The sequence below is a fragment of the Streptomyces sp. NPDC101776 genome (genome assembly GCF_044766845.1).
GTDB lineage: Bacteria > Actinomycetota > Actinomycetes > Streptomycetales > Streptomycetaceae > Streptomyces.
Genome location: NZ_JBIWMV010000002.1, coordinates 168,926 through 225,476, shown reverse-complemented (window position 1 = coordinate 225,476; position 56,551 = coordinate 168,926). Strand labels below are relative to the sequence as shown.

At 71.1% G+C, this 56,551-nt stretch carries 51 protein-coding genes, 1 tRNA gene and 1 pseudogene (1 of these 53 only partly in view); 31 read left to right on the top strand and 22 right to left on the bottom strand.

The window, feature by feature from the left end; translation table 11 throughout:
- Positions 1-205 precede the first annotated feature (205 nt).
- Both ACIRRY_RS06780 and ACIRRY_RS06775 read right to left on the bottom strand, forming a co-directional pair.
- Positions 206-709 (bottom strand): annotated as a pseudogene (locus ACIRRY_RS06780) (GNAT family N-acetyltransferase); the annotation flags it as partial.
- A gap of 145 nt (positions 710-854) precedes the next feature.
- The gene (locus tag ACIRRY_RS06775) at positions 855-1,139 is read right to left on the bottom strand and encodes a hypothetical protein (RefSeq protein ID WP_403968725.1); all 285 of its coding nucleotides are present in this window, start codon (positions 1,137-1,139) and stop codon (positions 855-857) included.
- 52 nt (positions 1,140-1,191) lie between these two features.
- Between ACIRRY_RS06775 and ACIRRY_RS06770 the strand changes: the two genes are divergently transcribed.
- Entirely contained in the window at positions 1,192-1,365 is a 174-nt protein-coding gene (locus ACIRRY_RS06770; RefSeq protein ID WP_403968723.1) for a DUF397 domain-containing protein, read from the top strand.
- Between the two features lie 20 nt (positions 1,366-1,385).
- Here the strand turns inward: ACIRRY_RS06770 and ACIRRY_RS06765 are convergent, their stop codons facing one another.
- Both ACIRRY_RS06765 and ACIRRY_RS06760 read right to left on the bottom strand, forming a co-directional pair.
- Positions 1,386-1,826 carry a cytidine deaminase gene (locus ACIRRY_RS06765; protein ID WP_403968721.1) on the bottom strand — a complete coding sequence of 147 codons (441 nt, stop codon included), beginning with the start codon at positions 1,824-1,826 and terminating at the stop codon, positions 1,386-1,388.
- 164 nt (positions 1,827-1,990) lie between these two features.
- Positions 1,991-2,569, bottom strand: coding sequence for a hypothetical protein (locus ACIRRY_RS06760; RefSeq protein WP_403968720.1), 579 nt, complete (start codon positions 2,567-2,569; stop codon positions 1,991-1,993).
- Between the two features lie 370 nt (positions 2,570-2,939).
- Between ACIRRY_RS06760 and ACIRRY_RS06755 the strand changes: the two genes are divergently transcribed.
- The 14 genes from ACIRRY_RS06755 to ACIRRY_RS06690 all read left to right on the top strand — a co-directional run bounded on the left by ACIRRY_RS06755 (position 2,940) and on the right by ACIRRY_RS06690 (position 22,319).
- Positions 2,940-3,773, top strand: coding sequence for a hypothetical protein (locus ACIRRY_RS06755; protein ID WP_403968718.1), 834 nt, complete (start codon positions 2,940-2,942; stop codon positions 3,771-3,773).
- A 216-nt stretch (positions 3,774-3,989) separates the two neighbouring features.
- Positions 3,990-5,222, top strand: coding sequence for an ROK family protein (locus tag ACIRRY_RS06750; protein WP_403968716.1), 1,233 nt, complete (start codon positions 3,990-3,992; stop codon positions 5,220-5,222).
- A 163-nt stretch (positions 5,223-5,385) separates the two neighbouring features.
- Positions 5,386-6,729 carry an ABC transporter substrate-binding protein gene (locus tag ACIRRY_RS06745; RefSeq protein ID WP_403968714.1) on the top strand — a complete coding sequence of 448 codons (1,344 nt, stop codon included), beginning with the start codon at positions 5,386-5,388 and terminating at the stop codon, positions 6,727-6,729.
- 7 nt (positions 6,730-6,736) lie between these two features.
- Entirely contained in the window at positions 6,737-7,705 is a 969-nt protein-coding gene (locus ACIRRY_RS06740) for a carbohydrate ABC transporter permease (RefSeq protein WP_403968712.1), read from the top strand.
- A 3-nt stretch (positions 7,706-7,708) separates the two neighbouring features.
- A complete protein-coding gene (locus ACIRRY_RS06735) occupies positions 7,709-8,602 on the top strand; it encodes a carbohydrate ABC transporter permease (RefSeq protein WP_403968710.1) in 894 nt (297 codons plus the stop codon).
- A 6-nt stretch (positions 8,603-8,608) separates the two neighbouring features.
- A complete protein-coding gene (locus tag ACIRRY_RS06730; RefSeq protein WP_403968708.1) occupies positions 8,609-9,874 on the top strand; it encodes a 6-phospho-beta-glucosidase in 1,266 nt (421 codons plus the stop codon).
- Positions 9,865-10,836 (top strand): N-acetylglucosamine kinase, encoded by a 972-nt coding sequence (locus ACIRRY_RS06725; protein ID WP_403968706.1) that lies wholly within the window; start codon positions 9,865-9,867, stop codon positions 10,834-10,836. The genes ACIRRY_RS06730 and ACIRRY_RS06725 overlap by 10 nt, the downstream gene beginning before the upstream one ends.
- A 185-nt stretch (positions 10,837-11,021) precedes the next feature.
- Positions 11,022-12,467, top strand: a complete 1,446-nt coding sequence (locus ACIRRY_RS06720; protein WP_403968704.1) for a hypothetical protein — start codon at positions 11,022-11,024, stop codon at positions 12,465-12,467.
- 62 nt (positions 12,468-12,529) lie between these two features.
- Positions 12,530-13,537 (top strand): glutamate ABC transporter substrate-binding protein, encoded by a 1,008-nt coding sequence (locus tag ACIRRY_RS06715; RefSeq protein ID WP_403968702.1) that lies wholly within the window; start codon positions 12,530-12,532, stop codon positions 13,535-13,537.
- 99 nt (positions 13,538-13,636) lie between these two features.
- The gene (locus ACIRRY_RS06710; RefSeq protein WP_403968700.1) at positions 13,637-14,938 is read left to right on the top strand and encodes a hypothetical protein; all 1,302 of its coding nucleotides are present in this window, start codon (positions 13,637-13,639) and stop codon (positions 14,936-14,938) included.
- 26 nt (positions 14,939-14,964) lie between these two features.
- Positions 14,965-17,484 carry a tetratricopeptide repeat protein gene (locus tag ACIRRY_RS06705; RefSeq protein ID WP_403968698.1) on the top strand — a complete coding sequence of 840 codons (2,520 nt, stop codon included), beginning with the start codon at positions 14,965-14,967 and terminating at the stop codon, positions 17,482-17,484.
- Positions 17,485-18,846 (top strand): protein phosphatase 2C domain-containing protein, encoded by a 1,362-nt coding sequence (locus ACIRRY_RS06700; RefSeq protein ID WP_403968696.1) that lies wholly within the window; start codon positions 17,485-17,487, stop codon positions 18,844-18,846. It begins immediately after the preceding gene.
- Positions 18,847-18,944: 98 nt separating this feature from the next.
- On the top strand, positions 18,945-20,291 hold the full coding sequence (locus tag ACIRRY_RS06695; protein WP_403968694.1) for a VWA domain-containing protein: 1,347 nt from the start codon (positions 18,945-18,947) through the stop codon (positions 20,289-20,291).
- A gap of 60 nt (positions 20,292-20,351) precedes the next feature.
- Positions 20,352-22,319, top strand: a complete 1,968-nt coding sequence (locus ACIRRY_RS06690; protein WP_403968692.1) for an FHA domain-containing protein — start codon at positions 20,352-20,354, stop codon at positions 22,317-22,319.
- A 12-nt stretch (positions 22,320-22,331) separates the two neighbouring features.
- Here ACIRRY_RS06690 and ACIRRY_RS06685 read toward each other — a convergent pair whose 3' ends face one another.
- Entirely contained in the window at positions 22,332-23,315 is a 984-nt protein-coding gene (locus ACIRRY_RS06685; RefSeq protein WP_403968690.1) for a methyltransferase domain-containing protein, read from the bottom strand.
- 98 nt (positions 23,316-23,413) lie between these two features.
- Between ACIRRY_RS06685 and ACIRRY_RS06680 the strand changes: the two genes are divergently transcribed.
- Entirely contained in the window at positions 23,414-23,818 is a 405-nt protein-coding gene (locus ACIRRY_RS06680; RefSeq protein WP_403968688.1) for a globin, read from the top strand.
- A gap of 113 nt (positions 23,819-23,931) precedes the next feature.
- Here the strand turns inward: ACIRRY_RS06680 and ACIRRY_RS06675 are convergent, their stop codons facing one another.
- The 8 genes from ACIRRY_RS06675 to ACIRRY_RS06640 form a co-directional block, all read right to left on the bottom strand.
- Positions 23,932-24,600 carry a hypothetical protein gene (locus tag ACIRRY_RS06675; RefSeq protein ID WP_403968686.1) on the bottom strand — a complete coding sequence of 223 codons (669 nt, stop codon included), beginning with the start codon at positions 24,598-24,600 and terminating at the stop codon, positions 23,932-23,934.
- Positions 24,597-25,010: an acyl-CoA thioesterase gene (locus ACIRRY_RS06670; protein ID WP_403968684.1), complete on the bottom strand. Its 414-nt coding sequence runs from the start codon at positions 25,008-25,010 to the stop codon at positions 24,597-24,599. The genes ACIRRY_RS06675 and ACIRRY_RS06670 overlap by 4 nt, the downstream gene beginning before the upstream one ends.
- Before the next feature lie 5 nt (positions 25,011-25,015).
- Positions 25,016-26,680 carry an energy-dependent translational throttle protein EttA gene (gene ettA / locus ACIRRY_RS06665; protein WP_200682299.1) on the bottom strand — a complete coding sequence of 555 codons (1,665 nt, stop codon included), beginning with the start codon at positions 26,678-26,680 and terminating at the stop codon, positions 25,016-25,018.
- 199 nt (positions 26,681-26,879) lie between these two features.
- Positions 26,880-27,500: a hypothetical protein gene (locus ACIRRY_RS06660; protein WP_403968682.1), complete on the bottom strand. Its 621-nt coding sequence runs from the start codon at positions 27,498-27,500 to the stop codon at positions 26,880-26,882.
- A 74-nt stretch (positions 27,501-27,574) separates the two neighbouring features.
- The gene (locus ACIRRY_RS06655) at positions 27,575-28,987 is read right to left on the bottom strand and encodes a Cys-Gln thioester bond-forming surface protein (protein ID WP_403968680.1); all 1,413 of its coding nucleotides are present in this window, start codon (positions 28,985-28,987) and stop codon (positions 27,575-27,577) included.
- 271 nt (positions 28,988-29,258) lie between these two features.
- Complete coding sequence (locus ACIRRY_RS06650) at positions 29,259-29,750, bottom strand: single-stranded DNA-binding protein (protein WP_403968678.1); 492 nt, start codon at positions 29,748-29,750, stop codon at positions 29,259-29,261.
- 176 nt (positions 29,751-29,926) lie between these two features.
- On the bottom strand, positions 29,927-31,954 hold the full coding sequence (locus ACIRRY_RS06645; protein WP_403968676.1) for a GTPase: 2,028 nt from the start codon (positions 31,952-31,954) through the stop codon (positions 29,927-29,929).
- Positions 31,955-31,957: 3 nt separating this feature from the next.
- Positions 31,958-33,565 carry a dynamin family protein gene (locus tag ACIRRY_RS06640; protein WP_403968675.1) on the bottom strand — a complete coding sequence of 536 codons (1,608 nt, stop codon included), beginning with the start codon at positions 33,563-33,565 and terminating at the stop codon, positions 31,958-31,960.
- Between the two features lie 323 nt (positions 33,566-33,888).
- On the opposite strand from ACIRRY_RS06640, the gene ACIRRY_RS06635 reads away from it, so the two are divergent.
- The 3 genes from ACIRRY_RS06635 to ACIRRY_RS06625 all read left to right on the top strand — a co-directional run bounded on the left by ACIRRY_RS06635 (position 33,889) and on the right by ACIRRY_RS06625 (position 36,730).
- Positions 33,889-33,964: transfer RNA gene (locus tag ACIRRY_RS06635), tRNA-Arg, on the top strand.
- A 215-nt stretch (positions 33,965-34,179) separates the two neighbouring features.
- Entirely contained in the window at positions 34,180-35,712 is a 1,533-nt protein-coding gene (locus tag ACIRRY_RS06630) for an APC family permease (protein WP_403968673.1), read from the top strand.
- Positions 35,713-35,770: 58 nt separating this feature from the next.
- Positions 35,771-36,730 (top strand): D-2-hydroxyacid dehydrogenase family protein, encoded by a 960-nt coding sequence (locus tag ACIRRY_RS06625; protein WP_403968671.1) that lies wholly within the window; start codon positions 35,771-35,773, stop codon positions 36,728-36,730.
- Between the two features lie 65 nt (positions 36,731-36,795).
- Here the strand turns inward: ACIRRY_RS06625 and ACIRRY_RS06620 are convergent, their stop codons facing one another.
- Positions 36,796-37,338: a DUF2087 domain-containing protein gene (locus ACIRRY_RS06620; RefSeq protein ID WP_403968669.1), complete on the bottom strand. Its 543-nt coding sequence runs from the start codon at positions 37,336-37,338 to the stop codon at positions 36,796-36,798.
- Between the two features lie 196 nt (positions 37,339-37,534).
- On the opposite strand from ACIRRY_RS06620, the gene ACIRRY_RS06615 reads away from it, so the two are divergent.
- Positions 37,535-37,837 carry a chaplin gene (locus ACIRRY_RS06615; protein WP_403968668.1) on the top strand — a complete coding sequence of 101 codons (303 nt, stop codon included), beginning with the start codon at positions 37,535-37,537 and terminating at the stop codon, positions 37,835-37,837.
- Positions 37,838-37,931: 94 nt separating this feature from the next.
- Here ACIRRY_RS06615 and ACIRRY_RS06610 read toward each other — a convergent pair whose 3' ends face one another.
- The 7 genes from ACIRRY_RS06610 to chpG all read right to left on the bottom strand — a co-directional run bounded on the left by ACIRRY_RS06610 (position 37,932) and on the right by chpG (position 42,552).
- Positions 37,932-38,798 (bottom strand): tyrosinase family protein, encoded by an 867-nt coding sequence (locus ACIRRY_RS06610; RefSeq protein ID WP_403968666.1) that lies wholly within the window; start codon positions 38,796-38,798, stop codon positions 37,932-37,934.
- Positions 38,782-39,225 carry a tyrosinase family oxidase copper chaperone gene (locus ACIRRY_RS06605; RefSeq protein WP_403968664.1) on the bottom strand — a complete coding sequence of 148 codons (444 nt, stop codon included), beginning with the start codon at positions 39,223-39,225 and terminating at the stop codon, positions 38,782-38,784. The genes ACIRRY_RS06610 and ACIRRY_RS06605 overlap by 17 nt, the downstream gene beginning before the upstream one ends.
- A gap of 137 nt (positions 39,226-39,362) precedes the next feature.
- The gene (locus tag ACIRRY_RS06600) at positions 39,363-39,878 is read right to left on the bottom strand and encodes a hypothetical protein (protein WP_403968662.1); all 516 of its coding nucleotides are present in this window, start codon (positions 39,876-39,878) and stop codon (positions 39,363-39,365) included.
- A 216-nt stretch (positions 39,879-40,094) separates the two neighbouring features.
- Positions 40,095-40,592, bottom strand: a complete 498-nt coding sequence (locus ACIRRY_RS06595) for a DUF5949 family protein (protein ID WP_403968660.1) — start codon at positions 40,590-40,592, stop codon at positions 40,095-40,097.
- A gap of 127 nt (positions 40,593-40,719) precedes the next feature.
- Complete coding sequence (locus ACIRRY_RS06590) at positions 40,720-41,010, bottom strand: hypothetical protein (RefSeq protein WP_360078174.1); 291 nt, start codon at positions 41,008-41,010, stop codon at positions 40,720-40,722.
- 279 nt (positions 41,011-41,289) lie between these two features.
- Positions 41,290-42,051 carry a hypothetical protein gene (locus ACIRRY_RS06585; RefSeq protein WP_403968658.1) on the bottom strand — a complete coding sequence of 254 codons (762 nt, stop codon included), beginning with the start codon at positions 42,049-42,051 and terminating at the stop codon, positions 41,290-41,292.
- Positions 42,052-42,312: 261 nt separating this feature from the next.
- Positions 42,313-42,552: a chaplin ChpG gene (gene chpG / locus ACIRRY_RS06580; RefSeq protein ID WP_019065678.1), complete on the bottom strand. Its 240-nt coding sequence runs from the start codon at positions 42,550-42,552 to the stop codon at positions 42,313-42,315.
- Between the two features lie 254 nt (positions 42,553-42,806).
- On the opposite strand from chpG, the gene ACIRRY_RS06575 reads away from it, so the two are divergent.
- From ACIRRY_RS06575 to ACIRRY_RS06535, 9 genes are all read left to right on the top strand, one after another.
- Positions 42,807-43,886, top strand: a complete 1,080-nt coding sequence (locus ACIRRY_RS06575) for a DUF3344 domain-containing protein (RefSeq protein WP_403968656.1) — start codon at positions 42,807-42,809, stop codon at positions 43,884-43,886.
- A gap of 54 nt (positions 43,887-43,940) precedes the next feature.
- The gene (locus ACIRRY_RS06570) at positions 43,941-45,116 is read left to right on the top strand and encodes a glycosyltransferase (protein WP_403968654.1); all 1,176 of its coding nucleotides are present in this window, start codon (positions 43,941-43,943) and stop codon (positions 45,114-45,116) included.
- Positions 45,113-46,534 carry an exopolysaccharide biosynthesis polyprenyl glycosylphosphotransferase gene (locus tag ACIRRY_RS06565; RefSeq protein ID WP_403968652.1) on the top strand — a complete coding sequence of 474 codons (1,422 nt, stop codon included), beginning with the start codon at positions 45,113-45,115 and terminating at the stop codon, positions 46,532-46,534. Before ACIRRY_RS06570 ends, ACIRRY_RS06565 begins: the two co-directional genes overlap by 4 nt.
- Positions 46,535-46,555: 21 nt before the next feature.
- Positions 46,556-47,872, top strand: a complete 1,317-nt coding sequence (locus ACIRRY_RS06560) for an O-antigen ligase family protein (protein WP_403970815.1) — start codon at positions 46,556-46,558, stop codon at positions 47,870-47,872.
- A gap of 125 nt (positions 47,873-47,997) precedes the next feature.
- Positions 47,998-49,638 (top strand): murein biosynthesis integral membrane protein MurJ, encoded by a 1,641-nt coding sequence (gene murJ / locus ACIRRY_RS06555; protein ID WP_403968651.1) that lies wholly within the window; start codon positions 47,998-48,000, stop codon positions 49,636-49,638.
- Positions 49,622-50,380, top strand: a complete 759-nt coding sequence (locus tag ACIRRY_RS06550; protein WP_403968649.1) for a polysaccharide deacetylase family protein — start codon at positions 49,622-49,624, stop codon at positions 50,378-50,380. The genes murJ and ACIRRY_RS06550 overlap by 17 nt, the downstream gene beginning before the upstream one ends.
- Positions 50,377-51,531 (top strand): glycosyltransferase, encoded by a 1,155-nt coding sequence (locus ACIRRY_RS06545; RefSeq protein ID WP_403968647.1) that lies wholly within the window; start codon positions 50,377-50,379, stop codon positions 51,529-51,531. The genes ACIRRY_RS06550 and ACIRRY_RS06545 overlap by 4 nt, the downstream gene beginning before the upstream one ends.
- Positions 51,528-52,160 carry a lipopolysaccharide biosynthesis protein gene (locus ACIRRY_RS06540; protein WP_403968645.1) on the top strand — a complete coding sequence of 211 codons (633 nt, stop codon included), beginning with the start codon at positions 51,528-51,530 and terminating at the stop codon, positions 52,158-52,160. Before ACIRRY_RS06545 ends, ACIRRY_RS06540 begins: the two co-directional genes overlap by 4 nt.
- 5 nt (positions 52,161-52,165) lie before the next feature.
- Positions 52,166-53,260: a GNAT family N-acetyltransferase gene (locus tag ACIRRY_RS06535; protein ID WP_403968643.1), complete on the top strand. Its 1,095-nt coding sequence runs from the start codon at positions 52,166-52,168 to the stop codon at positions 53,258-53,260.
- A 22-nt stretch (positions 53,261-53,282) separates the two neighbouring features.
- Here ACIRRY_RS06535 and ACIRRY_RS06530 read toward each other — a convergent pair whose 3' ends face one another.
- Entirely contained in the window at positions 53,283-54,620 is a 1,338-nt protein-coding gene (locus tag ACIRRY_RS06530) for a glycoside hydrolase family 26 protein (RefSeq protein ID WP_403968641.1), read from the bottom strand.
- Between the two features lie 140 nt (positions 54,621-54,760).
- Between ACIRRY_RS06530 and ACIRRY_RS06525 the strand changes: the two genes are divergently transcribed.
- Together ACIRRY_RS06525 and ACIRRY_RS06520 are read left to right on the top strand one after the other, a co-directional pair.
- The gene (locus ACIRRY_RS06525) at positions 54,761-56,077 is read left to right on the top strand and encodes an ATP-grasp domain-containing protein (protein ID WP_403968639.1); all 1,317 of its coding nucleotides are present in this window, start codon (positions 54,761-54,763) and stop codon (positions 56,075-56,077) included.
- Positions 56,077-56,551 carry the beginning of an NAD(P)-binding domain-containing protein gene (locus tag ACIRRY_RS06520; protein WP_403968637.1) on the top strand. Its footprint extends 782 nt past the window's final position, so the window shows 475 of its 1,257 coding nt (coding positions 1-475); it begins with the start codon at positions 56,077-56,079; its stop codon lies beyond the right edge, outside the window. The genes ACIRRY_RS06525 and ACIRRY_RS06520 overlap by 1 nt, the downstream gene beginning before the upstream one ends.

Here is a 56,551-nt window from a genome sequence, read left to right as displayed (position 1 = left end):
CCGGCTCGCCGCCCATCCGGTACGCCTCGGCGAAGTCGACGTACTCCACGCCGTCGAGGTCCGCGCAGTACCCGCGCGCCTCCAACTCCCCACGCTCGATGGCCTCTTCGAGCGACCGGGCCCGCCACAGGGTCAACCGCTCTTCGTAGACCCCGAGTTCGCCATGCCGGAACACGCATCGGACGCCGTACCAGGACAGTTCACCCGTCCAGGTCATCTCGAAGTATCGGACGCCTTCGTCCTGTCCGGCCGGCCGCATGCCCGCTGCCAGCATGACGCGGTGCGACGCGATGTTGTCGTGGTCGGCGTCGCCCTTCACGCACGTGATTCCCTGTGTCCGCATTCCCTGTGTCCGCGCGAACAGCAGCAGTGTGCGGAGAGCCTCGGAGGCGTATCCCTGCCCCTGGGCCGACGGGACGATGCCGTAGCCGATCGTGACGCTGCCGTTCGCGTCTACGGGTCCGTGGAAGCCGACGCCGCCGATCGCCCGATCGTCCTCCCGGCGCCGGATCTCATAGTTGCCGAACGGCTGGGGATCGCTGGTGGCCGCGCAGGTGCCGAGGAAGCGCTTGGCGGCGAACACGTCCCCGTCGGTGGGGTATTCGGGTCCCCATCGGTCACCGCCGTCCGGCTCGCCCGCCACCACTCGCTCGGCTTCGCCGACGGTCATGGGGTGCAGCACGAGCCGTGCCGTCACGAGATCGTTCATGGCAGGGAGGAGTATCACGCGGGGCGACCGGGGCGCACGGGGATTGTCCGAGCGGCGCGGCCTGCGGCAGGCTGGCGGCTCCCCTGAAGCCAGACCAGTGGGGAGCCGCCGACACCGTTTTCCTCAGCCGGAAATCACCGCGAGGTCACGCAAGAATCGACAGCAGATCTCGCGCGCTACGGGATATTTCTGGGTTCGCGTCATCCAACATTTTTTGGAAATCTCCGGCGCCGGCCAAGACAGCATCTCGACCCGCCACCTCCCAGGAGATTTTCTCCTGATGGATTTCCGCCTCTTTCACCGATACAGCCCCGGCCGCGCATTCCCATTGCCTGGCCGAGTAGATCGGTGATGCGAAGCCGCGACATCGCAGCCTGACACAGGGGACGGCCAGGCAGAAGTCGCCTGTTGCGCGGATGATTTGACGCATTCGTAGAACCCAAGTGACCCTCATCGACAGCCTGCGCAAGGAGATGTGAGCCGTGCCCGAGTTCAACTTCACGAAGTCCAGTTACGGCACACCATCCAACGAGTGCCTCGAAGTCGCTCGCAACATCCTCGGCACGATAGCCATCCGCGACTCCAAGACCCCGGGCGGCCCGATACTCCGCCTGGCCCCCACCACTTGGACGAGGTTCACGGCAACTCTGCACTGACCGGGGATCAAGACAACGGCCTACTCGGCGTCGAGCTCGTCGAGCTCGTCGAGCTCGTCGAGTTGATGGTCGGCCCAGACGTAACTCTCGGGCAGCAGCTCGGTGACCGCGACGGTTCGGACGTGGTCGCCCTCGCCGACGATGACCTTGAGGGCGGGAAAGTAGTCGAGAAGGGCTTGTCGGCATCGGCCGCACGGCGGAACCACCCCCCGGTCCCGGTCGCCCACGGCGACCATCGTGTCCAGCTCGTAGATGCCCTGGGCCGCCGCCGTGCCGATGACGACCAGTTCGGCACAGGGACCACCGGTGAAGTGGTACGCGTTCACCGCCGTGACGATCCGGCCGTCCCGGGCGCGGGCCGCGGCCGCCATGGTGTGGTTGTCTCCACGGCAGCGCGTGCGCGCGACGTGTGCCGCGGCCTGGATGAGTTCGTGGTCGACCGGGTGGACGTGCGTGGTCATCTTCTCCGCCTTCGTCGGGTGTCAGGCGACGTTGACCCGAGCGGTGAGGGTGCGCAAGCGGATATCGGCGGTGTGCTCGCTCGTTCCGCCGGACGACGTCGCGGAACGAGCGCACCGAAGCGACGGCACGCCCCCACCACCGCTCGACCCGACCGAATGAAGACCTACGCCACCCGGGCCTCCCCCGCCCCCTCACCCTCGTTCTCGTTCTCGTTCTCCTCGCTCAACCCCAACCCCCCGGCCACCTGACACAACGCCACAAAAGACGCCCCCCGCCGCAACCCCGAAGACCCCGTGTACACCCCGCTCGCCCGCAGATCGAGCCGGACCGTCCCCGCCCCCTCGTCGAAGGCGATCGAACCCCAGACCGTGCGGTTACGGCGGCCCGGACGCCAGTGGAACCAGATCTCCTCGCGGCCCTTCTCCGCGGTGACGGAGGCGCGGGGCGACGACTTCAGCTCCGCGCGCAAGCCCACCGAGGGCCGTAGGACGCGGAGTCGGCGGGTCTGGTGGGCGGCGAGGGCATCGGAGGCGAGGGCGATGCCCGACCTGTGCGCCCGGTGTCGTAGCGACAGCCATGCCACGGCGGCCCATACGACGGTGCCCGCGACCCATGTCGCAGCGATCTCGCCCACCGCACCCCAGTCGCCGCCCTGGTCCCAGAGCCGGAAGCCGACCTGGATCACCATGGGTACGGCGAGCGCGCACACCGCCTCCCACCAGCACCCCACCCACACCTTCATGCCCCACACCTTCATGCCCCACACCCCGCCCCGCCCCGTTCTCCGCCGCCCGCAAACGGGGTTGATCAAAAGTCAGGATGCTGTGAGGTGGCTGGCAGCCCACGGCCGTGACGTCACGAATCGGCCTCGGCGGCGGAGCCGTAGCGGCCGCAAAGAGCCCCACGCACAGCGCAATTGCGGCAGATCGGGGGAATCCTCACCACCCCGCTCCCACCTGCGGCTTTGTCCATCGTGACGAAGCCGTGATGCGATCACCTTCACAGGCTCAACTCATTTTCATCGCAGGGTCGCCATGCCTAAGGTCGGCCCACGACGGGCCCTTGTTCTGGAGCGCAATGCCCAGGGGTCCGTTTCGAATGTGGGGACAAGAATGAGGAAGCTCGCCATCGGCGCCGCCCTGAGCGGTGCCCTGGCCCTGACCGGTCTGGCTGCGCCGCTCGCGCAGGCCGCGTCGCCGGCCCTGGTCTTCTCCGGTGTGACGGTCAACAAGGGGAAGGCGATCGTCGTGGGGACGACCGCGACGGTGAAGGTGCCCGTCACCTACACGCTGACGCGGCCGTCCACCGTGACGATCGACTACAAGACGACGTTCGCCGGGGTCATGCTCTACCGCGGATCGCTCGCGGACTCCGACAACGAGCTCGACGCCGGCCTGGCTCCGACGTGCACGACGACCGCGACGACGGACACCACGGTCACCGAGTCCTGCTCCGACACGATCGTGATCGACCCCGAGGACAGCCTGTACGAGACGGCCGACGCGACCACCTGGAACGTCGCCGGTGTCTATGCCCACGTCGACGCCGACCTGGACGACTCGGACGAGCAGATCAGCTACTCCACCGACTTCGCGGCCTGGGGCGGCAAGGGCAAGGTCAAGATCCAGCGCGCCGCCAAGCTCACCGCCAACGCCTCCCCGGAGCCGGTGAAGAAGGGGAAGACCATCACGGTCACCGGCAAGCTCACCCGGGCCGACTGGGAGAACGGCACCTACACCGGGTATGTGTCCCAGCCCGCCAAGTTGCAGTTCCGCGCGAAGAGTTCGAGCACCTACACCACCGTCAAGACGGTCACCACCGGCAAGAGCGGTGCGCTGACGACGACCGTGAAGGCCGCGCAGGACGGGTACTTCCGCTACGTCTTCGCCGGCACCGCCACCACCGGCGCGGCCACCGCCGCCGGTGACTACATCGACGTCAAGTAACACCCGTACGTCCCAGCACCCCTCCCACCGCCCCCGCAGGTAACGAGTCTGTTGCCTCGGGGGCGGTCTCTATTGACGCCCCCTTCGCCTCGGGCTTACGTTCCTTCCACCCAATAGGAAACTTTCCTAACAGTGATCACGTGACAGGCTGTGCGGTTCGGACGTTCGAGGGTTTCGAGGGTTCGACGAGAGTTCGAGAGGCAGGTGGCGTACGACATGGCAGGAACCTCCGGCACCCCGGGCACCGGTACCAGCACCCCGGGCACCCCCCGCGTCCTGCGCGCCATGAACGACCGCGCCGCCCTCGACCTCCTGCTGGAGCACGGCCCGCTGTCCCGTACCCGGATCGGCAAGCTCACCGGCCTCTCCAAGCCGACCGCCTCCCAGCTCCTCGCCCGGCTCGAAGCGGCCGGGCTCGTCCTCGCCACCGGGACGAGCGAGGGGCGCCCGGGACCCAACGCCCAGCTCTACGTGGTCAATCCGGGCGCCGCACACGCCGCCGGGCTCGACGTCACGCCGGAGCGCATCCGCGCCGCCGTCGCCGACGTCACCGGCCGTACGGTGGGCGAGTTCGAGCTCGCCACCCCCGGCCGGCGGCCCGCCCAGCCCGTCGTACGGCAGGTGACGGATGCCCTCGACGGCGCGGTGAAAGCCGCCGGGCTCGCCCGCGACGACGTCCACCGCCTCGTCATCGGCACCCCCGGCGCCTTCGACCCCAACACCGGCCGGCTGCGCTACGCCTCGCACCTGCCGGGCTGGCACTCCCCCGCCATCCTCGACGAACTCGCCGCCGCGCTGCCGATGCCGGTGGAGTACGAGAACGACGTGAACCTGGTCGCCATAGCCGAGCAGCGGCTCGGCGCGGCCCGCGGGCACGGCGACTTCGTGCTGCTGTGGAACGAGGGCGGCCTCGGCGCCGCCCTGGTCCTCGGCGGCCGGCTGCACCGCGGCTGGACCGGCGGCGCGGGCGAGGTCGGCTTCCTGCCGGTGCCCGGCGCGCCCCTGGTCCGTCACGTGACCAAGGCCAACAGCGGTGGTTACCAGGCACTGGCCGGATCCCAGGCCCTGCCCCAACTCGCCCGCGAACTCGGCATCACCGAGATTCCGACGGGTCCCTACGCCGAGGTCGCCGCCGCCCTCGTCGCCACCGCCGCCGACCACACCAGCGGTCCCCAGCGGCAGCTCCTGGAGATCTACGCGACCCACCTCGCGACCGGTCTCGCCTCGCTCGTCTCCGTACTAGACCCCGAACTCGTCGTCCTCAGCGGTGCCTCGCTGGCCGCCGGCGGCGAGCCCCTACGTGCCCTCGTCCAGGCCGAGTTGGAGGAGCTGGCGGCGTCACGCCCCCGGCTCGTCGTCGGCGACGTCCATGAACAGCCCGTGCTGCGCGGCGCGTTGGAGAGCGCGCTGGCAACGACCCGCGACGAGGTCTTCGACACCTCGCGCTGAGACCACCCGACCGACCCCGGTTCCCGTACCGACCCCGGTTCCCCGCACCGACTCCGGTTCCCCCAGACCGGCTCCGGCTCACCCCGACCCACCCCGGCTTCCCCAACCACCTTGCCCCGCCCCGCCCTTGGGAGACTTCGTCATGCCCGGAACATCCCGGAAGATGCCTGTAACGTCCCGGAACCGGAAAGCGGCTGTCGCGCTCGCCGCCACCGCCTCCTTCGCCCTGCTCGCCACCGCCTGTACGGGCCAGTCCTCGTCCGGTGCCTCCGACGACGCCTCGAAGGACGTCACCATCAACTTCTGGCACGCCTGGAGCGCCGACTCCGAGCTGAGCGCCGTGAAGTCGCTGGTCGCCGGATTCGAGAAGGCGCACCCCAACATCCATGTGAACGTCGTCGGCAACATGACCGACGACAAGATCAACCAGGCGCTGCGCACCGGCGGTGGCAAGTCCCCCGACGTGATCTCGTCGTTCACCACGAACAACGTGGGCAAGTTCTGTTCGTCGGGCGCCCTCGTCGATCTCAACCCCTTGTTCAAGAAGGACGGCATCGACCCGGAGACCACGTTCCCGAAGGCGATGAACGAGTACACCCAGTTCGACGGGAACCGCTGCACCGCTCCCCTGCTGGGCGACGCGTACGGGCTCTACTACAACAAGACGGAGTTCAAGAAGGCCGGCATCACCAGCCCGCCCAAGACCTGGTCCGAATTCGAGGCCGACGCCAAGAAGTTGACGATCAGCAAGGGCGACTCGTACTCGCAGCTCGGGTTCATGCCGGACTACCACGGCTGGGAGACCACGACCGAGCACATCTTCGCGCAGTTCTCGCCGACGTACTTCGACAAGAGCGGAAACTCGGCGCTCGCCACGGACCCCGCCTTCAAGGCCGGGTTCACCCTCCAGAAGAAGCTCGTCGACGAACTCGGCGGATTCAAGAAGCTGGAGAGCTACCGCTCCACGCTCGGCGACGAGTGGGGCGACAAGCACCCCTTCCACACCGGCCAGGTCGCGATGCAGCTCGACGGTGAGTGGCGGCTCGGGATGGCCGTGGCCGCGAATCCCAAGCTGGACATCGGAGTTGCCCCGCTGCCCGTCCCGGACGACCAGGCCGCCCAGTACGGCAAGGGCTACATCACCGGCACGATCACCGGGATCGCCGCCAACAGCAAGAAGCAGAACGCCGCTTGGGAGTTCGTCAAGTACATCACCACGGACACGGACGCGGTGGTCGGCTTCTCCAACGCCATCCACAACGTGCCCTCCACCCTCGCCGCCCTCAAGTCCCCGAAGCTGAAGTACGACCCGCGCTTCAAGACCTTCCTGGACATCGCGTCGAACCAGTACTCGACGACAAGTCCCGCCTCCATCAACGGCGGTGTGTATCTGACGACCATCCAGAACCTCGGCTACGACTACGAGAGCGGCAAGGTGAAGGATCTCGACTCGGCCCTGAAGAGCACGGCCAAGCAGATCGACACCGACATCGCGCAGGCGAAGTAGCCGCAGCATGAGCACAGTCACCCTGGCGAAGAAGCGCCGCCCGCCCGGCCTCGCCGCGAAACAGCGGAAACAAGCGCTTCGCACTCTCGCCTTCATGTCGCCCTGGCTGATCGGCTTCGCGGTCTTCTTCGCGTATCCGCTGATCTCGACGGTCTATTTCTCGTTCATGCACTACGACGGCTTCAAGCCGCCGACGTGGGTGGGGACGAAGAACTGGACGTACGTCTTCAAGAACTATCCGTACTTCTGGCCCGCGATGCGCAACACCCTGTGGCTGGTCGTGGTGATGGTCTCGCTGCGGGTCGTGTTCGGGCTCGGCGTCGGCCTGTTGATCACCAAGATCAAGACGGCGACGGGCGTCTTCCGCACGCTCTTCTACCTGCCGTACCTCGCCCCGCCGGTCGCGGCGACGATGGCGTTCGCGTTCCTCCTCAACCCCGGTACCGGGCCCGTCAACTCGATCCTGGAGAAGGTCGGCATCCCGGCCCCCGGCTGGTTCAACGACCCCACCTGGTCCAAGCCGGCGCTCACCCTGCTCGCCCTCTGGGGCATCGGCGACCTCATGGTCATCTTCATGGCCGCGCTGCTCGACGTACCCCAGGAGCAGTACGAGGCGGCCGAGTTGGACGGCGCGTCGGCCTGGCAGCGGTTCCGGTACGTGACGCTGCCGAACATCTCGCCCATCGTGATGTTCGCCGTGGTCACCGGCGTGATCCAGACCATGCAGTACTACACACAGCCCCTCATCGCCGGGAAGGTCGCGTCGGGCGTCATCCAGGGCGCGGGCACGCAGTTCGAGCCCGGCTACCCGGAGAAGTCCACGCTCACCCTTCCCCAACTCGTCTACAACCTCGGCTTCCAGCGCTTCGACTACGGCTCGGCCTGCGTGGTGGCACTCGTCCTCTTCGCCCTGTCGATGGTGTTCACCGCGTTCCTGATGCGGCGCCGGGGCGGGCTCAACCTGGCAGGTGACTGACCCATGGCCCAAGTACTCGACAAGCCCGTGGAGTTGCGGGCGCCGGTGACCCCCGCCGAGCGCACCGCCCGCCGCAAGGCGTTCATGGAGTGGATCGCGATCCACTCGCTCGGCGTCGCCGCCGCGCTCTTCTTCACCCTCCCCTTCGTGTTCGTGTTCCTGACCTCGCTGATGAGCGACAGCCAGGCCCTCAGCCGCGACCTGATCCCGCACACCTGGGAATGGGGCAACTACCGCAAGGTCTTCGACACCCCGGGCTTCCTCACCTGGTGGAAGAACACGCTGATCTACGCCGGTCTCGGCACCGTCCTGACCGTCGTGTCCTCGATCCCGGTGGCGTACGCGCTCGCCAAGTTCCGCTTCCGGGGCCGGAATCTGTCCCTGATGCTGGTCATCTCGATGATGATGCTGCCGCCGCAGGTCGTCATCATCCCCATGTACCTGTTCTGGTCGAAGCAGTTGGACCTCTCGGGCACACTGTGGCCGCTGATCATCCCGATGGCGTTCGGGGACGCGTTCTCGATCTTCCTGCTTCGCCAGTTCCTGATGACCATCCCGAACGAGTACCTGGACGCGGCGAAGGTCGACGGCTGCGGCGACTTCAAGACGCTCGTGCGGGTCGTCCTGCCGATGGCCAAGCCGGGGATCGCGGCCGTGGCGCTCTTCCAGTTCTTCTACGCCTGGAACGACTACTTCGGGCCGCAGATCTACGCCTCCGAGAACCCCGGTGCCTGGACGCTGAGTTACGGCCTGGAGTCGTTCAAGGGCGCGCACCACACCGACTGGAATCTCACCATGGCCGCGACCGTGCTGGTCATGGCCCCCGTGATCCTCGTGTTCTTCTTCGCGCAGAAGGCGTTCGTCGAGGGCGTCACGCTCACCGGAGTGAAGGGTTAACCACGAATGAAACTCGCCGTGGTCGGCGGAGGCTCGACCTACACACCCGAACTCATCGACGGCTTCGCCCGGTTGAGGGACACCCTGCCCGTCGAGGAACTCGTCCTCGTGGACCCGGCGCCCGAACGGCTGGAGCTGGTGGGCGGGTTGGCCCGCCGGATCTTCGCCAAGCAGGGACACCCCGGCAAGATCGTCACGACCTCCGACCTGGACGCCGGTGTCGAGGGCGCCGACGCGGTGCTGCTCCAGCTCCGCGTCGGCGGGCAGGCGGCCCGCGAGCAGGACGAGACCTGGCCGCTGGAGTGCGGCTGCGTCGGTCAGGAGACGACCGGTGCGGGCGGCCTCGCCAAGGCGCTGCGGACCGTACCGGTGGTTCTCGACATCGCGGAACGGGTCCGCCGCGCGAACCCGAACGCCTGGATCATCGACTTCACCAACCCGGTGGGGATCGTGACCCGCGCCCTGCTCCAGGCCGGCCACAAGGCCGTCGGGCTGTGCAACGTGGCGATCGGCTTCCAGCGGAAGTTCGCCGGACTCCTCGGGATCTCCCCCAGTGATGTGCACCTCGACCATGTGGGCCTCAACCACCTCACCTGGGAGACCGGTGTGCGGCTCGGCGGTCCCGAGGGCGAGAACGTCCTGCCCAAGCTGCTCGGCGAGTTCGGCGACGACATCGCCACCGACCTGAGCCTGCCCCGGGTGCTGCTCGACCGGCTCGGCGTCGTCCCGTCGTACTACCTGCGCTACTTCTACGCGCACGACGAGGTCGTACGGGAACTCCGCACGAAGCCGTCGCGGGCCTCCCAAGTGGCCGAGATGGAACGGAACTTGCTCAAGATGTACGCCGATCCGGCGCTCGACGAGAAGCCCGCGCTGCTCGCCAAGCGCGGGGGTGCCTACTACTCGGAGGCCGCCGTGGACCTGGCCGCCGCGCTGCTCGGCGGGGGCGGGAGTCCCTACCAGGTGGTGAACACGTACAACAAGGGCACGCTGCCGTTCCTGCCGGACGACGCGGTGATCGAGGTGCAGGCGGCCGTCGGCTCGAAGGGCGCCACCCCGCTCCCCGTCACCGAAGTCGACCCGCTGTACGCGGGGTTGACGGCCAATGTGACGGCGTACGAGGACCTCGCCCTGGAGGCCGCGCTGCGCGGTGGCCGGGACCGGGTGTTCAAGGCGCTGCTCTCGCATCCCCTGATCGGCCAGTACGAGTACGCCGAAGCCCTGACCGACCAGCTGATCGCGCACAACCGGGAGCACCTCGCGTGGGCCTGACCGCAAGTGTCCTCGCCGTAGACGCGGGCAACAGCAAGACCGACGTCGCGGTCGTGGCGGCCGACGGAGAAGTCCTCGCCACGGCCCGCGGCGGCGGGTTCCGGCCCCCGGTCGTGGGCATCGAGACGGCCGTGGACAACGTGGCGGAAGCCGTCGCCCGTGCCTTCGCGGAGGCAGGGGTGAGCGGCGTCGAGCATGTGTCGGCCTGTCTCGCCAACGCCGACTTCCCCGTGGAGGAGGAGCAGTTGGCCGCCGCGCTGCGCACGCGCGCGTGGGGCACGAGTGTGGAGGTGCGCAACGACACGTTCGCGGTGCTGCGGGCCGGGATCACCGAGCCGCGCGGAGTCGCCGTGGTGTGCGGGGCCGGCATCAACTGCGCGGGCATGCGGCCCGACGGCCGCACCGCGCGCTTCCCGGCGATCGGCCGTATCTCCGGTGACTGGGGCGGGGGTTGGGGCCTGGCGGAGGAGGCCCTGTGGCACGCCGCCCGCGCCGAGGACGGCCGCGGCGGCCCCACCGCCCTGGCGCGTACGCTCCCGGCGTATTTCGGCCTGGACACGATGTACGGCCTCATCGAGGCGCTGCATCTCGAACACGTCACGCACGAGCGGCGGCACGAGTTGACACCGGTGCTGTTCGCGACGGCGGCGGACGGCGACCCGGTGGCCAGCTCGATCGTGGACCGGATGGCGGAGGAGGTGGTGGCGATGGCGACCGTCGCGCTGACCCGCCTGGACCTGCTCGACGAGGAGGCGCCGGTGCTGCTCGGCGGCAGCGTCCTCGCCGCCCGGCACCCCCAACTGGACGACCGTATAAGGGAGTTGCTGGCCGCCCGCGCGCCCAAGGCGGTGGCCACGGTCGTCACCGCGCGGCCGGTGCTCGGCGCCGTCCTGCTGGGCCTGGACCACGTGGGCGTTCCGGCCGGGGCACATGCGCGGGCCAGGGCCTACTACGAGCACTGACACCCGGGAACCGAACAGATTCCCACGGCGTATTCATGGACAGGGGGGCGGTGCGGGGCGTTGTGTGGTGCCGGAAATCCGGTGCTCACGCTGCGATCCGATCAAGATCCAGTGAAGGCCCGTGCGGAATGTCAGTCCTGGCGGCGATACTTGCGGCGACGGGATGACCCTGGGGGAGGTCAGCAGTGACAGAACCGCCGAAGACCAGTGCGGCACCACCGGGCACCGCCGTGCCCACGATTCCGGTGCTGCCGGCGCAGTCGGGCCGCCCGGTGGCGCCCGCGCCCCGGCGTACGCCGGACACGACACCCGCGCGCCGTACGGCGCTCGCCGAGGGTGTCGACCAGTTGCGCGCGGCCGCCACCACCGAGCCGGGGCGGCTGCGGGCCATCGGCGCGCTGCTGGCCCTGCTGGTGGTCGCCTTCGGCGTGGTCACCGCCTGGCAGACCGACAGCCGGGCGACGGCGGCCGGCGACGTGCTGCACCACAGCCAGCCGCTCACCTCGGACGCGGCGGACATATACCGCTCGCTCGCCGACGCCAACACGATGGCGGCCACCGGCTATCTGGCCGGTCTGCAGGAGTCCCCGGCGACCCGCAAGCAGTACGAGCAGGACATCAGGACGGCGGCCGCGAAGCTCGTCACCGCGGCCGCCAACACCGACCCGGGCTCGTCGTCCGCGACCACCATCAGGCAGCTCAACGAACTCCTGCCGCAGTACAAGGGGTTGGTCGAGTCGGCCCGCGCCAACAACCGGCAGGGCTTCCCGGTGGGCGGCGCCTATCTGCGCGCCGCGAACGACACCATGCAGAAGCAGATGCTCCCGAAGGCCGAGGCTCTCTACGACAACGAGAACGAGCGGCTGAGCGCCGACTACGGGAACGCGACGCCGTACCCGTGGTTCGCGATCGCCCTCGGGCTCCTCGCGCTCGGCGGTCTGGCCTGGGCCCAGCGGCGCAACTACCAGCGCACGAACCGGGTGTTGAACCACGGCCTGGTCGCCGCCTCGGCCACCACCGCGGTCGTCCTGCTGTGGGTGGTCGTCGGCCACACCTTCGCCCGCGCGGGCCTGAACGACTCCTACGACCACGGGGTCAAGTCGCTCAACGTGCTGCACGACGCCCGGATCGCCTCCCTGAAGGCGCGCAGCGACGAGAACCTGATCCTGGTCAGCCGCGGCGCGGAGACGAAGACGCTCCCGGACAAGACGGTCGTGGACGCCTACGACTGGGGGTACGACCAGGAGATCGCCACGCTGGGCAAGGGCCTGAAACTGGCCGACTCGCTCGCCGACGACTCCGCGGGCCGCAAGCCCGTCGCGGTGGCCAACGACTCCATGACGGTGTGGATCTCCCGTCACAAGGAAGTCAGCAAGGCCAACGACGAGGGCAACTACCAGAAGGCGCGCAGCGGTGTCATCGGCGACGACAAGTCGACGGCCGAGTGCTTCACGTCCGTGGACAGTTCGCTGAACCTCGCGCTGAAGCAGGAGACGAAAGAGTTCCAGCGGTCGGCGGGTGACGGTCTGGACGCCATGACCGGCCTCACCGTGGGCGCCGCGGTGCTCGCGGCGCTCGGCGCGGCCGGCGCCGTCCTGGGCATCGGGCGCAGGCTGTCGGAGTACCGGTGAAAGGGGGCGTGACGATGCGGGCACGGAGTGACTTTTTTCGCCGCCTGAGCGCTGTACGACGTATGCGGGCCGGTCTGCGGGGCTGGGGCGGGGTGGGCGCGATGGCGGTCGTCTGCGTCCTCGCCGTCGCCTTCGTCCTGCTGCTGCCGCTCACCCAGTCACGCGGCGAGGCCGGTGCGGACCTCGGCGGACAGCGCATGGTCCAGGGCATCCAGGCCAAGGCCCCCGCGTGCGACGAGAGCACGATCCAGGACCAGAGCCCGGCCCCGTCGGACGCCGAGGGCAGCACGATCAGTGCCATCAGGGAGCGCGGCTACCTGAACGTGGGCGTCGACCAGAACAGCTACCGGTGGGGCTACCTCAACCCCAACAGCTCCGGTGAGCTTGAGGGCTTCGACATCGACCTCGTGCACGCCATCGCCAAGAACATCTTCGGCAGCTCCTACAGCGCCGACAAGGTCCGGCTGCTGGCCATCCCGACCGACCAGCGCGTCCTGGCGCTCCAGAAGAAGCGCGTCGACATGGTCGTCCGCACCATGACGATCACCTGCGACCGCGCCGAGCAGGTCGCCTTCTCCGCGCCGTACTTCGTCACCGGCCAGCAGGTCCTCGCCCCGAAGGTGTCGACGATCAAGGGTTACGACGACACCCTCGCCCACAAGAGGGTCTGCTCGGCGAAGGGCTCCACGGCGAACAAGCATCTGCTCGCGGACAAGGGCCACAAGATCCCCGCCACGGTCGACATCCTGGCGGCCGTCCCCAACCAGCTCGACTGCCTGGTGGAGCTCCAACTCGGCCAGGCGGACGCGGTGGTGACCGACGGCGCGCTCGCCGCGAGCCAGGCCGCGCAGGACCCCACGGTGGAGCTGAAGGGCACCCCCTTCACCACCGAGTACTACGGCGTGGCCATGAACAAGAGCGCCACCGACCTGGTGCAGCGGGTCAACCGAATACTGGAGACCTACCGCACCAGCGCCGACGGCTGGCACGCGTCCTACACGAAATGGCTGCTGCCCACCCTGGGCAAGGACTCGTCGTCCGCCGACCCGCCCACCCCGCACTACAAGTGACGAACCGTCAACCACCGAACGACACAACGGACTTCCGACAGAACACAACGCAGCGAGAGGTGATCGATGGGCGGCGTCACGGGACCCCCCGGGCCGGTAATGGACCGGGACGAGGTGGACCGTGCGCTGGCGCGGCTCGGCGCGGAGCACGAGGCCATCGAGACCTCGCTCCTCGCTCTCCAGGACCACGCGGGCCGCAGACTCCTCGAAGGCGCCCAGCTGACCGGGACGACCAAGGAGCGCTGGGCGTCCACGGACGCGGCGATCACGCTGCTGTGGGCGTACTTCGACGCGTACACGGACGCGTTCCACGCCGCCCAGAGCATCCGCTCCCGGCGCCGCTGGTCCAGCCGTGAGGACCTGGTCGAGCTGACCGAATTGCTGCGCGGCGACTCCGTCACGGTCGCCGGATCCACCACGGCGACGGCCAACATGCCGACGCTGACCGGCGGTTCGAGCAAGCTGAGTCACCAGTACTCGCTGAGCACGCTCGTCGACGAGATGAACGACCTGTACGCGAACTCGCTGGACATGGTCGTCACCTCCGACGCGGTGTGGTCGGCGCTGCCCGCCCGGATCGATTTACTGGCCGCGGAGTTGCACCGCACCCGGCAGCTCGCCCACTCCGTCGGGGTCCGCCCGGGCGAGCACCCGGCGGGCGACGACCTGGAGCGCATCACCCGCGTGCTGACCGAGCTGCGCGAGCGCGTGGTGTCCGATCCGCTGGCTTTCTGGATAAAGGCGCAGGGCAGTTCGGCCCCCGGCGGCGGCCGGCCCGACACGACGGTCTACGACCGGGAGGCGCGCGCCCTGGAGGACGTGCGCCGCGAGATCGACGCCGTGCTGACCGTGCGGCAGGACGCGGAGGCGCGGCTGGTGAAGCTGCGGGACGTGCTCTCCCGCGCGGACCGTACGCTCGCCGAGGCGCGCACCGCGCGCGGTGAGGTCCTCGCGAAGATCGCCGCCACGGAGGTGCCGGTCGTCGGCGGACCGCCGACCGTGCTCCAGGAGCAGTTGTCGACGGCCGCCGAGTACCGCAGACACGCCCAGTGGCACCGTTTGTCGCCGCTCCTGGAGTCCCTGGAGCAGAAGGCGGAGGACGAACTGCTGCGCGCCCGCGAGTCGTTGACCGCGGTGACCCAGCCGCTGGCGGTCCGCGCGGAGCTGCGCGGCCGCCTCGACGCGTACAAGGCGAAGGTCGCCCGGCACGGCCTCGCGGAGGACCCGCTGCTCATCGAGCGGTACGACGCGGCGCGCCGCATGCTGTGGAGCGCGCCCTGCGACCTGCGCGTCGCCGAACAGGCGGTGCTGCGCTACCAGCACGCCGCCGCCGAGCAGTTCAACGCTCCGCGGACACGGCCGCAGAGCGAACCCGAGGACCAGAGGGGGCCGGGCGCGTGAGTGACGAGGGAGAAGCGGGGTCGGTCATGGGTGAGGCACAGCGGAAGTGTCAGCGGCCGGGCTGCGAGGGGTCGTACGAGGACGTCGGCGGCGGCGAGCTGTACTGCGACACGTGCGGCTTGGCGCCGGTGGTCGCGGCGAACGGTGCGATCAGTTCACCGCCCACCGGGATGGCCAGCGGCAAGGGGTCGCGCGGAAGCGCCAGTTCCCGTACCAGCAGCCGCAGTTCGCGTACGTCGTCGCAGTCGTCGAAGTCCCGGCGCTCGGTGTCGGGGCGGCTCTCGCGCTCGGAGTCGGGCCGGTCCACGGGCCGTTCGGTGTCGGTGCGCAGCTCCGGCTCCTCGTCGGGGACCTCCAGCCGCGGCCGGCTCGGGGTCGGTCTGGTGCAGGTGCCCGGGGTGCCGCGGCCCGACCCGCGCGGGATGGTCCTGGAGAACCCGGAGGTGCCCGAGCGCAAGCGGTTCTGCTCGCGCTCGGACTGCGGTGCGCCGGTGGGGCGTTCGCGCGGGGACAGCCCGGGGCGCACGGAGGGCTTCTGCACCAAGTGCGGCAACCCGTACTCGTTCTCGCCGAAGCTGGCCGAGGGCGATGTCGTGCACGGCCAGTACGAGGTCGCGGGCTGTCTGGCGCACGGCGGTCTGGGCTGGGTCTATCTCGCCGTGGACCGCGCGGTCTCCGACCGCTGGGTGGTCCTCAAGGGCCTCCTCGACACCGGCGACCAGGACGCGATGGAGGCGGCGATCTCCGAGCGGCGCTTCCTCGCCGAGATCGAGCACGCCAACATCGTGCGGATCTACAACTTCGTGGAGCACCTGGACCAGCGGACGGGTTCGCTGGACGGGTACATCGTCATGGAGTACGTCGGCGGCAAGTCCCTCAAGGAGATCGCCAACGACCGTCGCACGGAGACCGGGAAGCGCGATCCGCTGCCGGTGGAGCAGGCCTGCGCGTACGGCATCGAGGCCCTGGAGGCGCTCGGTCATCTGCACAGCCGCAACCTGCTGTACTGCGACTTCAAGGTCGACAACGCGATCCAGACCGAGGACCAGCTCAAGCTGATCGACATGGGCGCGGTGCGCAGGATGGACGACGACGAGTCGGCCATCTACGGCACGGTGGGCTATCAGGCGCCGGAGGTCGCGGAGGTCGGCCCGTCGGTGGCGAGCGACCTGTACACGGTCGCCCGCACGCTCGCGGTGATGACCTTCGACTTCCAGGGCTACACGAACGTCTTCGTGGACTCGCTGCCCGACCCGGACAACATCGAGGTGTTCCGCCGCTACGAGTCGTTCTACCGGCTCCTGGTGCGCGCCACCGACCCCGACCCGGCCCGCCGGTTCGCCTCCGCGCAGGAGATGGCCGAGCAGTTGACGGGCGTGCTGCGCGAGGTCGTCTCGCTCCAGACCGGGCGGGCCCGCCCGTCCCTGTCGACCCTGTTCGGCCCCGAACTGAAGGTCACGGACACGGAGTTGTTCCCCACGCTGGACGGGGACGTGTCGTCGCTGGGGGCGCGGGCGGCCCGGCCGCCGAAGCGGAACGGCACGGCGCTCGCCGAACGGCCCCGTGCCGACGCCGAGTCGACGAGACTCAACGGCGGTGCGCCGAGCGTCGTCAGGCAGATCGACTCCCCCGCCGTGGCGCTCGCCCTGCCCGTCCCGCACGTCGACCCGGCCGACCCCAACGCGGGCTTCCTGGCGGGCCTGATGGCGACCGCGGCGACCGAACTGCTCGGCGCGCTCGCGTCCGCGCCCTCGCCGTCCGTGGAGACCCGGCTGCGGCAGATCAGGGCCTGGCTGGAGAACGGCGACTCGTACACCGCGCTGGACGCCCTGACGAAGCTGGAGGACGAGCGGCCCGACGACTGGCGGGTGGTCTGGTACACGGGCGTGGCCGCGCTGGCGACCCGTGACTTCGAGGCCGCCGCGCTGTCCTTCGACGCGATCTACGACGCCTTCCCGGGCGAGCCCGCGCCGAAGCTGGCGCTGGGGCTGTGCGCCGAGGTGCTGGAGCAGCTGGACAACGCGGCCGAGTACTACCGGCTGGTGTGGTCGACCGACCCGAGCTATGTGAGCGCGGCCTTCGGCCTGGCCCGCGTCCAGTTCGCGACCGGCGACCGGCCCGGCTCCGTACGCACGCTGGAATCGGTGCCCGAGGCATCCATCCACTACACGGCCGCGCGGGTGGCCGCCGTACGGGCACGGCTTCGGGAGCGGGCCGCGGCGGCCGACGACACGCCGTTCCTGGACGATCTGACCGCGGCCGCCGGACAGGTGGAAGCGCTGGAGGGATACGGTCTGGACGCGGTCCGGCGCGAGCGGTTGTCGGCCGAGGTCCTCGGCCGGGCCCTCGACTGGATACTCTCCGGAGGCCAGGGTTCCGTGCCGCTCACGCGGCGGGAGCTGCTCGGCAGCGAACTGGACGAGCGGGGACTCCGCTTCGGCCTGGAGCGTTCGTACCGCACGCTGGCCCGGCTGGCACGGGGCGGCGAGGAGAGGATCGACCTGGTGGAACGTGCCAACCGTTACCGCCCCCGGACGTGGGTGTAGTTGATGTCGCAGATGCCCCAGCTCTCCGCCTGCCCGAGCTGCGAGGAGCCGCTCGAGTCGGGCGACCGCTTCTGCGGCGCGTGCGGATACGACCTGTCCGCCGTGCCCGCGCCGCCGGACGACCACCCGACGCTCACCATGAACGGCGCGGTGCCGCTCCCGCCCGAGGAGGCCACGGACGTGAACTGGCCCGTGGTACCCCAGCCGGAGGGCGCCGAGACCGCGCCGACGGTCCATCTGCCCACCGACCTGCCCGGCACCGACTCGGGCGGCACCCCGCTGGCGTCGCACGCGCCGCTGCCGCCCAACGCCCCTTTGCCGCCCACCGGTTCACCGCTCTCCCCGGCCACCGGCGTACGGTTCGACCGGCCGCCGGAGCCCGACGAGTACCCCCTGCAGGCGCCGGACCCGCGGGTCGCCGCCGATCCGCCGACCGCCGGTGCGGGCGTCAAGGTGTGCGTGGCCTGCCGCTCGGGCCGGGTGGACCCGGACGGCTACTGCGAGAACTGCGGGCACGCCCAGCCCCGCGAACGCGACCACATGGAACAGGAGTTGGGCCCGCTCGCGGCGGTCAGCGACCGCGGGCTGCGGCACCATCGCAACGAGGACGCCTTCGCCGTAGGACAGTGTGTGCTGCCGGACGGGGCGCCCGCGCTCGTCGCCGTCGTGTGTGACGGGGTGTCCTCGGCGACGCGGCCCGACGCGGCCTCGTTGGCCGCCTCGCGGCAGGCGGGCGAGGCGCTGCTGACCGCGCTGCCGCAGGGGACGCATCCGCAGCAGGCGATGCACGAGGCGATCGTCGCGGCCTCGCACGCGGTCAACTCCCTTGCCCAGGAGCCCGCGACGGCCCGCGAGCACGCCCCGCACCAGAACGCGCCGGCCTGCACGCTGGTCGGTTCCATCGTCACCCCGACCCTCCTGGTCGTCGGCTGGGTCGGCGACAGCCGCGCCTACTGGATCCCGGTGGACCGCAGTTCACCGCCGGCCCGGCTCACCGAGGACGACTCGTGGGCGGCCCAGATGGTCGCCGCGGGCCTGATGAGCGAGGCGGAGGCCTACGCCGACGAGCGCGCCCACGCGATCACCGGCTGGCTCGGCGCGGACGCGTACGAACTGGAGCCGCACACCGCTTCCTTCAAGCCCGACCGGCCTGGTGTGGTGGTGGTGTGCACGGACGGGCTGTGGAACTACGCGGAGTCCGCCGAGGAGATGGCCGAGGTCGTCCCTCCGGACGCGGCGCTCCGCCCACTGCACAGCGCCCAGGTCCTGGTCGGCCACGCACTGGACGGCGGGGGCCACGACAACGTAACAGTGGCCGTCGTGCCGTTCCCCGCCCCCTCGCAAGGGGCAGTATCCGGCTGAGGCCAGACAAACGGGGACGGTCTCGGACCGGAGGGGACCGGTCCGCACATAGTCATCGCCCCATCCAGGTGGGGTATTTGAGGGGGATCAGAGCAGTCATGGCCAATTTCTCGAAGTCGAACGTGCCACAGTTCTCGGTCGACGTGTACCAGAACGAGTACCTGCCGGAGGGCGGGCGTGAGGTCAACGCGATCGTCACGGTGACCTCGACCGGCGGCGGCACGATCGGGAGCCCGGTCGCGGCGCCCCACCTGTACTCGGCCGGGCAGGGCCCGGACGCGGCCGTGGCGATCATGGTCGACTGTTCGGGATCGATGGACTACCCGCCGACCAAGATGCGCAACGCCCGCGACGCCACGGCCGCCGCGATCGACACCCTGCGGGACGGGGTGCACTTCGCGGTGATCGGCGGCACGCATGTCGCCAAGGAGGTCTATCCGGGCGGCGGCGCGCTCGCGGTCGCCGACTCCCGGACCCGCGACCAGGCCAAGCAGGCGCTGCGCAAGCTGAGCGCGGGCGGCGGCACCGCGATCGGCACCTGGCTGCGCCTCGCCGACCGGCTGCTGTCCTCCGCGGACGTCTCCATCCGGCACGGCATCGTGCTCACCGACGGCCGCAACGAGCACGAGGCGCCGGAGGATCTGAAGGCCGCGATCGACTCCTGCGCCGGACGTTTCACCTGTGACGCCCGCGGTGTCGGCACCGACTGGGAAGTGAAAGAAGTCACAGGCATCGCCTCCGCGCTGCTCGGCACCGCCGACATCGTCGCCGACCCGGCGAACCTCGCCGCCGACTTCACGAAGATGATGGAGACGGCGATGGGCAAGGAGGTCGCGGACGTCGCGCTGCGGCTGTGGACGCCGGTGGGCACGGCCATCAAGTTCGTCAAGCAAGTCGCGCCCCGGGTCGAGGAGTTGACCGACCGTCGCACCGAGTCGGGCCCGCGCGCCGGGGACTACCCCACCGGGTCCTGGGGAGACGAGTCCCGTGACTACCACGTGTGCGTCGAGGTCCCCGAGGCCGGGATCGGCCAGGAAATGCTCGCCGCCCGGGTCTCGCTGGTCGTCCCGCAGCCCGACGGAAGTACTCAAAACCTGGGCGCCCAGGGGCTGGTGAAGGCCGTGTGGACCGACGACATGGTGGCATCGACGTCCATCAATCCGCAGGTCGCGCACTACACCGGCCAGGCCGAACTGGCACAAGCCATCCAACAAGGGCTCGATCTCCGCAAATCGGGTGATGTCGATGGAGCAACGGCCAAACTGGGACGGGCCGTTCAGCTCGCCAGCGTCTCCGGAAACGCGGATACTGCGAAACTGCTTGCGAAGGTGGTGGACGTGGTCGATGCCGCGGCGGGTACTGTGCGACTGAAGGCGAAGGTCGCGGAGGCCGACGAGATGACTCTCGAGACACGGTCCACAAAGACTGTTCGTGTAAAGAAGTGACCTAGCCGGAAAACTTCGCGAGACCTAGAACGACCCTGTGAGAAAGGGGGACGCGCCGACATGCCGACCTGCCCGAACGGACACCAGTCGGGTTCCGACGACTGGTGCGAGGTCTGCGGTCACCGCATGGCCGGTGCCGTACCCCCGCCCCCTCCCCCGCCTCCGGGCGGCGGCTACGGCTTCCCGCCGCCCGCGCGCCCGAACGCCGAGGCGGAGCTCTGCCCGCAGTGCCGTACGCCCCGTGAGGGCGGTGCGCCGTTCTGCGAGGAGTGCCGGTGGAACTTCCTCACGAACACGGCGACCTCGTACACCCCGGCCGCGCCGCGCCCCGCGTCTCCCGGCCCGAGCCCGGCGGCCCGCTTCCAACAGCAGCCGCCGCCCGGTCCGACGTTCGGCGGTGACCCCTACGAGTACCAGGGCTCGCGCCCGTCACAGATGAACCGGCCGGCCGAGCCGATACCGCCGTTCGGCGGCGAAGCGACGGGACGGCCTGGTGGGCCGGGTGGATCCGGGGGGTCTGGAGGACCCGGGGGACCTGGTGGGCCCGGTGGGCCGAACGGTCCCGGTGGCTTCGTCGGCGAACGTCAAGGTGGGCCTGGTGGGCAGGGCGGTCCCGGTGGACCCGGCGCACAGGGCTTCGGCAACGAGCGGCAAGGTGGGCCCGGCGGTCCTGGTGGACCCGGCTCGCAGGGGTTCGGCGGTGAACGCCCCGGTGGTCCCGGTGGTCCGGGGGCGCAGGGCTTCGGCAGTGAGCGTCCGGGCGGACCCGGTGGACCTGGCAGTCCCGGTGGCCAGGGCGCGCAGGGCTTCGGCGGCGAACGCCAAGGCGGTCCCGGTGGGCAGGGCGGTCCTGGTGGACCCGGCGCACAGGGCTTCGGCAACGAGCGGCAGGGCGGGCCCGAGGGTCCCGGTGGTCCCGGCTCGCAAGGTTTCGGCAACGAGCGGCAAGGCGGGCCCGGCGGCCCCGGCCGCGCGCAGGGCTTCGGTGGTGAGCGCCAGGGCGGCTCTCCCCCGCCCTTCGGCAGCAACGACCCGTCCGGCCCGCCGCGGCCGTTCGGCAACGATCCCTCCGGCCCGCCCCCGCCCTTCGGCAACGAGTCCTCCAGCCGACCCGGTTCGTTCGGCAACGACCAGTCCACGGGTCCCGGCGGCCAGTTCGGCAACGAGCGCGGCGGTCAGGGCGAGTTCGGCGGCGGCCGACCCGGTGCCTTCGGCGGTGAGCGGCAGGGTCCGCCCGGACCGTTCGGCAACGAGCCCTCGAACCCGCAGGGTCCCCCGAACTTCGGCCCCGACCCCTCGCGGCCGGGCCCGCCGCCGCCCGGACCGAACCCGACCGCGGGTCCCGGCCGGACGAGCGGCGCCCCGCAGGCGTTCCAGCAGTCCGCTCCGCCGGCCCCACCCGGATTCCCGCAGGAGACGAACCGTCCGCAGCAGGGCGGCCCGTCCTTCGGCGGGGGTGACGACGACTGGGTGATCTCCCCGCCGACCCCCGGCTCCCCGGGCGGTCCCGGTGGCCCCGGCGGTCCTGGTGGTCCCGGTCAGGGCGGTGGCGGCTACGGCTATCCGCAGCCCGGCGCCACCCAGGCCCCGCCCCCGCAGCGTCAGGCGTACCAGCAGCAGCCGACGACGTGGATGGCGACGATCGGCCCGGACCGCGAGTACTTCATGGCGATGATGCAGCGCTCGGGCCCGGAGGCCGCGGGTCTCAACCTGCCCGCGTACTCCCCCGAGCAGCAGCGCCGGCTCACCGGCAACCAGATCACCATCGGCCGCCGCCGGCACTCCACCGGCGAGTCCCCCGACATCGACCTGTCGGTGCCGCCGGAGGACCCGGGAGTCTCGCACCAGCACGCGGTCCTGGTCCAGCAGCCGGACGGCAGCTGGGCGGTCGTCGACCAGAACTCGACGAACGGTACGACGGTCAACAACGGCGAGGAGCCGATCCAGCCCTTCGTGCCGGTGCCGTTGCAGGACGGGGACCGGGTGCATGTCGGGGCGTGGACGACGATCACGGTCCGGCGCGGCTGAGATCAGGACCCGTCACCGCAGAGGCCAGGTGTACGGCCCCTCCGGAGCGTCCAGCCATGCCCACACCCGGGCACCGGCGACCGTGACGCCGTAGCGCTCGCGTCCTGGCCTTCCCTCGCGCTCCCACAGTTCGCGGGCGTCCTGCGGGGCGAGGGTGCCGTGGGTGAGGGTCAGCAGGAAGCGGAGTGGTTCGGGGTCGCCGGGGCGGTGCGGGATCTCGCTCGGCGTGGTGGGCCCGGTGCCGCGCAGGGGCACGAAGTACGCGGCCGTGTCCAGGAAGGTGCCCTCGGCGTGCGTCGGGTCGCGGACGGTGAGCGCGATCAGGCCGGTGGCCAGCGGGGCCAGGACGCGGGCGCCGGGGCGGCACTGGGCGATCCAGGCGCGCGGGACCGTCGTCAGGGCGCAGGTCGCGACGATCCGGTCGTAGGGGCCGTGTCCGGGGACCCCGCGGGTGCCGTCGCCGGTGACGACGGCCGGGCGGTACCCGGCGTCGGCGAGGTGGGTGCGCGCGGACTCGGTGATCTCCGGTTCCAGGTCGACGGTGGTCACCAGGTCGTCGCCGAGCCGGTGGGCGAGCAGCGCCGCGTTGTAGCCGGTGCCCGCGCCGATCTCCAGCACCCGGTCGCCGTCCGTCACCCGCAGTTCGGCCAACATCCTTGCCATCAGCGAGGGTTGACTGCTGGACGACACCAGCTCGCCGTCCCGCAGCCGCGTGGCGAGCGGTACGTCGGCGTACACCCCGCGCAGCCAGCGCTCCCGCGCTCCCGGGTCGGTACTCCCCCGCCACAGCCGCTCGTGCCCACGCCCGCGCCCGTCTCCGTCCGGGACACCGACGTAGTAGTACGGCACGAACAGATGCCGAGGCACCGCCGCGAACACCGCCCGCCATCCGGGGTCCGTGTCCCAGGCTCCGCTCAGGCCGATCGCCCGCACCAGTTCCGCCCGCGCGGAGACGGCCACGGCGTGCAGGTCCTTGTCGAGAGCGTGCGCGCTCATACGTCCACTGTCCTGCGGCGGGGGCCGGGAGGCGAGCGGTCCCGGGGAGCGGTCCTAAGCCTGAAGTCCTCCGCCACCCGGTCTGAGACCATGGGAGCGTGAAAGAGATTCGGCGCGGCACGCTTCAGGAGCAGACCTTCTACGAGCAGGTCGGCGGGGAGGAGACCTTCCGTCGGCTCGTGCACCGTTTCTACGAGGGCGTCGCCCAGGATCCGCTGCTGAGGGCGATGTACCCGGAGGAGGACCTGGGCCCGGCCGAGGAACGCTTCGCGCTGTTCCTGATGCAGTACTGGGGCGGCCCGACGACGTACAGCGACAACCGCGGCCACCCGCGCCTGCGGATGCGCCACGCGCCCTTCCAGGTCGACCAGGCCGCGCACGACGCCTGGCTGAAGCACATGCGCGTCGCCGTCGACGAACTCGGCCTGTCCGAGGAACACGAGCACACGCTGTGGAACTACCTGACGTACGCCGCCGCGTCGATGGTGAACACGGCGGGCTGAACGTCCTTTGCCGTACGGGGAGTTGGACGGGCGCGGGAAGTTCGACCTGCCGCGCGGGGAGTTCGACGGGCGCGGGAAGTTCGACCTGCCGCGCGGGGAGTTGAACGGCGCGCTCAGCGCACGCTGACGCCGAGTGCGCCAAGTCCCGCCCTGCGTACGGCGATCGAGCCGTACGGCGTGCGCAGCCGCAGCCACGCTCCGGACGAGAAGAGGCCCGACTCGCCGCCGGGGCGCAGGAATCCGAGCGACTGGGCCGCGTGGATCGCCCGCACCGGCAGCGAGGTCTCGCCGACCGTGCGGGACCAGATCTCCCGCCCGATGCGGTCGAGTTCGCCGCGTGTGCGGCCCTCGGGTGCCAACTCCTGCGTACGGGACCGGAATTCGGCGACTCCGGCCGCGATCATCCCGCGCAGTGCCTGCGGGCCCGGCAGTCCGGACTCGGGGGTCCAGCCGCCGCGCGGGGGCAGCACCCCGGCCCACGGCGGGCCGGTCACGGCGGTCGGCACCCCGGCCGTGGCCGCCGACTCGTCGAGGGATTCCAGGAGTTCACCGGCGGAGACGGTCACGTCGAGCGTGACGTCGAGACCGTCCTCGTACGGCTTCGCCAGGCGCACCGCGCGGATGGCGAGGACCTCGAAGGACGGCGGGCGGCCGAAGACCGCGAGGGCCGTGCCGGCCGCCTGGAGGCGGACGGCGGCGGCGCGGTCGTAGTGGATCAGCCGGGAGAGGAAGGCCGCGAGGTCCGCCGCCTCCCCTTCGTCGGCGAGGTGGAGGACCGTCATGCGGCGACGGCCTCGTCCTCGTCGTCGTCCCGGTATTCCTCCAGGAACTCCCGTTCCTCGGCGGTGATCCGGCGCGGTCGCTGCGTCTCGAAGTCGAACGGCACGACGACCGTGGAGGCCCGGACGTAGATCTGGTCGCCGTCCTTCACCTCGTAGGTGATGGTGAAGGACGCCGCCCTGATCTCGGTGATCCACAGCTCGATGTCCACCGGGGTGTGCCGGTGGACGAGCTGGCGTTTGTAGTCGATCTCGTGGCGCGACACCACCGAGCCCTGCTTGAAGTCCTTCTCCGGGCGGAACAGGAAGTCGATACGGGCTTCCTCCAGGTAGCGGAGGAAGACCACGTTGTTGACGTGGCCGTACGCGTCCATGTCCGCCCAGCGCAGTGGGCAACGGTAGATGTGGCGCAAGAAGATCAGCCCCGGGTCAGCTTCTTGTAGGTGGCGCGGTGCGGACGGGCCGCGTCCGCGCCGAGTCGCTCGACCTTGTTCTTCTCGTACGACTCGAAGTTGCCCTCGAACCAGTACCACTTCGACTCGCCCTCGTACGCGAGGATGTGCGTCGCGACCCGGTCCAGGAACCAGCGGTCGTGGGAGATGACCACGGCCGCACCGGGAAACTCGAGCAGCGCGTTCTCCAGCGACGACAGGGTCTCCACGTCGAGGTCGTTGGTGGGCTCGTCGAGGAGCAGCAGGTTGCCGCCCTCCTTGAGGGTCAGCGCCAGGTTCAGGCGGTTGCGCTCACCACCGGAGAGGACACCGGCCGGCTTCTGCTGGTCCGGGCCCTTGAAGCCGAAGGCGGACACATAGGCCCGCGACGGCATCTCGACCTGGCCGACGTTGATGTAGTCGAGCTCGTCGGAGACGACGGCCCACAGCGACTTCTTGGGGTCGATGTTGGCGCGGCTCTGGTCGACGTAACTGATCTTGACGGTGTCGCCGACCTTGATGGAGCCGGAGTCCGGGGTCTCAAGGCCCTGGATCATCTTGAACAGCGTGGTCTTGCCCGCGCCGTTGGGACCGATGACCCCGACGATGCCGTTACGCGGCAGCGTGAAGCTCAGGTCGTCGATGAGAACCTTGTCGCCGAACGCCTTGGAAAGGCTCTGGACCTCGACGACGATCGAGCCCAGACGCGGGCCCGGCGGGATCTGGATCTCCTCGAAGTCCAGCTTCCGCATCTTGTCGGCCTCGGCCGCCATCTCCTCGTAACGGGCGAGGCGCGCCTTGGACTTGGTCTGACGGCCCTTGGCGTTGGAGCGAACCCACTCCAACTCCTCCTTGAGCCGCTTCTGGCGCTTCTCGTCCTTGCGGCCCTCGACCTTGAGGCGGGTGGACTTCTTTTCGAGGTACGTGGAGTAGTTGCCCTCGTAGGGAATCGCGCGGCCGCGGTCCAGTTCGAGGATCCACTCGGCGACGTTGTTCAGGAAGTACCGGTCGTGAGTCACGGCGACGACGGCGCCCGCGTACTTCTGGAGGTGCTGCTCCAGCCAGTTCACCGACTCGGCGTCGAGGTGGTTGGTGGGCTCGTCGAGGAGGAGCAGGTCCGGGGCCTCGATCAGCAGCTTGCAGAGCGCGACGCGGCGCTTCTCACCGCCGGAGAGGTTGACGACCGGCCAGTCGCCGGGCGGGCAGCCCAGCGCGTCCATGGCCTGCTCCAACTGCCCGTCGAGGTCCCAGGCGTTGGCGTGGTCGAGGTCTTCCTGGAGCTTGCCCATCTCGTCCATCAGGGCGTCCGAGTAGTCGGTCGCCATCAGCTCGGCGACCTCGTTGAAGCGGTTGAGCTTCCCCATGATCTCGGCTGCGCCGTCCTGGACGTTCTCCAGGACCGTCTTGGTCTCGTCCAGCTCCGGCTCCTGCATGAGGATGCCGACACTGAAACCTGGCGTCAGGAACGCGTCGCCGTTCGAGGGCTGCTCAAGGCCCGCCATGATCTTGAGAACGGTGGACTTACCGGCACCGTTAGGTCCGACCACACCGATCTTCGCGCCGGGCAGGAAGCTCAGCGTCACGTCGTCAAGGATGACCTTGTCGCCGTGCGCCTTGCGCGTCTTGCGCATGGTGTAGATGTACTCAGCCAAGAGAAACCGTCCGGCAGCTTGAAATCTGGAGTGGGCAGATGTAACCCATACTGCCTGACCCCTGCCCCTCGGGGGAAACGCGTTGGGGCGGGGGGCTGTGAGCTGGGAGTTCGGCGGACACGACCGGAAGTCGACGGTTACTTTCAGCACTCGGATCACCACCTACAGTCAGTCGACCTCCTCGCGGTCGCCGTCGGCCTCACCACCCGCAGTCGATGTCGGCTTGTCCGCCGCTGACAACGGGATTGCCGGTCGTGCCGCTGACGCGCAGCACCCCGCCGTCCCGCTCCCAGCTCAACTCGTACGTGCCGCCGGCGACGGGCCGGTACCCGTCGTCGACCACCCAGGAGCCCGCCTCGCCCCAGGCCATGCCGGTGCGTCCGACCGCGTACGCCTCGCCGTTGCCGATCATGAGGAACGACGTCTCCCGCACTACGGCCGTGCAGCCGCCCGGTCCCGTGGGGCGCAGGACGTAGTACCGCGCGTCCGAGCCCAGGTCGTCCACCGCCTTCCACGCGACGCCGAACGCCGCCACGCCGATCAGCAGCGCGCTCAACGGCGGCACCCACCCGGCTCGCCGCGCCCCCGGGAGCCGCGCGGCCTCCGCCCTGCGGGCCGCCCGGTAGAAGGTCCCCCACAGGACGAGCGCGAGCACCACGAGAACCCCGCTCAGCACCCAGCCGGGGACCACGTGCCCCCGCACGACCAGCAGCAGGTCGCTCCAGCCCGCCAGGGCCGCGAGAGCCAGGGTCCCGACGCCCGCCGCGGTGAAGGCACCGGGCGACAACCCGACGCCGTGCTCAATTCGTGCTCCGGTCATGGCGGTTACGACTCCCCGAACACCCCGACAGTTGCGCCGAGAAGCCGGGGAACCGCCACGCCGTCGGTGTTTCCTCAGCCCTGGCCGGGCTTGCGGTCCCGCAGGAGGACGAGGGTCGTGGCGCCGATGCCGACCAGGCCGAGGGCGAGGACCGTGATCATCGGGGTGATGCCGGAGCCGCCCGTCTCGGCGAGGTTGGTGTCGACGGTGGTGCCGCCCACCGTCGCGGGGCTCGGCTCGCTGAGCGTCTGCGTCACGGTGCCGCCCGCGTCGCTCTGCGTCCGGCAGTCGAGGACCCCGGTGAACCGCTTCTCGTAGCCGTTCGGCGCCGTGATCGTGAAGTCGTACGCCTGGTCCTCCTGGAGCGGGATCGTCACCGTCGCGGACTTCCCGGCGTCGATGCCGTGCTCGACGCCGAGCAGGTCGAAGGTGAACGTCGCGTCGCCCTGGTTGGCCGCGGTGATGTCCACGCCGCTCTCGGCACAGTTCTTCTGCGCCGACAGTGCCGGTATGGCACCGGTCTCCGCCCAGTTCGCGCTCGCGGCGGCGGAGACCGTCGACTCGCTGGAACCGGCGAGGATCTGTGTCTGGCTTCTGCTCTCGGAGGTGAAGGCCCGGCCGACGGGCACGGTGGTGGAGGCCTGGACGGTCAGCTCGGCCGACCCGGCCGCCGCGTCCTCGGGCACGTCGAAGAAGACCTGGCTGCCGTCCGCCGCGGACGTCACGACCTTGCCGTCCTTGTCGACGATCCGCACTCCGCTCGTGGCGGCGTCCGCGGGCGGTGTCACCGTCACCCCGCTCGCGTTCGTGTGCACCGTCACCGGTCCGAGCCGCTCGCCGGGGTGCCCGGACACGGCCGGCGGGTCGAGGGTCAGCGAGGCCTTCGGCTCCGCCGCGTTGCGCGCGCTCTTCTCCAGGTAGTCCGCGAGCTTCTCGGCCTGCGGGTCGACCGCGTCGACGTCGGCGCCGTCCGAGTAGCGCCAGATGGCCACCTGCGTACCGGCCGCCGCGTCGCTCTCGGTCAGGCCCTTGGTGCCGGCCTTCGCGGAGAGCGCCGCGAGGTCGTTCACCTGCGGGTAGGAGTGCTGGAGGATCCAACGGATCCTGCCCGCGCTCTTGTTGGCGCCCAGCGAGGTGCCGCTCCACGCGGTCTCGTGGTACTTGGCGTCCCGCTGGGTGGGGTTGCGGAGATCGACGCAGTACGTCTGGAGGGTGCCGCCGCCGTCCACGGACATCTCGAACAGGCCCGCGGAGACCTGGACATCGCCGCTGCCGTCGTGGATCACGGCGGCGCCGTACGTCTTGAGCCCGCCTATCGTCGCCGTCGCCCCGCCCTGGCTCTGCGGTGTCTCGTCGGCGACGGCAGGGCCGGCACCGGCCAGCACTCCGGCGGCGACGAGTCCGCACGCCCAGGTCGCGGCGACGAGGCGCACGGCGCCTCGGCCGCGCAGGGACAGCGCGGAGAAAACTGACAACGCAGATGACACGGAATTCCCCTTCGAGCAGGACCCGTCGACGTGGGGGTGCGGTCCCACCAGCAGAATCAATAACGCCGGGAGCTGTGCCCGAGCTATGCCCGGCATCCTAGGGACGCGGGCGGACCACGATCTCCGGTCGGGTCGTCCGATAACCGATCCGACTCGGAATCGTTATCGCCAAGATCGCTTGCGAGCAGGGCTTATCGACAAATCCACCGGGTCTTTCGGAGCGCATTCATCGATAAGCCGCAGTTCGATCAGCTCGGGGCATTCACTGACATCACGTCACCGCGAGCGACTCCGCGAGCTGTTGGTCGGAGGGCGCCGAATCGGCGGACGAATCCACGGCCGAATCCCCGCCCTGCGTCTCCCAGTTGGGCTCGGACCGAGGTGGGGAGGCCGTCGTCTCCTGCCTGTTGGCCCGGCGGAAGGCCGAGGTGCCGCGCGCCAGGTCGTGGCCGATCGCCACGGCGTCGATGTCCGCCGAGGACCAGTTCGGCTGTCCCTCGCGTACCTCCGTGCGCACCTTCAGCCGGCCCTGGACGACGATCGGGTCGCCGACCGACAGCGACGCCGCCACGTTCGTGGCCAGTTGGCGGTTGGCCCACACCGTGAAGAAGCTGGTGTGGCCGGCCGTCCACACACTCTTCTCGCGGTCGAAGTAGCGCGCGGTCACCGCCAGCCGGAAGCGCACCGACGGCCCCGCCGCCAGGTCCCGGTAGATCGGCTGGGTCGCCACGTTCCCGACCGCGCACACCATCGTCTCGTTCATCGCGTGTCCCTCCCTGACCCGGCCCCGCGGGGCCGGGCGGAAACGCGTACGGGCCCGTCCCGTACGGCTGCAGTCAGACTGCCTCCGCCGAGCCGGGCCCGCCGAGCGCTGTGGACCACCGCCCACCTGTGGAAAACCTCGTCACCCGCACGAGGGAACGACGTTCGGACCGAAGTTCACCCGGCCCCGACGCCCGCCCCCGTGACCCGCGCGTACTGCTCCCGCACCTCCCGGTACCGCAGCAGCTCCGCGGCCAGCGGATCGAGCACCCGCGCCCGTCCACAGCCCGCCGCGGCCTCCCGCAGTCGCCGCTCGGCGTCGAGGCCGTAGCGCCGGGCGGGGCCGCGGGCCGCCATCCGACAGCTCCACTCGACGAGCGGGCCGCCGATGATGCCGGCCACCATCAGCAGCACCGGCACCCCCAGGTTCGGCGCCATGAACCCGATGATCTGGCCCAACAGCCAGATCCCGCCGACGACTTGGAGGATCGTCATGGACGCCTGCGCCAGCACGGCCGCCGGCCACCACCCCGGCCGCGGCGGCCGTCCCACCGGCAGCCCGGCCCGCGCCGCCAGCTCGTCCAGCGCCTCGGGCAACCCCTGCGACCCGCGTACGGCCGCCTCCCGCACCGCCTGCGCCCACGGCGTCGGCAGCCCGCCGGAGGCCCGGTCGGCGACCGTACGGACCGCCTGTTCGACGCGCTGGCGTGCCGTGGCCTCCTCGTCCGCCTGCGCGCGGATCGGCAGTCGGCCGGTGGTCGGCTCGCGCCGGTCGTTGTACCAGCGCCACAGCCGCAGCCAGGGCGTGCCACAGGCCCGGTTGGCGTTGCGCAGCCAGGCGCGTTCGGCCGCCTCGCCCGCCGCGGTCGCGCCCACGGAGTCCGCGAGCCGCGCGGCGAACTCGTCCCGCGCCTCCTCGCTGAGCCCGGTGCGCCGCCCGGTCGCGTAGACGGGGCGCAGCCGCCAGGCCGCCGCGTCGACATCGGCTGAAATTCGCCGTGCGGCAGCTCCACGATCCGCCACGAACTGGCCCAGAACTTCGCGCAGTTCGGGGATGCCGTCCCCGGTGAGCGCCGACAGGGAGAGCACGGTCGCGCCGGGTTCGCCGTACTCCCCCAGGGCGATCCCGTCCTCGTCGAGCAGTCGCCGCAGATCGTCGAGGACCTGGTCGGCGGCCTCCCCGGGGAGCCGGTCGATCTGGTTGAGGACGACGAACATGACCTCCGCGTGGCCCGCCATCGGCCGCAGATAGCGCTCGTGGAGGATCGCGTCGGCGTACTTCTCCGGGTCGACGACCCAGATGACCGCGTCGACGAGCGCGAGCACCCGGTCCACCTGTTCGCGGTGCGCGACGGCCGCCGAGTCGTGGTCGGGCAGGTCGATCAGGACGAGCCCGCGCAACTGGGCCTCCATCTCGGCGCTCTGCAGCGGGCGTCGGCGCAGCCGTCCCGGGATGCCGATCCGGTCGATGAGGGTGGCCGCGCCGTCACTCCAGCTGCACGCGATGGGCGCGGCGGTGGTGGGCCGTCGTACGCCCGTCTCCGAAATGGGCACTCCGGCGAGCGCGTTGAAGAGCTGCGACTTGCCGCTGCCGGTGGCGCCCGCGATGGCGACCACGGTGTGCTGCCCGGAGAGCCTGCGCCGCGCGGCGGCCTCGTCCAGCACCCGCCCCGCCTCCGCGAGGGTCCCGCTGTCGAGCCGGGTGCGGGAGAGCCCCACGAGTTCCCGCAGCGCGTCGAGACGGGACCGTAGCGGCCCGTCGTACGCCAACGGGGCGGGGACGTGCGCGGCTTGCACGGCGTGCGCGGTGTGCGCCGCCTGCGCGCGGGAGGCCCTGATCTCCACGGCGGCGGCCTGCTGCGCGGCGGTGGTCTCGTTGACCCGCCGCGCGATCAGCCCGTCGTCCCAGGAGCCCGTCGCTTCCTCGGGGTCGGTGGGGTCCGTGAGGTTCGTCGGACCCGCGGCCGCCTTGGACTCCGTACGACCAGAGGTGTCGGCCGGCACGCGCGCGTGGTCGTCGACGTCCTCCAGGTCACCCGCTTCCGCCGCGTTCTGCGCGTCCGGCACGTCCTCTACGGGGGGACGGTTTCCGAAGGTTTCCACTGAACCGCCCTCTACAGGGGAGGCATCGGCGTGCTGGGCACGGTCGGTGTGATCGGCGTGATCCATCTCGTCCGTGTGGTCCTGGTCAGTGACGGCAGTCACCGGTCACCTCTCCTTCTGCAGTACGGACAGCGCGGCGATGAGTTCGGCCTGGGGTTCGGGGTGCACGTCGAGGGCGTCGAGCGGGGCGAGCCGTCGTTCGCGCTCGGTGTGCACGACCCGGTCCAGGTGGTCGTTGAGCAGTCGCCCGGCGCGGTCGCGCAGCCGCAACGCGCCGTGGGCACCGATCCGTTCGGCGAGCCCCTCGCCCGCGGACCGCGCCCTGCGCCCGCCCAGCAGCGCGGTGGCGACCAGGGCGGCGACCACCTCGGGATCGGGCGCGACGCTCCGGTCGAGGTCGGCGACCTCCTCCTCGGCGTACTCCTCCAGTTCGCGCCGCCAGCGTCGTACGGCCATCCCGATCCGGTGCTCCGCGCTCTCCAACGAGGCGTCGCGGTCGGTGAGTTCGGGGGCGCCTGCGGCCGGTTCGCGCCGCCAGGCGTCGTCGACGCGCTCGTCGGCGGCCGTGACGCCGCACAGCAGCAGGGCGGCGAGGCTCTCCGCGAGGGCGTCGAGGAGTTCACCCGCGGAACAGTCGAGCGGGAAGGCGCGCCAGCGCTTCAACGCGTCCCCGGCGAGCACGGCCCCGGCCTGCAACCGCCCCCGCACACGCGCGTGCTCGCTGTCGTACGCCCCGTCGACGGCGGCGGTGAGCCGGAGCGCGGCGGCGTACTGGGCGGCGGCGGCGCTGGCGAGTTCGGGCATCCGCGACTTGAGCGAGTCGAGGACGCCGTAGGCCGTGCGGGCCATCGCCCGGTGCCGGGCGCCCGGGTCCTGGACCTGCTGCACGAGCCAACTCCGTAGTGTCGCCACGGCACTGGCCGGAAGCAGCCCACCGCCCCAGGCGGATTCGGGCAGTTCGGGCACCGTGAAGCGGGGCACGTCCCCGAGGCCGGCCTTGGCGAGCAGGGCGCCGTACTGTCGGGACACCTCGGACACCACCTGGTGGGGCACCCGGTCGAGCACGGTGACCAGGGTCGCGTTGTGCTCCTTGGCGGTGCGCAGCAGATGCCAGGGCACGGCGTCGGCGTAGCGGGCGGCGGTGGTGACCATGACCCAGATGTCGGCGGCGCAGATCAGTTCGGCGGCCAGCACCCGGTTGTCGGCCACCAGGGAGTCGATGTCGGGCGCGTCCAGGAGGGCGACTCCGCGCGGGAGGGTGTCGGCGGTCTCGATCCGCAGCACGCGCATGCCGTCCTCACCGGGGAGGAGCAACTCGTCCCCCGGGTCCTGATGGGGCACCCACACGCGCGTGAGGTCGGGCAGGACCCGCATCCCGCTGAACCAGTGATGGTCCTCCGGGTGGCAGACCAGCACCGGTGTACGGGTCGTCGGCCGCAGCACGCCGGCCTCGCTGACCCGGCGTCCCACAAGGGAGTTGACGAGGGTGGACTTCCCCGCCCCGGTGGAACCGCCGACCACCGCCAGCAGGGGTGCTTCGGGCTCTTTCAGGCGGGGCACCAGATAGTCGTCGAGCTGGGCGAGCAGTTCGTCGCGATTGGCACGCGCGCGTGGAGCCCCCGCCAGGGGCAGCGGGAAGCGTGCGGCGGCGACACGGTCGCGCAGGGCGGAGAGTGCGTCGAGCAGCTGAGGCCGTACGTCCAAGGTCACCACATGTGAAGAATGCCCAATTTTGGGGGAATTCTGAAGCATATGCGCATGCCTGCGCGCCGACGGAACACAACGGACGGAAGGGATGACTGGGGCAAGGGCACAGTCCAGGCATAACGAGTGCACAACACCCGTGGCGCCGGACACCAAAAGCGATGCACGATTCGTACCTGCCTGCGATTATCAGGACCGCTTCACCGAACCTCCACATCGAGCCACGGAGGGGAAGCAACAGGGACAAGGACCCGGGAGCCCTATCCTTGTCCCCGGCACCGTCACGGCCCGGCTCACACCGGGGCACACCACGACCGAGGCCACCACACCCGGCCCCCGTAGCTCAGTGGATAGAGCAGGCGCCTTCTAAGCGCTTGGCCGCAGGTTCGAGTCCTGCCGGGGGCGCCACCACCCTTCTTCCCCAGCACCGAACCGCGAGCGGAACGCCGCGGCGTCGGCCCCTTTTTCGCGCGCCGAACAGGCCGCCATGTTTCGGCACGATTTCCGTTACGTCCGAGTGGATACGTAATGGTCAAGACTTGTGTCCGAACACTTGTGGGCTTTTGTGAGGGCATCGGATCATTGGCCGAATCCCGCCCCTCCGCACCCCCGCAGGAGCCCCCGTGGCCGCTGGTCAGATCGCTTCCGAGCCGGCCGGGACGTCGGCATCGGCCCAATCGGAGCGGCAGAAGCTGCGCAAGCACTTCGGCCGTTTCGACATCCTCTTCTTCCTCCTCTGCACGATCGTCGGCGTCGACACCATCGGCACGGTCGCCTCCTCCGGCGCCGAGGCGTTCACCTGGCTCATCGTGCTGGCCGCGGTGTTCTTCATCCCCTCCGCGCTGCTGACCGCCGAGCTCGGCGCCGCGTTCCCCGAGGAGGGCGGCCCCTACATCTGGACCAGCCGGGCCTTCGGCCGCCTCGCGGGCGCCGTCAACAACTTCCTGTACTGGATCACCAACCCGGTGTGGCTCGGCGGCACCCTCGCCGTCTCCGCCGTCACGGCCTTCACCACCTTCTTCAACGACGGCAAGGACCTGAGCACCCCGGCCTTCTACGTCTTCGCCCTCGTCTTCATCTGGGTGGGCGTCCTCGCCGCGATCCTCTCCTTCGACGTCGGCAAGTGGATCCCCACCATCGGCGCCTGGAGCCGCTTCGTCCTGCTCGGCCTGTTCACCATCACGGTCGTCGTCTACGGCATCCAGCACGGCCTGCACGGCTTCGGCCCCGGCGACTTCTCACCGACGTACGTGGGCTTCGTCGGCCTCGTGCCCGTGCTGATGTTCAACTACGTCGGCTTCGAACTGCCCAACACCGCCGGCGACGAGATGACCGACGCCCAGAAGGACGTCCCGTTCGCGATCTTCCGCAGCGCCGCCCTCTCCGTACTCCTCTACGCCCTCCCCATCCTCGGCATCCTGCTCGTCCTGCCGGTCAAGGCCATCACCGGCCTCGGCGGCTTCCTCGACGCGATCCGCCAGGTCTTCACCGTCTACGGCGGCGACGTGGCCGCCGACGGCACGGTCACCAGCAGCGGCGCCGGCACGGTCCTCGGGGACATCGCGGCGGTCCTTTTCATCCTCACGGTGCTGTCCTCGGGCGTCACCTGGGTCATGGGCTCCGACCGCGCCCTCGCCGTCTCCGGCTACGACGGCGCCGCGCCCCGCTTCCTCGGCGTCATCTCCAGCCGGTTCGGGACACCGGTCCGGGTCAACATCCTCAGCGGGCTGGTCTCCACCCTGGTCCTGGTCCTGGCCCACCAGCTCACCCACGGCAGCGCGGCCAAGCTCTTCGGCGCCGTCCTCGGCCTCGCCATCTCCACCACGCTCATCAGCTACCTGGGCATCTTCCCGGCCCTCGCGGTACTGCGCCGCAAGGCCCCGGACGTCCCCCGCCCCTACAAGGCGCCCTTCCCCCGCACCATCAGCGTGGTCCTCACCGTGCTCATCCTGTTCGCCAGCGTGCAGTTGATCGCCCCCGGACTCGGCGACCAGTGGTTCGGCGCCAACTACCTCCCGGACGGCTGGACCCACGCCGAGCGCTGGCAGTACCTCCTCACGGAGGCCGTACCGCTCGCCGCCTTCATCCTTCTCGGCGTCCTCTTCTGGGCCCTGGGCCGCCCGACCCGCAGGGCGATCTCCCTCGCGAAGAAGTGAAGAAGTAGCGTTCGGAGGGAGTAGCGATCCCGGACCCGACCGAAGGAACCGAACCGCCGTGCCCCTGCGCTGTGTTGTCCTCGACGACTATCAGAACGTGGCGACCGAACTCGCCGACTGGTCGCTCGTCGAGGACACCGTGGAGGTCGTGAGCCTGCGTGAACACCTCGACGACGAGGGCGAGTTGGCCGCCGCCCTCGCCACCGCCGACATCGTCGTCACCCTGCGCGAGCGCGTCCCCTTCCCCGCCTCGCTGTTCGCACGACTCCCCCGGCTGAGGCTGCTGATCGCCTCCGGCATGCGCAACACGGTCATCGACTACGCCGCCGCCGAGGCGCACGGCGTCACCGTGTGCGGTACGGCCAGCTCCTCGGCCCCGCCCGTCGAACTGACCTGGGCCCTGCTGCTGGGCCTGGCCCGCGGCATCGTCGAGGAGAGCAACTCCCTGCGCGCGGGCGGCCCTTGGCAGCAAACAGTCGGCGCCGACCTGCACGGCCGCGCCCTCGGACTGCTCGGCCTCGGCAGGATCGGCAGCCGGGTCGCCCGCATCGGCCTGGCCTTCGGCATGCGCGTCACCGCGTGGAGCGAGCACCTCACGAAGGAGCGCGCGGACGAGATCGGCGTACAACTCGCCGCGTCCAAGGAGGAGTTGCTCGCGGACGGCGACTTCGTGTCGGTCCACCTCGCCCTCGGCGACCGCACCCGCGGTCTCCTCGGCCCCGCCGAACTCGCCCTCCTCAAGCCCACCGCGTACCTGATCAACACCTCGCGCGCGGCGATCGTCGACCAGGACGCCCTGCTCGCCGCCCTCCAGGAGGGCCGTATCGCCGGCGCCGGACTCGACGTCTTCGACCTCGAACCCCTCCCCGCCGACCACCCGGTCCGCACGGCACCCCGCCTGCTCGCGACCCCCCACCTCGGCTATGTGTCGCACGCCAACTACACGACGTACTACGGCCAGGCCGTCGAGAACATCCAGACCTACCTGGCGGGTTCACCCGTACGACAGCTGCCGTAGGCCCCGCTGGCCGCCGCCCCAAAACCGGTCGCCCATACGGCAGTTGCCGTGGAACCGGACGGCGGTCACGCCTCCGTGAGGCGCCGGTAGACGCCCTCGCTGCGGCGCAGATGGCGCAGGTCCACCAGGTACCGGCGGAGCGTCACATGGTCGACCTCCCCGTCCTCGCACCAGGCGCGCAGCTTCTCGTTGACGATCCGCTCGGGGTACTCGACGCCGGGGGCGAAGGTCTGCTCGGCGATGTACTGGAGCACCACCTGCTTGCGGGCCCACTGGGCCGGGAGGCGGACCAGCCGGCCGCTCCGGACGAAGGTGCGCAGGATCATGTCGGTGTGTTCGTCGCCGGTGACCGGGCTCTCGTCGGCGGGCTCCTCGCCCTGCCGCGCGAGCTTCCTGAACAGGTCGTAGTCGACGCGCAGTTCGCCGTCGTCCATGGTCTTCAGCACGCCCTGTTCGCGCAGCTTGAGCAAGGCGACGGCCGTGCCCTTCGGGGTCAGGCCCGCCACCTCGGCGACCTGCTCGGAGGTCTCCGCGCCCAGGGCCACCGCCGCGAAGGCACGCACCCGGTTCTGCTCGGCGAACAGACGGAACAGTTGGTCGGTTGCCATGCCGGGAGGTTAGTGGACACCCACCCGCCCGGGGCACCGAATTTCCGGCCGTCGAACGTCCGCGCCCGGCGCTCGAAGTCCTGTTCAAAAAGGTGATCGCGGCGCTGTCGCCGTTACCAGCCATGCGCCGCCGCGTTGAACTCGAAGTGCGGTGGCGAGTCCTGCCGTCGCACTCCTCGAACCAAAGGAGAACGTGATGTCTCGCATCGCGAAGGCGGCCGTGGTCGCCCTCGGCACGGGTGCTGTGGCGCTCGGCGGCGCCGGCCTGGCCATGGCGGACGCGGGCGCGCAGGGTGCGGCCGTCGGTTCGCCCGGCGTCCTGTCGGGCAACGTCGTGCAGGTCCCGGTCCACATCCCGGTCAACGTCTGCGGCAACACCATCAACGTGATCGGCCTGCTGAACCCGGCCTTCGGCAACACCTGCGCCAACGTGAGCGGCCACGGCAAGGGCGGTCACCCCGGCCCGGGCGGCTACGGCGACAACGGCTACGGCCACTGATCCGACCGCACGCGCGGACGGACGTACGCGAAGAGCCCCGGCACCTCAGGCGCCGGGGCTCTCCCCGTGTCTCCCAACTCTCCGCGCCCGCCGGTCAGGCGTAGCGATAGACGCCGCCGACGTCCTCCAACTGCTCCGGTGTCACGTCCCACGGCGGCATCCGCTGCTGCCGTGCCACGATCCGCCCCTCCTGGTCGTCGCCCGGCCCCGGCGGCTTCGCCGGGAGGTAGCGGGCGCCGCGGTGCCTGTTCTGCCAGCGCGTCCACTGGAGGTCGATGAACGCGTGGTGCAGCCAGAACACCGGGTCGTTGACGGAGGCGCCGCCGAGCATCACGCCCCCGACCCACTTGTGGACCCGGTTGTGGTTGCGCCAGGACGCGCTGCCCGACCCGGTGCCCCACCCTTCGAGCCGGTTGCGGAACCCGGTGCGGCAGGTCGAGTCCCAGGGCGGGATGTCGTAGACGGGGTCGGCGAGCGCCCCGTCGAGATCGCTTTTCGTAGGCAGCGCGATCGGGGCGCCGGCGCGGCCCAGGTCCCGGGTGAGGTACGGCTCGTCGGTGATGTTCTCCGTGATCTTCCACTTGCCCGCCGCGTAGGCGAACGGCCCGGTCGTCACCTGGTGGTCCGAGCGGCGCCCGGTGCCGCCGAGCAGGTCCTTGGTCCAGGGCAGGGCGGTCGCGCCGCGGTCCCGCGTCCAGTCCCAATAGGGCACCGTCACCGAGGAGTCGACCTTGCGCAGCGCCCGCTCCAGGTCCAGCAGGAACTGCCGGTGCCAGGGCAGGAAGGAGGGCGCCATGTGCGCGGAGCGCAGTCCGTACTCCCCGTCGGGCACGAAGTACTCGATGTGGGTGCGCACGAACTCGTCGTACTCGCCCCGCCGTTTGACCTCCAGCATCGCGGCCACGAACCGCCGCTTCTCGGCGGCCGTGAGTGTGCTGACGTCCTTACGCGTGTACGCCATGGTCTCCCCCCATGTGCATCTGCCTCATCGAGCCGTCCGCCTCGCGCAGTTCACGCCCGGGGCTCAGCTCGTCGACGGCCGCGCGGGTCGCCTCCAGCGCGGTGGGATACGAGCGGTAGTGGTCGACCATGCTCAGCCAGGTGCCGTCGGCGCGGCGCATGAGATGCAGCGGCCTGCCGTCGACCGTCACCTGCCAGCCGTCCCTGAGGACACCTCGGATACGGCGGCCCCGGTACGTCTCGTCGAAGGCGGTGTCCCCGGGGTCCTCGCCGGAGCGGGTGGGCCGGGAGGCCGCGACGACGGGCACCAGGGCCACGGCGAGGGCGGCTCCGAACACCCCGCGCAGCGCCTCCCGCCGCGTTCTGCGCACCGGTCCCGGTCTCGCCGAATCCCGGCCCACGGACACTCCACCGACGCTCACACTCATGGCCAACTCCCTCGTCCGTCCGGCTCGTTCGAGGGGCTAACCGTCCGACACCCCGCACGGTCACCGTCCGCAGCACCCCGGCATGCGGAAGGGCCCGGGTCGCCGGACCCGGGCCCTTGTCCACTGGTGGCTACGGCCTACAGGCCGGCGCCCGTCACCAGGTCCGCCCCCGGCACGGTCTGCAGGACCGGTGCCAGGACGCCCACCTGCGGCGCCTTCAGGTCCGGGAGGCCGAAGTTGTCGGGGTTGGGCGGGGTCAGCGGGACGTCCAGGGCCAGGCCCGGGGCCACCGTGCGCAGGTCGGAGGCGGGCGTGGTGACGCCGAGGTGGTCGAAGCCGTCGCCGAGGACGTGCGGCAGCGGTGCGCGCAGGCCGATGCCGGGCAGGCCGCCGTGGACCGGGAGTTGGGGCAGCGCGTGCTCCGGGATGAGCCGGCCCTCGACATAGCGCGGGCCCTCGGGCGAGCCCGGCATGGGCACCGGGATCTCCCCGCCCAGCTTGGGGAGTTCCATGCCGAGGGCGCTCTCCGCGCCCCCCAGCGGCACGGGCACGGGAACCGTGCCGAGCGCGGCGGCGGGGGTGGCGGCGGCGCCGGCCGCGGCCGCCACGGCCGTGATGACGGCGGCGATGGTTCCTCGGGTGGTCGACTTCATCTCGAGTACGGTCCCTTTCGGAATTCGGAGGCTCTGCGTGCTGAGGCTCTACGTGCCGAGCTCTACGTTCTGAGGCTCTGCGTGCCGACCGGGTAACGAGGCCGGGAAGGACAACAGTTCAAGATTCCCCCGAGTGCCGTAGTAGTCAGCTTTTCCAGTTTTCCCGAATTCCCGCCAGCGGGCCGGAACCGACAATTCCCGCCCGCTGTCCGGTCGTCAGCCGCGCAGGCTGCGGGCGGGCAGGATGATGTGCGCGGCGGCGTTCAGGGTGTCCTCGGAACCGGCGAACTCGGCCAGCGCCTCGGGGGTGACGGGCTTGCCGGGTCGGGCCTCGGGCCACGGGCGGGTGGTGAACACGAGGTAGGCGAAGCCGCGTTCGCCGACCGCCGCGATCCACTCGGGCGGCGGCACGCACTGGGCGTTGAGCTGCGGCATGTTGAGGACGGCCTGCCCGCCCTCGACGAGCATGGTGATCGGCAGGCTGGGCTTGGTGGCGCCGTCGACGACGTTGCCGCCGACCGGGAGCCCGTTGTCGGTCAGCAGCCGTTCCACGGCGGCGGTGGCGGCCTCGGGGCCGTCCGCGGCGTCGCCCAGGGTGTAGGCGAGGAGGTAGGGCATGTCCCCGTCGGGGGCCTCGCCGCTCCACGCCAGGACGACGAGGGTGCCGAGGTCGGCGACGCGGAAGGGGCGCGTTTCGCTTGAGGTTGAGGTCACCGCGCGACCTTATCGACGGGCCGGAAGGCCACCGGACGCCTTCTCACCCGTCCGGCCGATGGCGCGGGCGACCCGCCACACGAACGAGGGACGCCTCTCGACGCCCCTCGAACACCACCGGAGAGACTCAGCCCTGCAGCGGCAGACCGCCGAGCAGCGGGTTGTGCTGGTTCAGCGCGGCGGTCGCACCCTTCACGGTGTTGAGCGCGGAGCCCTTGTTCTCGGTGTCGAGCGCGTCCGACTGGTGCTGCAGCGGCATCACGTCGGCGGGCTGGAGCTGACCACTGGTGAGGGTGTTGACGGCGCCGGTGAGGCTGGTGGGCGTCACGTCGGCGGGGCTGTAGGCGAACGCGGGCGCGGCGGCACCGGCGATGGCGAGCGACCCGGCAACGACAGCGGCAGCCTTCAGGGACTTCATCGCGTTCCTTTCTTCGGCAACTCATGTCACCAGAGGGAATTCTGTCGCCGTGTGTAACGAGTTCCGGCCTGGCCGGAAACCCCGTGCGCAGAAAGTTTCTGCTGCCCCACTCGAATGCAGCGGGTGTCTCATCGGCGTTTCCCATCCTCATACGAAAGGGCCGTACAGCGAAAAAGGCCGCCGACCCGATCCCGAAAAGGACCGGCCCGACGGCCGTTCTACGACTGCTCTACGGACGACTCCGCAGACTGTTCTGCGACTTCTCTACGGCCGTTCGCGTCACACTCCCGGAAGCGCGGGCAGCGCCGGAGCGGCCGGGACCGCGGGCACCGCCGGGAGCGAGGACGTCGACGGCAGCGACGGCAGACCGGGCAGGCTCGGTGCGGGCAGTCCGGCGCCGAGCAGCGTGGCCGCGACCACGTTGACGAGGCCCGTCACCACACCGGTGACCGCCGGGACGACCCCGGAGACATCGCCGGACGTGACCGCCGCGAGCAGCGTGGCGACCGCTTTCTGCAGGGAGGCGAGGGCGTCACCGGCGAGGTCGGTGGGTGCCTTGGCCCTGCCCTTGGAGTCGTCGCCGCTCTTCGGGAGCCCGGGCAGGGCCGGCGTCGCGGGGAGCGCGGGGGTGGCGGGCAGCGCGGGCGTGGCGGGAACAGCGGGTACGGCGGGCACGGCCGGCGCCGCGGGAACCGCCGGGACCGCCGGAGCGGCAGGCGCCGCCGCGGTGATCTTGGCGACGGCCTGGTTGACGGTGTCGCCGAGCTTCTGCGCCTGGTCGGCGGAGAGTTGGCCGTTGTCGGCCTTCAGCACCTGGTTCAGCAGGTCGGTGACAGGGGTGAGCACGCCGGCGGTGTCGCCGAGGCCCTTGACCTGGGCGAGCAGCCCGTCAGCTCCAGGGACCGGCACGCTCGACGCGGCGTGGACGTGCTTCCGCGCCGAGTCGTTGTCGGCGGCGACGGCCGCGGGGCCGGCGATTCCGACCAGGACGGTGGCACAGAGTACGGAGGACGCGATGCGCCGTGCGGGCAGACCACGCATGGGGGTGTTCCTTTCGGTGGTGCTTCGGATCTTGAGCCCACCGTGAAAGCGCTCACCACCATCTGCAACCGGTCGAACGCGCCGAGTGACCGCCCGTCAGCCGTACGGTCGACGTCGTGCCTGGTGAGGGCCATGTCAAGACCGAAGCGCCGGACCGGCGCCGCTACCGCCCATTCGGGGCAACACCGCCGAACGCCGACCGGCCGTCCCCCCGTGGAGACACCACGGGAGAACGGCCGGCCGAAGTGATGCGCGCGGACGTCAGTCGTTGACGCAGGTGTTGCCGAAGGCCGGGTTCAGCAGGCCGATGACGTTGACGGTGTTGCCGCAGACGTTGACCGGGATGTGAACCGGGACCTGGACGACGTTGCCCGACAGCACGCCCGGGGAGTGGGCGGCAGCGCCGTGCGCGTCGCTGTCCGCGGCGGCGATGCCGGCGGTGCCCGCCATGGCGGCGGCGGCAACGGAGGTCAGGACCAGGCCCTTCGCGATACGCGACATGGAGAGGTGCTCCTTGGGGTTGAAACAAACATCCGGGCGGGGATGCCCGGCGCTGTGTCAACGCGCGGCGCCCACAGGGGTTGTGCCGCCAATGGGGTGATCCGCGACAAGGCCGAACTTCACCATTCCGACACACTTGTCACGTTTCGCCGGATTAATCCGGATAGCCACTAGAGTTGCGCACCTCCCGAAGTACCCCTATAGCCAGCAAATCGCACATAGGGGCCGTGCTTCCCGAAAGGGCAACTCCGGTCATGCGCAATTCCCTGGGTCCGCTGCTGCGCCGGGCGTCGACGGGCGCTCTCGCCCTCGCCACGATCTGGGCCCCGGCCGCCTCCGGAGCGTCCGCCCCGCCCGCCGAGGCGGGGCGCGTCCCGTTCACCCAGCGCTTTTCCGCGCTCCAACACGGCGGCATCGTCCGCGCGGCCAACACCTCCATCAGCTGCCGCACGACCTCGGCCGCCTGCCCGGCCGTACGCGAAGGACAGACGGCGGTGAACGGCGACTTCGACATGTTCTACGTCGACGTCGACCGCGACCCGAACACCTACAACTCCTCGCGCGCGGAGGTCCGGTTGCCCGAGGGCGCCCGGGCCACGTACGCGCGCCTGTACTGGGGCGGCAACCTCCGCGTGGGCGAGCAGAAGCCGCCCAAGGACAACGGGCGGGTGCTGGTCGCGGAGCCCGGCGGCGCGTACAAGGCGGTGCGCGCGGACACGGTCGTCGGACACCGGGTGGCGGGCGGCGCGGACGCGTTCCAGGCCTCGGCGGACGTCACCAAGCTGGTCCGGGCGAGTGGTCCTGGCCTCTACACCGTGGCCCAGATCAACACGGCGATGGGGAAGTCGGCGGCCGGCGCCTGGGGCGGCTGGACGCTCGTCGTGGCGTACGAGCAGCCGCAGGAGCCGCTGCGCCGACTGGAGCTGTGGGACGGCTTCGACACGCTGAACTCCCGTACCGGCGCGGAGATCCGGCTGCGCGCGCCCCACACGCCCGCGCACGCCGGGGGACGCGCGGGCGTGGTGGCGTACAACGGAGATCGCGGCCGCACCGGGGATTCGCTCACGCTCTCGACCGGTCGTACGAACGCCGTGCCGCTCGGTGACGGCGCCAATCCCCGTGACGACGTGCTGAATTCCACGATCAGCGAGCCGGGGGCGGCGCCTTCGGAGCGTGCGCCCGCGTATGCGAACACGCTCGGCTACGACTCCGATGTGTTCGATCTCGGCAAGGCGCTGCGACCGGGCGGTGACCAGCTGGCCTTCCGGCTCGTTTCCCAGCGGGACGCGGCGTGGTTCGGGGCGCTCTTCGTCGCCGTCGACGCCCAGCAGTGAGGCGCGTTCCCGCCCGCAGTCCCGAGCGCCACCCGTGAGCGAGGAAACCGCGCAATGCACCAGCCAGCAACCGACCCTCGGCCACGGGTCCTGCACCTCGCCCAGCCCGTGGACGCCGGGGTCGCCCGGGTCGTCACGGATCTGACGCGGGCCCAGCTCGCCTCCGGTCTGCACGTCACGGTCGCGTGCCCCGACGGCGGTTCGCTCGCGGACGGGGTCAGAGCGCTCGGCGCCGACGTACGACTGTGGGAGGCCACGCGGTCGCCTGGTCCCGCGCTCGTCTCCGAGGTGCGGCGGCTCGCCCGGGTGGTCGCGGAGGTGCGGCCCGATCTGGTGCACGCGCACAGCGCGAAGGCCGGGCTGGCCGGGCGGCTCGCCGTGCGGGGGCGGATCCCGACCGTGTTCCAGCCGCACGCCTGGTCGTTCGAGGCGGTCGGCGGGGTCACCGCCGCGCTCGCCGTCGGCTGGGAGCGGTGGGGCGCGCGGTGGGCCACCCGGACGGTGTGCGTGAGCGAGGCGGAGCGCACGACCGGACTGCGGGCCGGGGTCCGGGGCCACTGGAGCGTGATCCCGAACGGCATCGACACCGGGCGCTTCCACCCGGCCGCCGTCGACACCGTACGGGCCGGGATCGAGCAGCTCGCCGGGGTCGATCCGGCGGCGCCGCTGGTGGTGTGCGTGGGGCGGCTGTGCCGGCAGAAGGGCCAGGACGTCCTGCTGAGCGCGTGGGACGAGGTGGTCCGGCGGGTTCCGACGGCGCGGCTCGTGCTCGTCGGCGACGGACCCGACCGGGCCGCGCTGCGTCAACTCGCCCCGGAATCCGTGCTGTTCGCGGGCGCCGTCGCCGATGCCGTGCCCTGGTACCAGGCCGCCGACCTGGTGGTGCTGCCCTCGCGCTGGGAGGGCATGGCGCTGGCCCCGCTGGAGGCGATGGCCTGCGGGCGCCCCGTCGTCGTCACCGATGTGGCCGGCGCCCGCGAGAGCCTGCCCCCCGGACTCGCCCCGCGCTGTCTGGTTCCGGCCGAGAACCCGGCGGTGCTGTCCGGGGCCGTCGCCGAGCTGCTGCTCGACCCGCTGCTGCGCGAGTCCCTCGGCCACCAGGGGCGCCGGTACGTCCAGTCCACGCACGACGTGCGGCACGCCGCCGAGGCGGTCGCGGACGTCTACCGCGATCTGCTCGGCGCCGAGCCGGTCGTGCCCACCGAGTGCAGGGAGTCCATCCACTCGTGACCGCGGAAAGCACCGTCCCCTCCCCCGGCGGACAGCCACGGGACCACGGATTCTCGAACGTCTCGGTCATCCCCCGCCGCACCGGCGGCGGTTTCCGGTTCCCGGTCCGCCGCCCGGCCGCGCGGCCGGCCTCACCGCTGCCGCTGCTCGGCGCGGACCTCACCGCCGCCCTGGTGGGCGCCCTCGCGCTGACCGGCGGCCAGCGCCGGCCGCTGCTGGTGGCGCTGCTGATCGCCGGGTCGATACTGCTGCGCCCGCATGTGCCCCGGGCCGTGCCGCGGGTGCTCGACGAACTGCCCGCCGTCTGCGGGCGGATCGCGGTCGCGTGGCTCGCGCTCGGCACCCTCACCGCGGCCTACGCGCCCGACCGCGCGCTGTCCGCACGCACCCTGCTGCTGGGCTTCGCCCTCCAGACGGCGACCGGTTGCGTGACCCGCGGCGCGGTGCACCTGCGCCGCCGCAAGACCCTGCTCAGCCGCCCCCGCACCGCCCTGGTGATCGGCCCCGCGACGACCGCGCAGCGCGTGGCCGCCGCGGTGCTGCGGCACCCGAAGTGCGGGGTCGAGCCGGTCGGGATCGTCGCCGAACACCCGGACGGCACCGAGGGGTTGCCCGTCCTGACCACCGGCGAGGAGGTCGAGCGCGCCCTCATCCAGAACGGCGTCCGGGCCGTCCTCACCGTGCATCCCTCCGTACGGTCCGAACGCGGGCCGCTGCTGCGGGCGTTGGCGGAGTCGGGCTGCACGGTCTGGGAGGTCGACGCCGACTCGCCCTCGTACGAGATGCGCGACCAGCTCGCCGGATTCGCCTGCAGGCGGCTGGAGTTGGGCTCCCGCAGACGAGGCAGCCTCGGCAAGCGGACCCTGGACGTCCTGACCTCGGGCACCCTGCTCCTCCTGGTCAGCCCGCTCCTCCTCCTCTGCGCGACGGTCCTGCGCCTCACCGACGGACCCGGCGTCGTCTTCCGCCAGGAGCGCATCGGCAAGGACGGCCGCCCCTTCACGCTCCTCAAGTTCCGCACCCACCGCCCGGTCGACGAGCACGAGGCGGCGACCCGCTGGAGCGTCGCGGGCGAACATCAGATGAGCCGCTTCTGCCGCTTCCTGCGCGAGACCTCGCTGGACGAACTGCTCCAGCTGTGGAACGTGTTCCGGGGCGACATGAGCCTGGTCGGCCCACGCCCCGAACGCCCGTACTTCGTCGCGGAGTTCAGCCGGACCTACCCCGGCTACGCGGCCCGCCACCGGATGCAGACCGGCATCACCGGCCTCGCCCAGATCCACGGGCTGCGCGGCGACACCTCGATCGAGGACCGCTGCCGGTTCGACAACGCGTACATCGACAACTGGTCGCTGTGGCAGGACATCTGCATCCTGGCCCGCACGGTGACCGCGCTCGTACGTCCGACGGGGAGCTGAGCCGTGAACCACCGCCTGCGCATGTTCGCCCCGGTCCTGCCCGTCGTCGCCGTGATCGCCCTGCTCGGCCTGCCGCTCGTCCCGGGCGAGGGCGGCGCGGGCCCGGCGGACGCGGTCTCCGGCCTGGTGGTGCTGTACTGCGCGATCCGTCTGCTCCGGGACCGCAGCCGCCCGCTGACCCCAACGGCCGTAGCGGTCATGGGACTTCCGGTCCTGGGCCTGTCGATCGCCGCGATGGGCGCGTCCTCACCGGGCGCGGGCCTCAGCGGTCTCGGCCGCTACCTCCAGATCTTCGTCCTCGTCCCGGCCGCCGTGGTCCTCCTCGTCCGCGACCGGCGCGACTTCCGCCTGCTGGCCTGGTCGTTCGTCGCACTCGCCGGCTGGCAGGGGGCGATCGGCGTCAAGCAGTACGTCACCGGGACCGGCGCCTCGTACCAGGGCGCGGAGATCCGCGCCGTGGGCACCTTCGGACCGACCGACGTGATGGGCATGGCGACGGTCGTGTCCTTCGGCCTGATCTGCGCGCTGGCCCTCGCCCTGGGCCGGAACGACGTACGGCAGCGGGCAGTTGCCGCGTCCTGCGCCTTCGCCCTCCTGATCCCCCTCGCCCTCTCCTTCAGCCGCGGCGCCTGGATCGCGACAGCGGCAACCTGCGCGATCCAGCTCGCCCTGGCCGGACTGCGCCGGGCGCTGAAGGTGGCGGCGGCCGTGGCGGCGGCGGGCGTGGTCCTGGTCGGCGGCTTCGGCGTCGGTACGACGATGCTCCAGGAGCGGATCAGCAGCATCACCCAAGTCACCGACGCGCCCGACCAGTCGGTGATCGACCGGTACACCATGTGGGCGGCGGCCACCGCGATGTGGCGCGAACACCCGCTGACCGGCGTCGGGTTGAAGGGTTTCCCCGAACACCGCGACGGCAACGCCTCGTTGGCCCTGTCCTCGGGCAGCGACACGGAGGGCGCGGGCGCGGCCTTCCTCAAGCAACCGCTGCTCTCCCCGCACAACATGTACCTCCTGATCCTCAGCGAACAGGGCCTCCTCGGCCTCCTCACCCTCGCAGGCAGCTGGCTGGCCCTACTGGTGTGCGCACTGCGCGGCCTCCTCCGCACCCACCGCACCGGCCACCCCGGCCTCGACTGCGCCCTGGTCTCCACCGGCCTCCTGACCTGGCAGCTCATCGACTTCATGTACGCCGACATCGGCGGCCCGTCGACAGTCCTGACGGCGGTGGTGTTCGGCGTGGCGGCGTGGTGGTCCCTGGTGGGAGCGACCGAGGAGAAGCGGCTCACGGCGCCGACTCCGGCCCGCGCAACCGCCGAAGGGGCCCTGACCCCATGACGGTGACGCCTCCCGAGCAGGCGGGTCACTTCGAAAGCGCCCCAGGGGACAACGCCCTGAAGGGGCGCGGGGAACTGCGCGACCAGCCCCCACGCCGCAGCACCCAACATCCAACCGAACCACCCTTGATCCCAGCCCCCTCGCGAGAACACACCCCGGCCCCAGAATCCCGCCGGTTCCTGGCCAAAGCCGCACTGATCACCGCCGCGCTCTCCATCACCGGCTCCCTCCTGGGCCTCGCACGAGACCAGGCCCTGGCCCGCCTCTTCGGCGCCGGCAGCGAAACGGACGCCTTCCTCGTCGCCTGGACCATCCCCGAATTCGCCGCCACCCTCCTCATCGAGGACGGCCTCGCCTTCGCCCTGATCCCCGCGTTCAGCATGGCCCTGGCCCGCAGAGCGCAAGGCGCCCCCGGCGACCCCGTCCGCACCCTGGTGAAAGCCACCCTCCCCCGCCTCACCCTGGCGTTCATCGCGGTATCGGCACTGCTCATCGCGACGGCCCCCTACCTGGTCGAAGCCCTGGCCCCCGGCCTCCCCCACCCCGCCCTGGCCATCAGCTGCACCCGCATCACCGCGACCTGCGTCCTGAGCTTCGGCCTGGCCGGCTACTGCAGCGCGGCCCTCCGCGCCCACCGCCGCTTCGTGGCACCGGCTGCGATCTACGTGGCGTACAACATCGGCATCATCGCGGGGATGTACACCTTCGGTGCCCACTGGGGCGTACGGTCGGCGGCCCTCGGTGTGGCCGGCGGCGGCTTCCTGATGGTGCTGACCCAACTCCCGGCGCTGTGGCGCCAGTTGACAAGCCACAAGCCCACCACCCCGGAGACCGGCACCGGCATCGCCACCGCCGCCGGCCCCGGCACCGCCCCCGGCCCCACCGAGCCCCGCCCGATGAACCTCGCCCTGATGGCCACCGTGCTGCTCTTCGCCCTCTGCCGTCAGTCCCAGGTCCTCATCGAACGCTTCCTCGCCTCCCACCTCCCGGCCGGCGCCATCTCGCACCTGAACTACGCGCAGAAGGTCGCCCAGATGCCGATGGTGCTGTCGCTGATGCTGTGCACGGTCACCTTCCCGGTGGTCGCTCGGGCGCTCGCCGAGGGCGACACGGAGAAGGCCCGCAACCGCGTGGAGCGCGACCTCGCCCTCGCCGCCTGCCTGGTCCTGCTCGGCGCCGCCACGGTGATCGCCTGCGCCCCGCAGATCATCCAACTCCTCTTCCAGCGGGGCGCGTTCACCGCTCACGACACCGCCGCGACGGCCGGTGTGATGCGCGTGTACGCCCTCGGGCTGCTCGGCCAGACCCTGGTCGGCGTCCTGGTCCGCTCCTACTTCTCGGCGGGCCGCCCCACCTGGTACCCGGTCGGCGCGATGGCCGCCGGCATCGTCGTGACCTCCTGGATCGGCGCCTGGACGGTCGGCCCCTGGGGCGTCGTCGGCATCGCCGTCGCCAACGCCACCGGCATCACCTTCACCGCCGTACTCCTGCTGTGCGGTTCGGGCCCGCGCAGTGTCCCGATCCGCACCCGGCAGGTCCTGATCGAGCTGAGCCGGCCGGTGCGCGCGGCGGCGGTCGCGACGGTCGCAGGGGCCTTCGTGGCCCGCGCGCTGCCCTCGCCGCTGCTCGGTCTGAGCGTCGGCTGCGCGACCGTCACCGTCGTCTTCGTCCTGCTCGGCTGGGCCCTGGGCGCCCAGGGCTTCGCACCCGCACTGGAATCCGTACGTTCCGTCACACGGAGGCTCTCGCATGGTCGCTCCCGTTGATTCCCCGACCACCGGCAGACGCGTCACGGGCCCGGTCCCGTGGGTGGCGATGTACCACTCCGTGGGCGACTGCTCCGACGACCCCTACCGCATCACGGTCACGCCCGACCGCCTTGTACAGCAGCTGAGTTGGCTGCGGCGGCGCGGTCTGCGGGGCGTGTCCATGGCCGACCTGCTCGCCGCCCGCGCCCGGGGCGAGGGCCGGGGCCTGGTCGGTCTCACCTTCGACGACGGCTACACCGACTTCGTCGACAACGCCCTTCCCCTGCTGGCCCGTTGGGACTGCGGCGCGACCCTCTTCGTCCTCCCGGGCAGACTCGGCGGCGACAACGCATGGGACCCGGAGGGCCCCCGCAAACCCCTCCTCACCGCGGCCGGCATCCGCCACGCCGCCGCCGAGGGTGTGGAGATCGGCTCGCACGGCCTGACCCACGTCGACCTCACCCAGGCGGACGACGCCACGCTGCGGGCCGAGGTCGCCGAAAGCCGTTCCGTACTGGCCGAGTTGACCGGCACCGCCGTCGACGGCTTCTGCTACCCCTACGGCACGGTCGACGCCCGCGCCGTCGACGCCGTACGCGAAGCCGGATACACCTACGCCTGCGCCATCGACCCGGGCGAGCTCAACGGCGTCCACGCCCTCCCCCGCGTCCACATCGGCCAGAACGACACCGCCGTACGCCTGTTCCTCAAGTACCGGCTGCACCGGCTGCGCCGCCGCCCGGTGGAGGGGCTCGCATGAGGGCCCTGCACATCATCACCGGACTCGGCGTCGGCGGCGCGGAGCAGCAACTGCGGCTGCTGCTGCGCCACTTGCCGGTCGACTGCGAGGTCGTGACGCTCACCAACCCGGGCGCGGTCGCCACCGGCCTCACCGCCGACGGGGTGCGCGTCCTCCACCTCGGCATGACCGGCAACCGCGACCTGGCCGCCCTCCCCCGCCTGGTCAGGATCATCCGCACCGGCCGCTACGACCTCGTCCACACCCACCTCTACCGCGCCTGCGTCTACGGCCGCCTCGCCGCCCGGATCGCGGGCGTGAAGGCGGTCGTCGCCACCGAACACTCCCTGGGCGACTCGCAGATGGAGGGCCGGGGCCTCACCGCCGGGGTCCGCGCCCTGTATCTCGCCAGCGAGCGCCTGGGCCGGTCGACGGTCGCCGTGTCCCCGACGGTCGCCGAGCGCCTGAAGAGGTGGGGCGTGCCGGGGCCGCGTATCGAGGTGGTGCCCAACGGCATCGACCTGGACCGCTTCCGCTTCGACCCGGTCCAGCGACTGCGCGCCCGCCAGCGGCTCGGCCTGCCCGAGGGCGCGTACGTCGTCGGTGGCATCGGCCGCCTCGCGGCGGGCAAGCGCTTCGACGTCCTGGTCCGCGCCCTGGCCCAACTCCCGGACGACTACTGGCTGTTGCTGGTCGGCGGTGGCACCGAGGAGAACCTGCTGCGCCGTACGGCCCATGAGTGCGGGGTCGCCGACCGGGTGCTGTTCACCGGCGAGCGCCCCTACGTACCGGACGGCTCACCGGGACCCGACCTGCCCTCCCTCACCGCCGCCATGGACCTGCTCGCCTCGCCGTCCCCCGAGGAGGCCTTCGGCCTGGCGGTCGTCGAAGGGCTGGCGGCCGGGCTGCCCGTGCTCTACGCCTCCTGCCCCGCCATCGAGGACCTCCCCCCGCAGGCCGCGTCCGGTGCCCGGCGGGTGCAGGGCGGTCCCGAGGTCTTCGCCCGCGCGCTGGCGGCGGCCCGCGCGCGGGGCCCGCGTCCGCGCACCGCCCCGGACGCCGCCCACCACTACTGCATCACCCGCAGCGCCGCCCAACTGATGGACGTGTACGCGGCCGCGGTCTCCACCTCGTCGCCGTCCCCCGCATCCCAGGGAGCCAGTTCCTCATGACCGAGATCCGACAGCACCTCCCCCTCAGCCGCGCGAAAGCCCTCCCGGCCTGGTCCCTCCTCGCGGCCGGCGCCGTGACCGGCGGACTGCTCGGCGGCGGCTACGGCGTCCTCAAGACCCCGACGTACACGGCCACCAGCTATGTCATCGCCGTCCCCACCGACAAGGCCGACTCCTCGACCGCGCTCGGCTTCGCGCAGGCCTACGGCCGGGTCGCCACCCAGCTCGCGGTGCTCGGGGACGCCCAGGTGTGGGCGGGCGTGCCGGTGAAGACGCTCCAGTCGAGCGTGCAGACGGCGACCTCGCCGGACGCGCCGATGGTCGCCGTCACGGCCACCTCCTCGCGCGCGGACCTCGCCGCCGACATGGCCAACGCCGTGTCCCGCTCGCTGACCGTGCACGCGAACGACTCGAAGGACTCGACCCACGTCGAACTCCAGACCTTCGCCCGCGCCATCAAGCCGGCCTCCGCCTCCTCGGCCCCGGCCGCGGTGACCGGCCTGGTCGGCGCGAGCGCGGGCGGTCTCCTCGGCGGCCTGCTGCTCCTGGTACGGCCGCGCCGGACCACCGACGGGGCCGGCCGCCCCGCCTCCGTGCCCAGCCCGGCCACCGCGGCCGACGTCCTGTGACACCGGTGTACTCGACCGAACTCGTCACCGACCCCCAGGACTTCGCCGAACTGGCCCCGGCCTGGGGCCGGTTGTACCAGAGGTGTGGCTCGGCGACCCCGTTCCAGTCCCACGCCTGGCTGCACTCCTGGTGGCTGTCCTACGGCCGAACAGGCCGCCTGCGCCTGCTCGTTGTCCGCGACGGCCGCGAACTCGTCGCCGCCGCGCCCCTGATGCTCGTACGGTCACCGGTGCCCGCCCTTGTCCCGCTCGGTGGCGCGATCTCCGACTACGGCGACGTCCTGCTCGACGACGAACACGGCGACCCGGCCGTCCTCGCGCTCACCGAGGGCCTCGCGTCCGCCGCCCGCACCGCGCTGATCGACTTCCGCGAGGTGCGGCCCGGCGGCGCGGTCGAGCGCGTCTACGACCGCTGGCGCGGCCCGCGCCGCCGGGTGCACGACTCGCTGTGCCTGGAGCTGCCCGCCGTACCGATGGACGAACTGGTCGCCCGGCTCCCCTCCTCCAAGGCCCAGCGGGTCCGCGCCAAGCTCCGCAAGCTGACCGCGCTCGGCGTCGAGCGCACGGTCGTACAGCCGGACGGGGTGGACTCGGCGCTGCGGCGGCTGCTGGAGCTGCATCAACTGCAGTGGCAGGGGCGGAAGGTGACGTCCGAGCATCTCCAGACCCGGTTCTGCGAGCACCTCGTCCGCTCGGTCGGGCCGATGGTCCGCTCCGGGGACGCGGTCGTCACCGAGTTCCGGCTCGACGAGGACGTGGTCGCCGTAGACCTGACGTTGTTGTCGCGGCGGCTCGCCGGCGGGTATCTGTACGGCGCGCATCCGCGGCTTCGGGAGCGGAAGGCGGATGTGGCGGTGATGCTGCTCGACGCGTGCGCCGAGCACACCGGCGCGGAGGAGCCCCGCACGCTCAGCCTGCTGCGCGGCGACGAGCCGTACAAGCATCACTGGCGGCCCGAACCGGTGCTCAACCAGCGGCTGTTGCTGGCGCGGCGGCGGACGGCGCCGCTGATGACGGCGGTCGTCTGCGATGTCGCCGCGCGCCGGCGGGGCAAGGCGATACTGCGGAAGTGGAAGGAGCGCGGTGGCGACGGACCGTGAGCGGCCCGCCGCCACCTCTGGTTCAGCGGTCGCGCTGCCACCAGTCGAACTTCACGCACAGCTTCCCGCCGAGCCAGTACTCCACCCAGTCGCCCAGCTCCACGGGCGAGCAGTTGACGGGGTGCGTCGAGGTGGGCGGTGTGGTGGGTTCGGTCGGCTTGGGCGGCTCCGGGGTGACCGGGGTCGTCGGTGTGGTGGGTGTCGTGGGTGTGGTGGGTGTCGTCGGGTCCTCGGTGCGGCCGAACAGGACCGAACGGTAGACCTTGGACGACTTCGGGTTCTGGGAGCACTGCCACACACCGTGCGGGCAGTAGTCGGTCACGGTGTTGTACAGCGGCTTGTGCTCGTCCATCCAGGCGAGCATGCGCTTCATGTACTCCGCGTTGTCGCCGTTACGGAAGAGTCCCCATTCAGGATAGGAAATGGGCTTGCCGTGGGATTTGGCGAAGTCCACATGTGCCTGGAGTCCGTACGGCTCTTTCACCTGTTCGTCGAACGTCAGCCCGGAAGGCTGGTCGTACGAATCCATGCCGACGATGTCGACCGTGGCGTCCCCCGGATAGCACTGCGTCCAGGGAACGGCGTCCCGGCCCCGGCTCGGAGTGAAGTCGAACCGGAATTTCTGGCCCGGCACCGAGCGCATCGTGGTGACGATCCTGTTCCAGTACTTCTTCCAGGCCTCCGGGTCCGGCCCGCAACGAGAGGTGTACGTGGTGCCGTTCATCTCCCAGCCGAGCACGATCACCGTGTCCGGCACCTTCAGGTCGACCAGCCGTTCGGCCAGGGCCTTGAAGTGCTGATCGAACTGGCCGGCCGCGCCCTGCTGGACCAGTCGCCGGACCTGCCAGTCGGAGACACCGTCCTCGTTGTGCTCCTGCATGGGCACATTGAGGACGAGCATCCGGTCGGTCTTCTCGGTGCGCCAGTCCGCCCAGACGTCGAGGAGACCGGGGGCGCCCTCGATGTCGCTCCAGTGGTTGCCGGGCAGGTAGGTGTGGCCGACGCGCAGTTCGGCGCCGCCCAGCCAACTGCTCAGCGCGGCCATGCGGGCCACGCCGCGGGCACCGGAGTCGAGGAAGGCACCGAACGCGGGGGCCTCCTTCGGCTCGGGGGTCCTCACCGGTGCGACGACAGCCGGGGTCGTGACCGCGGCGGTCGTGGGTGTGACGGCCGTGGGTGTGACGGACGTAGGAACGGTGGTCACGGGTGCGGTGGTCACGGGAGCAGGCGGATCGGTGACCCGCGCCACCTCCGCCCCCGCCGCGAACCCGGGACCCGACGCCAGTGCCGCCGACGCGGCGACCGTAGCCGCGATGAAGGCCAGCCGTCCGGTCCGGGACCGTCGCTGCTGTGGGGCCATGCCTGCTCCTCTCTCCACTCTCGTGTTCTTGTTTCTCTTTTTGACACTCAGTCATACGAATATGAATTACGCCACCGCCGCTACGGCTTTTGAGTGTCCCTGTCGCCCGCGTGGGTGAACCGAACCGAAGGAAACAGTCCGTGTCGCTGCTCGACATCCGTGTCCCCGCAGTTCTGTTGCGGATCGACCGGAATCCCTTTCACCACGGAACGCTGGGGGCCGTGCGTTCGCTCGGCAGGGCGGGAGTGGAGGTGCATGTGGTCGCCGATTCCACCGGAAGTCCCGTACGCAGCTCGCGCTTTGTCTGCCAGATGCATCCCCCGCCGCCGCCCGCCGCGTCTCCCGCCGAGATCGCCGGCACGCTCCGGCGGGTGGCCGCCCGGATCACGCGTCCCGCCGTGCTGATCCCGATGGACGACGCGAGCGCCGTCGCGGTCGGCCGGCTGGGCGCGGAACTCGCGCCGTCGTATCTGCTGCCGCAGCAGCCCGGCGCGCTGCCCGAACGGGTCGCGGACAAGGCGGAACTGGCCGCCGTGTGCGCGAGCGCGGACATCCCGCACCCGGTGACGCTGATCCCGGAGAGCCCGGCGCAGGCCGCGAGCGCCGCGTGGCAACTGGGGCTGCCGGTGATCGCGAAGTGGAGCCGGCCCTGGCTGGTGCCGGCCGGAACCGGGCTGCGCAGCACCGTGGTGGTGCGCAGCGCGCAGGAGGCGCGCGAGTTGTTCCTGCGCGCCGACGAGGCGGGCAGCCGACTGCTGTTGCAGGCGTTCCTGCCGTCCGGCCCGGACCGCGACTGGTTCTTCCACGGGTACGCCGACCGGTCCGGCGCCGTACGCGGCGGCGGACCCGGCCGCAAGCAGCGGGCCTGGCCGCGCGGGGCGGGCCTGACGGCGGTGGGCCGCTGGACGCCCAACCCACAGGTACAGGCGCTCGCCGAGCGCCTCACCACCGAACTCGGCTACCGGGGCATCTTCGACCTGGACTTCCGCCGCTGCGGTACGACGGGCAGCTATCACCTGCTCGACTTCAACCCGCGGCCCGGCGCGCAGTTCCGGCTCTTCGCCGACTCCGCGGGCCTGGACGTGGTCCGCGCGCTGCACCTGGACCTGACCCACCGTCCGCTGCCGGACGGGGCGCCGCGGCCGGGCCGTTCGTTCGTGGTGGAGAACTACGCGCCGCTCAGCGCGCTGCGCCCGGCGCCGAACGGACGCGAGCTGGCCTGGTACGCGCCGGACGACCGGGCGCCGGGCCGGGCGATGTGGGGGCTGTGGGCCCTGCACGTGCTGCGCAAGGTGCGGGAGCGGCTGGGCGGGGCGGCCCCGGTGCGCCCGACGGAGGTCCGGGTGGTCCGGCAGGCGGGCGCGAGCCCGATCGACGAGCCTGCGGAACCGGCCGAGTTGACCAAGCCGACGAAGCCGACCGAGTTGACCGACGACGAGAAAGCGAGCAGTTGCTGATGTACGACCTGCTGGTGGTGGGCGCGGGCCCATACGGCCTGTCCATCGCGTCCCACGCCGCGGCCGCCGGGCTGAACCTGCGCGTCTTCGGCCGGCCCATGGCGTCCTGGCGCGACCACATGCCCCGGGGCATGTTCCTCAAGTCGGAGCCCTGGGCCTCCAACTTGTCCGACCCCGAGGGCCGTTGGCCGCTCGACGCGTATTGCGCGACCCAGGGCGTGGAGGCCCGGCACGGGGAGCCGATCCCGGTCGAGATGTTCGCCTCCTACGGCCTGTGGTTCGCCCGCAACGCCGTGCCCGAGGTGGACGAGCGGACGGTGGAGCGGATCGCGCCGGTGCCCGGCGGCTTCGAGGCGGTGACCGACGACGGCACGGTGCTGCACGCCCGTACCGTCGCGCTCGCGATCGGTGTCATGCCGTTCGTCGAAATCCCGTCCGCTCTACGGGGGTTGAGCCGGTCCCTCGTCTCGCACA

Bases quoted from the DNA above. Each gene is read 5' to 3' on its own strand.
- ACIRRY_RS06775 (WP_403968725.1), bottom strand. From the start codon at position 1,139: ATGCGTCAAATCATCCGCGCAACAGGCGACTTCTGCCTGGCCGTCCCC.
- ACIRRY_RS06765 (WP_403968721.1), bottom strand. From the start codon at position 1,826: ATGACCACGCACGTCCACCCGGTCGACCACGAACTCATCCAGGCCGCG.
- ACIRRY_RS06760 (WP_403968720.1), bottom strand. From the start codon at position 2,569: ATGAAGGTGTGGGTGGGGTGCTGGTGGGAGGCGGTGTGCGCGCTCGCC.
- ACIRRY_RS06755 (WP_403968718.1), top strand. From the start codon at position 2,940: ATGAGGAAGCTCGCCATCGGCGCCGCCCTGAGCGGTGCCCTGGCCCTG.
- ACIRRY_RS06750 (WP_403968716.1), top strand. From the start codon at position 3,990: ATGGCAGGAACCTCCGGCACCCCGGGCACCGGTACCAGCACCCCGGGC.
- ACIRRY_RS06745 (WP_403968714.1), top strand. From the start codon at position 5,386: ATGCCTGTAACGTCCCGGAACCGGAAAGCGGCTGTCGCGCTCGCCGCC.
- ACIRRY_RS06740 (WP_403968712.1), top strand. From the start codon at position 6,737: ATGAGCACAGTCACCCTGGCGAAGAAGCGCCGCCCGCCCGGCCTCGCC.
- ACIRRY_RS06735 (WP_403968710.1), top strand. From the start codon at position 7,709: ATGGCCCAAGTACTCGACAAGCCCGTGGAGTTGCGGGCGCCGGTGACC.
- ACIRRY_RS06730 (WP_403968708.1), top strand. From the start codon at position 8,609: ATGAAACTCGCCGTGGTCGGCGGAGGCTCGACCTACACACCCGAACTC.
- ACIRRY_RS06715 (WP_403968702.1), top strand. From the start codon at position 12,530: ATGCGGGCCGGTCTGCGGGGCTGGGGCGGGGTGGGCGCGATGGCGGTC.
- ACIRRY_RS06710 (WP_403968700.1), top strand. From the start codon at position 13,637: ATGGACCGGGACGAGGTGGACCGTGCGCTGGCGCGGCTCGGCGCGGAG.
- ACIRRY_RS06705 (WP_403968698.1), top strand. From the start codon at position 14,965: ATGGGTGAGGCACAGCGGAAGTGTCAGCGGCCGGGCTGCGAGGGGTCG.
- ACIRRY_RS06695 (WP_403968694.1), top strand. From the start codon at position 18,945: ATGGCCAATTTCTCGAAGTCGAACGTGCCACAGTTCTCGGTCGACGTG.
- ACIRRY_RS06690 (WP_403968692.1), top strand. From the start codon at position 20,352: ATGCCGACCTGCCCGAACGGACACCAGTCGGGTTCCGACGACTGGTGC.
- ACIRRY_RS06685 (WP_403968690.1), bottom strand. From the start codon at position 23,315: ATGAGCGCGCACGCTCTCGACAAGGACCTGCACGCCGTGGCCGTCTCC.
- ACIRRY_RS06675 (WP_403968686.1), bottom strand. From the start codon at position 24,600: ATGACGGTCCTCCACCTCGCCGACGAAGGGGAGGCGGCGGACCTCGCG.
- ACIRRY_RS06660 (WP_403968682.1), bottom strand. From the start codon at position 27,500: ATGACCGGAGCACGAATTGAGCACGGCGTCGGGTTGTCGCCCGGTGCC.
- ACIRRY_RS06650 (WP_403968678.1), bottom strand. From the start codon at position 29,750: ATGAACGAGACGATGGTGTGCGCGGTCGGGAACGTGGCGACCCAGCCG.
- ACIRRY_RS06620 (WP_403968669.1), bottom strand. From the start codon at position 37,338: ATGGCAACCGACCAACTGTTCCGTCTGTTCGCCGAGCAGAACCGGGTG.
- ACIRRY_RS06615 (WP_403968668.1), top strand. From the start codon at position 37,535: ATGTCTCGCATCGCGAAGGCGGCCGTGGTCGCCCTCGGCACGGGTGCT.
- ACIRRY_RS06610 (WP_403968666.1), bottom strand. From the start codon at position 38,798: ATGGCGTACACGCGTAAGGACGTCAGCACACTCACGGCCGCCGAGAAG.
- ACIRRY_RS06605 (WP_403968664.1), bottom strand. From the start codon at position 39,225: ATGAGTGTGAGCGTCGGTGGAGTGTCCGTGGGCCGGGATTCGGCGAGA.
- ACIRRY_RS06600 (WP_403968662.1), bottom strand. From the start codon at position 39,878: ATGAAGTCGACCACCCGAGGAACCATCGCCGCCGTCATCACGGCCGTG.
- ACIRRY_RS06590 (WP_360078174.1), bottom strand. From the start codon at position 41,010: ATGAAGTCCCTGAAGGCTGCCGCTGTCGTTGCCGGGTCGCTCGCCATC.
- ACIRRY_RS06585 (WP_403968658.1), bottom strand. From the start codon at position 42,051: ATGCGTGGTCTGCCCGCACGGCGCATCGCGTCCTCCGTACTCTGTGCC.
- chpG (WP_019065678.1), bottom strand. From the start codon at position 42,552: ATGTCGCGTATCGCGAAGGGCCTGGTCCTGACCTCCGTTGCCGCCGCC.
- ACIRRY_RS06575 (WP_403968656.1), top strand. From the start codon at position 42,807: ATGCGCAATTCCCTGGGTCCGCTGCTGCGCCGGGCGTCGACGGGCGCT.
- ACIRRY_RS06570 (WP_403968654.1), top strand. From the start codon at position 43,941: ATGCACCAGCCAGCAACCGACCCTCGGCCACGGGTCCTGCACCTCGCC.
- ACIRRY_RS06560 (WP_403970815.1), top strand. From the start codon at position 46,556: ATGTTCGCCCCGGTCCTGCCCGTCGTCGCCGTGATCGCCCTGCTCGGC.
- ACIRRY_RS06550 (WP_403968649.1), top strand. From the start codon at position 49,622: ATGGTCGCTCCCGTTGATTCCCCGACCACCGGCAGACGCGTCACGGGC.
- ACIRRY_RS06545 (WP_403968647.1), top strand. From the start codon at position 50,377: ATGAGGGCCCTGCACATCATCACCGGACTCGGCGTCGGCGGCGCGGAG.
- ACIRRY_RS06540 (WP_403968645.1), top strand. From the start codon at position 51,528: ATGACCGAGATCCGACAGCACCTCCCCCTCAGCCGCGCGAAAGCCCTC.
- ACIRRY_RS06530 (WP_403968641.1), bottom strand. From the start codon at position 54,620: ATGGCCCCACAGCAGCGACGGTCCCGGACCGGACGGCTGGCCTTCATC.